The sequence below is a fragment of the Pseudomonas sp. HD6422 genome (assembly GCF_025377065.1).
In the GTDB taxonomy this organism is placed as follows: Bacteria; Pseudomonadota; Gammaproteobacteria; order Pseudomonadales; family Pseudomonadaceae; genus Aquipseudomonas; species Aquipseudomonas putida_U.
In genome coordinates this window covers 110,599-161,402 of the sequence record NZ_JAHWIW010000009.1, presented here as the reverse complement: position 1 = coordinate 161,402, position 50,804 = coordinate 110,599, and the positions used below count along the sequence as shown (strand labels likewise).

49 protein-coding genes and 1 other RNA gene (1 of these 50 running past the window's edge) are annotated in these 50,804 nt (G+C 62.7%); 12 read left to right on the top strand and 38 right to left on the bottom strand.

What is annotated here, in order from left to right; all coding sequences use genetic code 11:
* Positions 1-205: 205 nt before the first annotated feature.
* The 5 genes from groL to KY379_RS08855 all read right to left on the bottom strand — a co-directional run bounded on the left by groL (position 206) and on the right by KY379_RS08855 (position 4,821).
* Entirely contained in the window at positions 206-1,846 is a 1,641-nt protein-coding gene (gene groL, locus KY379_RS08875) for a chaperonin GroEL (protein ID WP_060478110.1), read from the bottom strand.
* Between the two features lie 48 nt (positions 1,847-1,894).
* Positions 1,895-2,188, bottom strand: a complete 294-nt coding sequence (locus tag KY379_RS08870; protein ID WP_009395550.1) for a co-chaperone GroES — start codon at positions 2,186-2,188, stop codon at positions 1,895-1,897.
* Positions 2,189-2,442: 254 nt separating this feature from the next.
* Positions 2,443-2,904: an FxsA family protein gene (locus tag KY379_RS08865; RefSeq protein ID WP_133329897.1), complete on the bottom strand. Its 462-nt coding sequence runs from the start codon at positions 2,902-2,904 to the stop codon at positions 2,443-2,445.
* A 65-nt stretch (positions 2,905-2,969) separates the two neighbouring features.
* Entirely contained in the window at positions 2,970-3,701 is a 732-nt protein-coding gene (locus KY379_RS08860) for a HugZ family protein (RefSeq protein ID WP_261239604.1), read from the bottom strand.
* A 109-nt stretch (positions 3,702-3,810) separates the two neighbouring features.
* Positions 3,811-4,821 carry a DUF481 domain-containing protein gene (locus KY379_RS08855; RefSeq protein ID WP_261239605.1) on the bottom strand — a complete coding sequence of 337 codons (1,011 nt, stop codon included), beginning with the start codon at positions 4,819-4,821 and terminating at the stop codon, positions 3,811-3,813.
* A 152-nt stretch (positions 4,822-4,973) separates the two neighbouring features.
* Here KY379_RS08855 and KY379_RS08850 point away from each other — a divergent pair, with 152 nt between their 5' ends.
* Both KY379_RS08850 and KY379_RS08845 read left to right on the top strand, forming a co-directional pair.
* Positions 4,974-5,327, top strand: coding sequence for an MGMT family protein (locus KY379_RS08850; protein WP_133329891.1), 354 nt, complete (start codon positions 4,974-4,976; stop codon positions 5,325-5,327).
* Between the two features lie 43 nt (positions 5,328-5,370).
* On the top strand, positions 5,371-6,918 hold the full coding sequence (locus KY379_RS08845; RefSeq protein ID WP_133329889.1) for an AmpG family muropeptide MFS transporter: 1,548 nt from the start codon (positions 5,371-5,373) through the stop codon (positions 6,916-6,918).
* Between the two features lie 70 nt (positions 6,919-6,988).
* On the opposite strand, the gene KY379_RS08840 is transcribed toward KY379_RS08845, so the two are convergent.
* From KY379_RS08840 to KY379_RS08830, 3 genes are all read right to left on the bottom strand, one after another.
* Positions 6,989-8,227: an MFS transporter gene (locus KY379_RS08840; protein WP_133329887.1), complete on the bottom strand. Its 1,239-nt coding sequence runs from the start codon at positions 8,225-8,227 to the stop codon at positions 6,989-6,991.
* A gap of 165 nt (positions 8,228-8,392) precedes the next feature.
* Positions 8,393-9,235, bottom strand: a complete 843-nt coding sequence (locus tag KY379_RS08835; protein ID WP_133329885.1) for a mechanosensitive ion channel family protein — start codon at positions 9,233-9,235, stop codon at positions 8,393-8,395.
* Between the two features lie 115 nt (positions 9,236-9,350).
* Positions 9,351-9,836 (bottom strand): YajQ family cyclic di-GMP-binding protein, encoded by a 486-nt coding sequence (locus KY379_RS08830; RefSeq protein ID WP_133329883.1) that lies wholly within the window; start codon positions 9,834-9,836, stop codon positions 9,351-9,353.
* A gap of 102 nt (positions 9,837-9,938) precedes the next feature.
* On the opposite strand from KY379_RS08830, the gene KY379_RS08825 reads away from it, so the two are divergent.
* Genes KY379_RS08825 through KY379_RS08815 form a run of 3 tightly spaced genes read left to right on the top strand, consistent with a single transcriptional unit; the run spans position 9,939 to position 13,495 of the window.
* Positions 9,939-10,856: a putative 2-dehydropantoate 2-reductase gene (locus tag KY379_RS08825; RefSeq protein ID WP_133329881.1), complete on the top strand. Its 918-nt coding sequence runs from the start codon at positions 9,939-9,941 to the stop codon at positions 10,854-10,856.
* Positions 10,857-10,895: 39 nt separating this feature from the next.
* Positions 10,896-12,926 carry an ATP-binding protein gene (locus KY379_RS08820; protein WP_133329879.1) on the top strand — a complete coding sequence of 677 codons (2,031 nt, stop codon included), beginning with the start codon at positions 10,896-10,898 and terminating at the stop codon, positions 12,924-12,926.
* A 2-nt stretch (positions 12,927-12,928) separates the two neighbouring features.
* On the top strand, positions 12,929-13,495 hold the full coding sequence (locus KY379_RS08815) for a cob(I)yrinic acid a,c-diamide adenosyltransferase (RefSeq protein WP_133329877.1): 567 nt from the start codon (positions 12,929-12,931) through the stop codon (positions 13,493-13,495).
* 135 nt (positions 13,496-13,630) lie between these two features.
* Here the strand turns inward: KY379_RS08815 and KY379_RS08810 are convergent, their stop codons facing one another.
* The 4 genes from KY379_RS08810 to secA form a co-directional block, all read right to left on the bottom strand.
* Complete coding sequence (locus KY379_RS08810) at positions 13,631-14,575, bottom strand: Nudix family hydrolase (RefSeq protein WP_133329873.1); 945 nt, start codon at positions 14,573-14,575, stop codon at positions 13,631-13,633.
* Complete coding sequence (locus KY379_RS08805) at positions 14,572-15,204, bottom strand: glutathione S-transferase family protein (protein WP_133329871.1); 633 nt, start codon at positions 15,202-15,204, stop codon at positions 14,572-14,574. Before KY379_RS08805 ends, KY379_RS08810 begins: the two co-directional genes overlap by 4 nt.
* An 89-nt stretch (positions 15,205-15,293) precedes the next feature.
* The gene (argJ, locus tag KY379_RS08800; RefSeq protein WP_133329869.1) at positions 15,294-16,511 is read right to left on the bottom strand and encodes a bifunctional glutamate N-acetyltransferase/amino-acid acetyltransferase ArgJ; all 1,218 of its coding nucleotides are present in this window, start codon (positions 16,509-16,511) and stop codon (positions 15,294-15,296) included.
* Positions 16,512-16,704: 193 nt separating this feature from the next.
* Entirely contained in the window at positions 16,705-19,440 is a 2,736-nt protein-coding gene (gene secA, locus KY379_RS08795; RefSeq protein WP_133329866.1) for a preprotein translocase subunit SecA, read from the bottom strand.
* Between the two features lie 297 nt (positions 19,441-19,737).
* Here secA and KY379_RS08790 point away from each other — a divergent pair, with 297 nt between their 5' ends.
* Positions 19,738-20,193 carry a DUF721 domain-containing protein gene (locus KY379_RS08790; RefSeq protein WP_133330022.1) on the top strand — a complete coding sequence of 152 codons (456 nt, stop codon included), beginning with the start codon at positions 19,738-19,740 and terminating at the stop codon, positions 20,191-20,193.
* A 122-nt stretch (positions 20,194-20,315) separates the two neighbouring features.
* Here the strand turns inward: KY379_RS08790 and lpxC are convergent, their stop codons facing one another.
* The 18 genes from lpxC to rsmI all read right to left on the bottom strand — a co-directional run bounded on the left by lpxC (position 20,316) and on the right by rsmI (position 39,711).
* Positions 20,316-21,227: a UDP-3-O-acyl-N-acetylglucosamine deacetylase gene (lpxC, locus tag KY379_RS08785; protein ID WP_133329864.1), complete on the bottom strand. Its 912-nt coding sequence runs from the start codon at positions 21,225-21,227 to the stop codon at positions 20,316-20,318.
* Positions 21,228-21,339: 112 nt separating this feature from the next.
* The gene (gene ftsZ / locus KY379_RS08780; RefSeq protein WP_133329862.1) at positions 21,340-22,536 is read right to left on the bottom strand and encodes a cell division protein FtsZ; all 1,197 of its coding nucleotides are present in this window, start codon (positions 22,534-22,536) and stop codon (positions 21,340-21,342) included.
* A gap of 55 nt (positions 22,537-22,591) precedes the next feature.
* Positions 22,592-23,848: a cell division protein FtsA gene (gene ftsA, locus KY379_RS08775; protein WP_133329860.1), complete on the bottom strand. Its 1,257-nt coding sequence runs from the start codon at positions 23,846-23,848 to the stop codon at positions 22,592-22,594.
* A 14-nt stretch (positions 23,849-23,862) separates the two neighbouring features.
* On the bottom strand, positions 23,863-24,732 hold the full coding sequence (locus KY379_RS08770; RefSeq protein ID WP_133329858.1) for a cell division protein FtsQ/DivIB: 870 nt from the start codon (positions 24,730-24,732) through the stop codon (positions 23,863-23,865).
* Between the two features lie 5 nt (positions 24,733-24,737).
* Positions 24,738-25,694, bottom strand: a complete 957-nt coding sequence (locus KY379_RS08765; RefSeq protein WP_133329856.1) for a D-alanine--D-alanine ligase — start codon at positions 25,692-25,694, stop codon at positions 24,738-24,740.
* Entirely contained in the window at positions 25,691-27,139 is a 1,449-nt protein-coding gene (gene murC, locus KY379_RS08760; RefSeq protein ID WP_133329854.1) for a UDP-N-acetylmuramate--L-alanine ligase, read from the bottom strand. Before murC ends, KY379_RS08765 begins: the two co-directional genes overlap by 4 nt.
* Positions 27,132-28,211, bottom strand: a complete 1,080-nt coding sequence (gene murG / locus KY379_RS08755) for an undecaprenyldiphospho-muramoylpentapeptide beta-N-acetylglucosaminyltransferase (RefSeq protein WP_196171536.1) — start codon at positions 28,209-28,211, stop codon at positions 27,132-27,134. The genes murC and murG overlap by 8 nt, the downstream gene beginning before the upstream one ends.
* Entirely contained in the window at positions 28,201-29,415 is a 1,215-nt protein-coding gene (gene ftsW / locus KY379_RS08750) for a putative lipid II flippase FtsW (protein ID WP_133329850.1), read from the bottom strand. The genes murG and ftsW overlap by 11 nt, the downstream gene beginning before the upstream one ends.
* Positions 29,412-30,758: a UDP-N-acetylmuramoyl-L-alanine--D-glutamate ligase gene (gene murD / locus KY379_RS08745; protein ID WP_133329848.1), complete on the bottom strand. Its 1,347-nt coding sequence runs from the start codon at positions 30,756-30,758 to the stop codon at positions 29,412-29,414. Before murD ends, ftsW begins: the two co-directional genes overlap by 4 nt.
* A gap of 6 nt (positions 30,759-30,764) precedes the next feature.
* Positions 30,765-31,847: a phospho-N-acetylmuramoyl-pentapeptide-transferase gene (gene mraY / locus KY379_RS08740; RefSeq protein WP_133329847.1), complete on the bottom strand. Its 1,083-nt coding sequence runs from the start codon at positions 31,845-31,847 to the stop codon at positions 30,765-30,767.
* The gene (murF, locus tag KY379_RS08735; RefSeq protein WP_261239608.1) at positions 31,847-33,214 is read right to left on the bottom strand and encodes a UDP-N-acetylmuramoyl-tripeptide--D-alanyl-D-alanine ligase; all 1,368 of its coding nucleotides are present in this window, start codon (positions 33,212-33,214) and stop codon (positions 31,847-31,849) included. The genes mraY and murF overlap by 1 nt, the downstream gene beginning before the upstream one ends.
* A complete protein-coding gene (locus KY379_RS08730) occupies positions 33,207-34,694 on the bottom strand; it encodes a UDP-N-acetylmuramoyl-L-alanyl-D-glutamate--2,6-diaminopimelate ligase (protein ID WP_261239675.1) in 1,488 nt (495 codons plus the stop codon). Before KY379_RS08730 ends, murF begins: the two co-directional genes overlap by 8 nt.
* Positions 34,694-36,442, bottom strand: a complete 1,749-nt coding sequence (locus KY379_RS08725) for a peptidoglycan D,D-transpeptidase FtsI family protein (protein WP_165976084.1) — start codon at positions 36,440-36,442, stop codon at positions 34,694-34,696. The genes KY379_RS08730 and KY379_RS08725 overlap by 1 nt, the downstream gene beginning before the upstream one ends.
* Entirely contained in the window at positions 36,442-36,735 is a 294-nt protein-coding gene (gene ftsL, locus KY379_RS08720) for a cell division protein FtsL (protein WP_133329841.1), read from the bottom strand. Before ftsL ends, KY379_RS08725 begins: the two co-directional genes overlap by 1 nt.
* Positions 36,732-37,679, bottom strand: coding sequence for a 16S rRNA (cytosine(1402)-N(4))-methyltransferase RsmH (gene rsmH, locus KY379_RS08715; protein ID WP_133329839.1), 948 nt, complete (start codon positions 37,677-37,679; stop codon positions 36,732-36,734). The genes ftsL and rsmH overlap by 4 nt, the downstream gene beginning before the upstream one ends.
* Complete coding sequence (mraZ, locus tag KY379_RS08710) at positions 37,676-38,131, bottom strand: division/cell wall cluster transcriptional repressor MraZ (RefSeq protein WP_133329837.1); 456 nt, start codon at positions 38,129-38,131, stop codon at positions 37,676-37,678. Before mraZ ends, rsmH begins: the two co-directional genes overlap by 4 nt.
* Positions 38,132-38,439: 308 nt before the next feature.
* Positions 38,440-38,813: RNase P RNA component class A (rnpB, locus tag KY379_RS08705), an RNA gene on the bottom strand.
* Between the two features lie 55 nt (positions 38,814-38,868).
* Entirely contained in the window at positions 38,869-39,711 is an 843-nt protein-coding gene (gene rsmI / locus KY379_RS08700; protein ID WP_165976083.1) for a 16S rRNA (cytidine(1402)-2'-O)-methyltransferase, read from the bottom strand.
* Between the two features lie 220 nt (positions 39,712-39,931).
* Between rsmI and KY379_RS08695 the strand changes: the two genes are divergently transcribed.
* The 4 genes from KY379_RS08695 to KY379_RS08680 all read left to right on the top strand — a co-directional run bounded on the left by KY379_RS08695 (position 39,932) and on the right by KY379_RS08680 (position 43,374).
* Positions 39,932-41,749: a penicillin-binding protein activator gene (locus KY379_RS08695; RefSeq protein WP_261239609.1), complete on the top strand. Its 1,818-nt coding sequence runs from the start codon at positions 39,932-39,934 to the stop codon at positions 41,747-41,749.
* Positions 41,749-42,120 carry a YraN family protein gene (locus KY379_RS08690; protein ID WP_261239610.1) on the top strand — a complete coding sequence of 124 codons (372 nt, stop codon included), beginning with the start codon at positions 41,749-41,751 and terminating at the stop codon, positions 42,118-42,120. Before KY379_RS08695 ends, KY379_RS08690 begins: the two co-directional genes overlap by 1 nt.
* A gap of 85 nt (positions 42,121-42,205) precedes the next feature.
* Positions 42,206-42,799, top strand: coding sequence for a phosphoheptose isomerase (locus KY379_RS08685; protein ID WP_133329823.1), 594 nt, complete (start codon positions 42,206-42,208; stop codon positions 42,797-42,799).
* A complete protein-coding gene (locus KY379_RS08680) occupies positions 42,796-43,374 on the top strand; it encodes a BON domain-containing protein (protein WP_133329821.1) in 579 nt (192 codons plus the stop codon). The genes KY379_RS08685 and KY379_RS08680 overlap by 4 nt, the downstream gene beginning before the upstream one ends.
* Positions 43,375-43,427: 53 nt before the next feature.
* Here the strand turns inward: KY379_RS08680 and KY379_RS08675 are convergent, their stop codons facing one another.
* From KY379_RS08675 to rplM, 7 genes are all read right to left on the bottom strand, one after another.
* Positions 43,428-43,859 (bottom strand): ClpXP protease specificity-enhancing factor, encoded by a 432-nt coding sequence (locus tag KY379_RS08675; RefSeq protein WP_133329819.1) that lies wholly within the window; start codon positions 43,857-43,859, stop codon positions 43,428-43,430.
* A 10-nt stretch (positions 43,860-43,869) separates the two neighbouring features.
* A complete protein-coding gene (locus KY379_RS08670; RefSeq protein WP_133329817.1) occupies positions 43,870-44,493 on the bottom strand; it encodes a glutathione S-transferase N-terminal domain-containing protein in 624 nt (207 codons plus the stop codon).
* A gap of 119 nt (positions 44,494-44,612) precedes the next feature.
* A complete protein-coding gene (locus tag KY379_RS08665; RefSeq protein WP_261239611.1) occupies positions 44,613-45,392 on the bottom strand; it encodes a cytochrome c1 in 780 nt (259 codons plus the stop codon).
* The gene (locus KY379_RS08660) at positions 45,392-46,603 is read right to left on the bottom strand and encodes a cytochrome b (protein ID WP_133329813.1); all 1,212 of its coding nucleotides are present in this window, start codon (positions 46,601-46,603) and stop codon (positions 45,392-45,394) included. The genes KY379_RS08665 and KY379_RS08660 overlap by 1 nt, the downstream gene beginning before the upstream one ends.
* Positions 46,603-47,196, bottom strand: a complete 594-nt coding sequence (petA, locus tag KY379_RS08655; RefSeq protein WP_133329811.1) for a ubiquinol-cytochrome c reductase iron-sulfur subunit — start codon at positions 47,194-47,196, stop codon at positions 46,603-46,605. Before petA ends, KY379_RS08660 begins: the two co-directional genes overlap by 1 nt.
* A 263-nt stretch (positions 47,197-47,459) precedes the next feature.
* Positions 47,460-47,852 (bottom strand): 30S ribosomal protein S9, encoded by a 393-nt coding sequence (rpsI, locus tag KY379_RS08650; RefSeq protein ID WP_054893989.1) that lies wholly within the window; start codon positions 47,850-47,852, stop codon positions 47,460-47,462.
* A 14-nt stretch (positions 47,853-47,866) separates the two neighbouring features.
* Positions 47,867-48,295: a 50S ribosomal protein L13 gene (gene rplM, locus KY379_RS08645; RefSeq protein WP_003260798.1), complete on the bottom strand. Its 429-nt coding sequence runs from the start codon at positions 48,293-48,295 to the stop codon at positions 47,867-47,869.
* Positions 48,296-48,551: 256 nt separating this feature from the next.
* Here rplM and KY379_RS08640 point away from each other — a divergent pair, with 256 nt between their 5' ends.
* On the top strand, positions 48,552-49,592 hold the full coding sequence (locus KY379_RS08640; protein WP_133329809.1) for an NADP(H)-dependent aldo-keto reductase: 1,041 nt from the start codon (positions 48,552-48,554) through the stop codon (positions 49,590-49,592).
* A gap of 241 nt (positions 49,593-49,833) precedes the next feature.
* Positions 49,834-50,730, top strand: coding sequence for a GlxA family transcriptional regulator (locus KY379_RS08635; RefSeq protein WP_165976082.1), 897 nt, complete (start codon positions 49,834-49,836; stop codon positions 50,728-50,730).
* Between the two features lie 29 nt (positions 50,731-50,759).
* Here the strand turns inward: KY379_RS08635 and zapE are convergent, their stop codons facing one another.
* A protein-coding gene (gene zapE, locus KY379_RS08630; RefSeq protein WP_133329807.1) for a cell division protein ZapE crosses the window boundary here: on the bottom strand, positions 50,760-50,804 show its 3' end. It continues 1,050 nt past the right edge of the window; only the last 45 of its 1,095 coding nucleotides appear in the window; the start codon falls outside the window, past its right edge — the gene reads right to left on this strand; it ends in the stop codon at positions 50,760-50,762.

Below are 50,804 nucleotides of genomic sequence, written 5' to 3'. Positions count from 1 at the left end.
TGCAACTTTTTCCAAGAAAAAAGTTGCCCGCCGTAAAGGCGGAAGGGGCCAGTAGCGCCGCTACACACAATGGATCACCTCACGATCTAAATGCCAAGCCAAGCCAAGCCAAGCCAAGCAAAGCTCCCCCCGACAATCCGTGAAGAACCATAAAAAAGCCCCGCACTAGGCGGGGCTTTTCCTTGGTGCAGGGGGTAAAGCTGGCTTACATCATGCCGCCCATGCCACCCATACCGCCCATGTCAGGCATGCCAGCAGCTGGCTTGTCTTCCGGCAGGTCGGCAACCATGGCTTCGGTGGTGATCATCAGACCGCCGATCGAAGCTGCGGCTTGCAGGGCCGAACGGGTGACCTTGGCTGGGTCGAGGATACCCATCTCGATCATGTCGCCGTATTCGCCGGTTGCAGCGTTGTAGCCGTAGTTACCCGAACCTTGCTTGACCTTGTCAGCAACAACGCTTGGCTCGTCGCCGGCGTTGGCGGTGATCTGGCGCAGCGGGGCTTCTACAGCGCGGCGCAGCAGCGAGATACCGACGTTCTGGTCTTCGTTGTCACCTTTGAGGTCGACAATGGCAGCCAGGGCGCGAACCAGGGCAACACCACCGCCAGGCACCACGCCTTCTTCGACAGCTGCACGGGTAGCGTGCAGGGCATCTTCGACGCGGGCTTTCTTCTCTTTCATTTCAACTTCGGTGCCAGCACCGACCTTGATCACGGCAACACCGCCAGCCAGCTTGGCCAGACGCTCTTGCAGCTTCTCACGGTCGTAGTCCGAAGAGGTTTCTTCGATCTGAGCACGGATCTGCTTGACGCGTGCTTCGATGTCGGCGTCAACGCCAGCACCATCGATGATGGTGGTGTTTTCCTTGGACAGGATGACGCGCTTGGCGTTACCCAGGTGCTCCAGGGTGGTGGTTTCCAGGGTCAGGCCGATTTCCTCGGAGATGACCTGGCCGCCGGTCAGGACGGCGATGTCCTGCAGCATGGCCTTGCGGCGGTCGCCGAAGCCTGGCGCCTTGACCGCTGCAACCTTGACGATGCCGCGCATGTTGTTGACGACCAGGGTCGCCAGTGCTTCGCCTTCGACGTCTTCAGCCACGATCAGCAGCGGACGACCGGCCTTGGCAACGGCTTCCAGTACTGGCAGCAATTCGCGGATGTTGGAGATCTTCTTGTCGACCAGCAGCAGCAGCGGGCTTTCCAGCTCGGCAACCATGGTGTCTGGCTTGTTGACGAAGTAAGGCGACAGGTAGCCACGGTCGAACTGCATGCCTTCTACGACGGACAGTTCGTTTTCCAGGCCCGAGCCTTCTTCAACGGTGATCACGCCTTCTTTACCGACTTTTTCCATGGCTTCGGCGATGATTTCACCGATGGAGTTGTCGGAGTTGGCGGAGATGGTACCGACCTGAGCGATGGCCTTGGAGTCGGCGCATGGCTTGGACAGGTTCTTCAGTTCGGCGACGACGGCAGCGGTGGCCTTGTCGATACCGCGCTTGAGGTCCATCGGGTTCATGCCGGCAGCGACGGCCTTCAGGCCTTCGTTGACGATGGCCTGGGCCAGGACGGTAGCGGTGGTGGTGCCGTCACCGGCAGCGTCGTTGGCCTTGGAAGCGACTTCCTTGACCAGCTGGGCGCCCATGTTTTCGAAGGCGTCTTTCAGCTCGATTTCTTTGGCGACGGAAACGCCGTCCTTGGTGATGGTCGGCGCGCCGAAGCTCTTGGCCAGAACCACGTTGCGGCCTTTCGGGCCGAGGGTCGCTTTTACCGCGTCAGCCAGAACGTTGACACCAACCAGCATTTTCTTACGAGCGGAATCGCCGAATTTTACGTCTTTAGCAGCCATGATCGTTTAATCCTTGAAATTCTTTGGAGTAACGGTAAGTCGGAAAAATCAGCCTTCGACAACGGCGAGAATTTCGTTCTCGCTCATTACCAGCAGGTCTTCGCCGTCGACTTTCACGGTGTTGCTGCCCGAGTAAGGGCCGAAAACCACCTTGTCACCCACTTTCACGGCCAGCGCACGTACTTCACCGTTGTCCAGGATGCGACCGGTGCCGACGGCGACGACTTCGCCGCGGTTTGGTTTTTCAGCGGCCGAACCCGGCAGGACGATACCGCCAGCGGTTTTCGATTCTTCTTCGCTGCGACGGATGACTACGCGGTCATGCAGAGGACGAAGCTTCATTGTCGATCTCTCCCAAATTGTGGTTTTCATCGGCCGGTGTCGACACCGGCGGTTTTGATGCGGTCCGGCGTTGCCGGGAGTGACCCGCCAGGGGCGAGTCACCTGTGTAATGTCTGGTGTCGCCACCAGAAACCTTGCGGTGACCACATACATGAGGTCGCCCGAAACAATTACAAGGCCTTGAATATAAAATTTTTCATCCTGGCCAGGCACGACGAAAAACGGCCCCTCGCGGGGCCGTTGCAAATGTGGGGTTACTTGTCGCGACGCTCGTACTCGCCTTCGATGACATTCGGCCGTTGGCCTGCCTCTCGCGGTCGTGCCTGAAAAGGATCGTCCTGGAACGCCCGCTGGCGCATGGCCTGCTCCTCGGCCCGCTGGCGCATCTTGCGCGCGGCCAGGTGGCGGGTGAACGGCAGCAGGCAGAGCACGCCCAGCACGTCGCTGATGAAGCCTGGCAGGAGTAACAGGCCGCCGCCGACGGCCATCATCATGCCCTGGAACATGTCTTCGGCGGGTAGCTCGCCACGCTGCAGGCTTTCACGCGCACGCAGCGCCGTGGCCAGACCGGCCACGCGCAGCACCAGTACACCTAGTGCGGAGCCGGCGATGATCAGCAGCAGCGCCGGGAAAAAACCGATGGCGGCGCTGACTTTGACGAAGACAAACAACTCCAGCACCGGAAAAATCAGAAACAGCAGTAGAAAAGCACGCATCAAGGGTTCCTCGACGGAAGATAACCTTCCAATAAGACCTCAGATGGATGCGCACGCTCCGAATTTCAAGCCTCGGTAACCGCAGCGGTCGGCCATTGGTCGGCGCGGGCCAGCAAAACCAGGGCCTCGCGGATTTGTGTCGGTGTATTGCAGACGCTCGGGAAAGGCAGCCAGTAGATGCCCTGGCCAATGCGCAGATGCATACCCTCGCTGTCGATGCCGACCATCTCAGCCTGGGCATGGCGCGGCAGACCGGTGAGCTCGACATAGTGGGCGATGGCATTGGCATGGTCAGCGTTCATGTGCGCGATCATGCCCGCCTCGGCCTTGCCAGCGAAGGGATTGGCGAGGGTGACCTGGTCTAGCCAGTGGATCGCGCCGAACCCGCCGATGTAGCGATGGCGTACCGGCTGCAGCACCCAGAAATCGAAGTCGTGAGCCTTGTGGTAGTCGGCGGCGTCGGGAAAGAAGCGGTAGTAGCGTTCGGCTGCGGCCTCGATGGCTTGCGTGTCCTCCAGCTTGTGCGCCTCGGCCATCACGGTCAGACGGCCGACGGCCTGGACATCCTCGGCCTCGCGCTCCCCGACCAGCAGCGAGCACTTGGGGTCCTTGTGCAGGTTGTGGGTGTGCTGGGCGATCCGGCTGATGAGGATCAACGGGTTGCCTTGGGCGTCCAGGCAATAGGGCACCACCGAACCGAACGGAAAACCGGGCATCGACTTGGAGTGGGTCGAGAGCACGCCACGGTATTCCTTGAGCAGCAGTTCCCGGGCGGGGCGGATGGCGTTGGTACTCACGAAGGACGCTCCTGGCAGCGGACTGGATGGCTGACAAGATAAGCATTATCAGGCCGAGCAGCCACTGCCATTTGTGCCCAAGCGCGCTTCAGCGCCGGCAAGCCAGCGCCTACCAGGTCACGCCGAAGCCTGCGGTGTAGCGGGTCTTGTCCAGGTCGCTGTCGCGCGTGCCGCTGATGATGTCTTTTTCCGCCTTGAGGTTGAGCGAGGCCCACTCGGTGACCTTGTAGCGCAAACCGACCTCGGCATCGAGCGAGTAATCGGCCACACCGCCCAGCGGTTTGGCGAGCTCGCCATTGGTGAACAGCTGGATGTTCTTGCCGATCAGGTAGCGGGTGTAGTCCCACTTCACCGCTGCCGAATAGAAATTGTCCTTGGCGCCGTCCTGGTACTCGAAGTCGGTGCGGTTGATCAGCGAACCCAGCGAGAACGCCCCCAGTTCGTCGTCCCAGAACTGATAACCAGGGCCAGTACCGATGGTCCGCTGGCGGGCCAGATCTTCGATCTGGTCACGCTTGTACTCCGCCCGCCCCTGCCAGAACCACTTATCGGTGATGAAGCGGTCGAGGGCGTATTCGGCGCTCCAGTTGTCGGTGGTAGTGACGTCGTCCTGGGTCTCGCGGTTGTATTCGCCTTCGGCGTTGTGCCGCCAACGGCCGTGGCGGGCGGTGGTCTTGAAGCTGATGTCGTAGTCGTCGGTGTCGGTTTCGGCGCGCTTGTAGTCCATCGCCACGTCAACGTTGCCCTTCCAGGAAAAGTCCTCGACCAGCGGCTTGGGCTTCATGATCTGCTGGATACTGGCCAGGTCGACGGTCTTGGGTGCCTCGCCATTGGCCAGGGTGACCTTGCCGGGCTCCGCGGCACTGAGCGACTTGGCTTTCTCGCCGGAATAGGCGTCTTGCTTGACCAGCAGCTCCTGATCGCTTTCCAGGGTCTGAACCTGCTTCCAGTCCAAAGCGATGGTCCCACCATAAGGGGTGTCGAGTACCAGCTTGCCACCATCGAAGACCTTGATGGTGCCGCTGAGCTTGTCACCGTTTTTCATGAAGACGGTATCGGCTAAAGCGGGGGTGGCACACAGGGAGGCGGCAAACGTGCATAGCAGGAATCTAGAATACATAAGCTGACTACGGGTTCGATTTGACGAAAAAAGCCGGGCATTATCCAGATACCGACGACCAGAACAAGGACAGACCCAGACCATGCCGTTGAGTTCAACGCTCATTTGTCGAACCATTCGTCCGGTTTCATCACAGCCCCCAGGAGCCGCGGATGTCCGCTGATCTACTCCCCGTCGCGGACAGCCCCGAGGCCCGACGAACGGCATTGTATTCGGTGCTCGGCCAAGTCCCCGCCGGCAAAGTGGTGAGCTACGGCCAGTTGGCCGAACTGGCAGGGCTCGGCCGCGCCGCGCGTTGGGTCGGTCGCACACTCAGCCAGCTTCCGGCCGATACTCGCCTGCCCTGGCACCGGGTCCTCGGCGCCGGTGGCCGCCTGAGCCTGGCATTGGGCACGCCGGGTGGCGACGAACAACGTGCGCGCCTGCGCGCAGAAGGTGTGAATGTGACCAATAATCGTGTGGATATGAACCGCCATGGCTGGCGCCCGATGGAGCACAGCGGTTAGAGTGCGCGCTTTGTTTTCGAAAACTTGAGGCAGATGTTGGCCCATGCCCCGTAAAACCTGGCGCGCTGCGCTCGCTGCTTATGCCAGCCCGTCAACCCTGGTGCTTTTGCTGCTCGGCTTTGCCGCCGGCCTGCCCTACATGCTGGTGTTTTCGACCCTGTCGGTGTGGCTGCGCGAGGCTGGTGTGGCCCGCGAGACCATTGGCTACGCCAGCCTTATCGGTTTGGCCTATGCCTTCAAGTGGGTCTGGTCGCCGCTGCTCGACCAGTGGCGCCTGCCCCTGCTCGGTCGCCTCGGCCGGCGTCGCTCGTGGCTGCTGCTGTCGCAGGCGCTGGTGGTGCTGGGGCTGGTCGGCATGAGCCTGTGCGATCCGCAGCAACACCTGTCGTGGCTGATCGCCCTGGCGGTACTGGTGGCTTTCGCTTCGGCCACACAGGACATCGCCGTCGATGCCTACCGCCTGGAGATCGCCGACGATCAACGCCAAGCCGCCCTCGCCGCCAGCTATATGGCCGGCTACCGGGTCGCTGCGCTGCTGGCCACGGCCGGCGCCCTGTTCTTCGCCGAATGGTTCGGCTCCACCGGATTCGCCTACCTGCACAAAGCCTGGGCCGGTACCTACATGCTGTTTGGCGTGATGATGCTGCCCGCGCTGTTCACCACCCTGGTCATGCGCGAGCCTGCCGTACCGATGCGCACCCAGCTGTCGGCGGCACGCTACGGTCTGGTCCATCAAATGGCCTCGGTGTTCGTGCTGATCATCCTGCTGGTCTCGGTGCCTGCCAGCTTCACGCAGATGTTCAACACCGGCTGGTCCAGCGTCATCTCCGGCGATGCCACGCCACTCGATCTGCTGCTCGAAGACCGCGCTTTCCTGCGCCTGATCCTCTACGTGTCGCTGACCTGGGCATGTTTGTCGGGCATGGGCCGACGCGGCCTGGCACCGGTGCTGACGCCGATCAACGACTTCATCACCCGTTACCGCTGGCAGGCTCTGCTGCTGCTTGGCCTGATCGCCACCTATCGTATGTCGGACACGGTCATGGGCGTCATGGCCAACGTTTTCTACATCGACACCGGCTTCACCAAGGACGAGATCGCCAGCGTCAGCAAGATCTTCGGTCTGATCATGACCCTGGTCGGCGCTGGCGCCGGCGGCCTGCTGATCGTGCGCTTCGGCATCCTGCCGATCCTGTTCATCGGCGGCGCGGCCTCGGCGGCCACCAACCTGATGTTCGTGATGCTGGCCGACATGGGCCCCAACCTGAAAATGCTGGTGGTGACGATTTCCCTCGACAACTTCAGCTCGGGTCTTGCCACCTCGGCGTTCGTCGCCTACCTGTCGAGCCTGACCAACCTGAAGTTCTCGGCGACCCAGTACGCCCTGCTCAGCTCGATCATGCTGCTGTTGCCGCGCCTGATTGGGGGCTATTCAGGGGTGATGGTGGAGAAGTTCGGTTACCACAACTTCTTCTTGATCACTGCGCTGTTGGGTGTGCCGACACTGATCCTGATTGCGCTGCACTGGCGCCAGGAAGTGGGCAAGGGCAAGCAGCAACCGGTTGAGAACCCGGCGGCCGAGCAGCCCTGAGCGTTTGCCGTGGTCGGTGCCGGCCTCTTCGCGGGTATACCTGCGAAAGGGCCGGTCCAGATACTCCTCTTCAGCCGGCCACGACCCCAGCCCGACCACCGACGACCCACCACAACGGCCACAGTGCCAGCGCTCCGGCCACCCCAGCCGCCAGGGCGAAGTGCAGCAGGCTGTCCCCTGCTCCGATCATCGCCAGCAACGCGCCACCGAGGCCGAGCAGGGCGATGGTGATCATGCCCAGCATCGCCGACACCAGGCCCTTGCTCTGCTCGCTGGCGAACAACGTCATGCGGTACAGCACCGCATTGGCCACCCCCAGACCCAAGGCATAGAGGGACATGCCGGCGACCAGGCTGGTCACCGTCGGCCACCACCAGGTCGTCAGGACCATCAGGCACAATCCCGCCAGGTACGGCCACAGAGCCCCACGCACCAGCGCCGGCAACGGGTAGCGGTCGGCGATGCGGTTGATGATCAGGTTGCCGATGATCAGGCCGCCAAACACCGGCAACTGCCACAAGGCGTACTCCAGGGTGCTCAATCCCTCGTCATGGATCAGCAACACCGGCGACAAGCCGATCCAGCCAATCAACGGCAAGCCCACCAATCCCAGTGCAGCGCTCCCGGCCACGAACCGGCGGTTGGCCAGCAACTGCCCATAGCCTGCCAGCAACGGCAACAAGTGGATCGGTGTGAACGCCAGGCGTGAGCCATCGCGCCGCTCCACCCCAAGGGTTTCCGGCATCAGCCGGTACAGCAGCAGCCAGACCAGTACCGCGCCGGCGGCGAACGCCACGAACAGCCAGCGCCAATCCAGCCATTGCAGCATCAAGGTACCCACCAACGGCCCGAGCAGCGGCGACAACAAGGCGATGTTGGCCAGCAACGCCATCATGCGCACGGCATCGGCTTCGCTGAACGCTTCGTTCAGTGCCGGATAGCTGACCGTCACCACGAAGCCCAGGCCAACGCCTTGCAACAGCCGCAACAGGTTGAACAGCGCGATGTCCTGCACCCAATAGGTGGCCACGCAGGCCAGCGCGAATGCCCCACAACCGGCCAGCAACAAAGGACGTCGACCGTAACGATCGGCCAGCGGACCGATCAGCCACTGCAGGACCACGCCGCCCAGCAGGTACAGGTTCAACGCATGCGGAATGTATTGCGGGCTGGCATCCAGGTGCTCGACCACCACCGGCATGGCCGGCATCACAGCGTCGCTGGCGAGGTACGTCAGCAGCTCGAACAGGGCCAGGGTCAAGCCGAACAGCAGGGCTCGCAAGGGAGTGATGTACAGCAGTGGTTTCATGGCGGCGTTTGGGGTGAAAGCAGGAGGGGTCAGGGTATATGCCAGAAATGGCGGAGGGTTACTGTGAACAAGTGTAAAAAGTCGGAAAAAGTCGGGGCCGCTCTGCACCCCTTCGCGGCGTTTCGGCGCGAAGGGGTGCAGAGCGGCCCCGACCTGGAACAGGCGTTACTGCGCGGCAGTCTCCTGCACCACGCGGATCACCCGCTGCGGGAACGGAATATCGATGCCTTCGGCCTTCAGACGATCACGGGCCTGCTCGTTGAGCATGAACATCACGTCCCAATAATCGGCGGTCTTGGTCCACAGCCGCAGCGACACGGTGATCGAGCTGTCGCCCAAGGTCGACACCACTGCCTGGGGCGCTGGATCGGCCAGCACGCGTGGGTCCTGGGCCAATTCCAGCAACACATTGCGGGCGGTCTGCAGGTCGGCCTCGTAGTCCACGCCGACATCGAAGATCACCTTGCGCGTGGGCTGACGGTTGGTGTTGGTGATGATCCCGTTGGACAGCGTACCGTTGGGCAGGATGACGGTCTTGTTGTCACCGGTGCGCAGCACGGTATGGAAGATCTGGATACTGTCGACGGTACCGCTGACGCCCTGCGCCTCGATCCAGTCGCCGATGCGGAATGGACGGAACAGCAGGATCAGCACCCCGCCGGCGAAGTTCGCCAGACTGCCCTGCAGCGCCAGACCGATGGCCAGGGTGGCACCACCGATGGCCGCCACGAACGAGGTGGTCTCGATGCCGATCATCGAAGCCACGCTGATCGCCAGCATGATCTTCAGCACGACATTGGCCAGGGTGCGGATGAACCCTTGCAGGGCCGGATCTTGCACCTTCAAGCCGACCAGACGGGCCAGACGGTCGCTGACCAAGTTGGTGATCCACCAACCGATGGCCAGAGTCAACAACGCCAGCAACACACGGCTGCCGTACTCCATGATCAAGGGAACCCAGGTCTGTGACTCGCGAACCAGCTGGTCGACCTCAGCGTTCAAATCCATATCCATCTCCTGATGCGTTACGGCAACTGCGGGTGAAAACCGGCCGCGGGTCTAGCAGCGGCCTCGGAACCGGTGGACAGTGCCAGCGCCAGCTCGGTTCCGGAGTAAACCTGGCTCAGTCGCGGAAGTTGTTGAACTGCAGCGGCATGTCGAATTCCTTGGTGCGCAGCAGGGCAATGGCCTCCTGCAGATCGTCACGCTTCTTGCCGGTGACCCGGACCTGCTCACCCTGAATGGCCGCCTGAACCTTGAGCTTGGCGTCCTTGATGGTGGCGACGATCTTCTTGGCCAGATCCTTGTCGATGCCTTCGCGGAACTTGGCTTCCTGCTTCTTCTCTTTGCCGGAGGCGTAGGGGTCCTTGGTTTCCAGGCACTTGACGTCGATCTTGCGCTTGACCAGGGCCAGGCGCAGGATCTCCAGCATCGCCTCGAGCTGGAACTCTTCCTCTGCGGTCAGCACCACGGTCTGTTCCTTGTCCTTGAACTCGAAGCTGCCCTTGCCCTTGAGGTCGTAACGACGATCGAGATCCTTGATGGCGTTGTCGACTGCGTTCTGTACTTCGTGCTTGTCCAGTTCCGATACCACGTCGAACGACGGCATGGCTATCCTCCATAAAATGAGCGCGCGCTCGGACTGAAGATGGAGCGCGTCAGGGTTAGGGGGTTAAAATGCGAACTCATTATAACGGGTTGCGAAACGCAGATGAGCAGCACCTGGCATATTCTCGGCGCCGGTAGCCTCGGCAGCCTCTGGGCCTGCCGCCTGGCAGCTGCGGGCAAGGCCGTGCGAATGATTCTGCGCGACGATCGCCGCCTGCAGGCCTACCAGCGAGCCGGCGGCCTGACCCTGGTCGAGCACGATCAGGCGCGCCAGTACGCCATCCCCGGCGAAACTGCCGACGCGCCCGGACCGATCCACCGTCTGTTGGTAGCGTGCAAGGCCTACGACGCCGCCCCGGCCCTGGCCCGACTGGCCCCTCGACTGGCCGAGGGCGCCGAGCTGGTATTGCTGCAGAACGGTCTGGGCAGCCAGGACGAAGTCGCCGACCAGGTTCCCCACGCCCGCTGCATATTCGCCTCCAGCACCGAAGGCGCGTTCCGCGAGGATGACTGGCAGGTACGCTTCGCCGGGCATGGTTTCAACTGGCTGGGTGACCCTGCCAACCCGACGCTGCCCGAATGGTTCGACGACCTGCAGGACGCCGGCATCCCTGGCCAATGGACCGTGGACATTCTCACTCGCCTGTGGCGCAAACTCGCACTGAACTGCGCGATCAACCCGCTGACCGTGCTGCACGAGTGCCACAATGGCGGGTTGCTGGAACATCTGGGCGAAGTCGAGGCGCTGTGTACAGAGCTGAGCCAACTGCTGCATCGGTGTGGCCAGCCGGAAGCGGCACAGGATCTTGGCGAGGAAGTGCAGCGGGTGATCCTCGCCACCGCCGCCAACTACTCTTCGATGTACCAGGACGTGCGCGCCAACCGCCGCACCGAAGTGCACTATCTGCTCGGCCATGCCTGCCGCGCCGCTGCCCGGCACGGCATGCACCTGGAGCGGCTGGAACGCCTGCACCAGCGCCTGGTCGATAATCTGCGGGCCCGTGGCTTGCCCAGCGACTGACGCTGGCACCTTGAATCGGATACGGACATTGCCTTGCCCATGACCTTGCGCAAACGCCTGGAAAACCTCCCGGTCGGGCAGAAGCTGCTGGCAGCCCTGTTGGTATTGCTGGTAACCATTCTGCTGGTGGCCAACCTGGCCTTTATCAGCGCCGCCTACTGGATCACCCAGGAAAGCATGGCGCCCCAGGCCCTGCAAACCATCGGACGGCTGGTCTCCAATCCTCAGCTGTCGGCTCGTGCCGGCGACACCCCCGAGTCAGCCACGGCGCTGCTCAGGGAACTGGATAGCTATACCCCATTGCGTGCCGCGGCCATCTATGGCGGTGACGGGCGACTGTTGGCCCAGTTGCAGCACGGCGAGCCGCTGGCGCTGCCCAAGCGCTACCGCAGTATCGATGGTTGGCGTCTGATGGAGTTTCGCAGCACCCAACTGGTGCGCCTGCCCCGCGATGCCAACCCTCCGGCCCATCTGCTGCTGGTGGCCAGCAGCGAACTACCCACCGCCTTCTACACCGGCACTCTCACCGCCAGCGCTGCGATATTGGTGTTCAGCATCCTGTTGTGGCTGCTCATCGCCCGGCAGATCAAACGCCTGATCACCCAGCCGATCAACCAGCTCGAAGAACTCAGCCGCCAGGTCACCCGCGAAGAAAGCTATGCCTTGCGCGCCACCCGTGGCAACGACGACGAGATCGGCAGCCTGGCCGAGGCGTTCAACACCATGCTGTCGCGTATCGAAGCCCGCGAGCAGCAGCTCAAGCGTACCCGCGACGAATTCCAGAATGCCTACGACCAGGCTCAGGGCCTGGCCGAGGAAACCCGCCACACCAACCGCAAGCTGGAACTGGAAGTCCAGGTCCGCAGCAAGATCGAGAAAAAACTCACGGGCTTCCAGAACTACCTCAACAGCATCATCGACTCCATGCCCTCGGCGCTCATCGCTCTCGACGAGCAGCTCTACGTCACTCAGTGGAATCACGAGGCCACGGTGCTTTCCGGCACTCCTCTGGACGAAGCGCTGAACCAGCCGATCTTCATCGCCTTCGAACCGCTCAAGCCTTTCCTGCCGCAACTCAAGGAAAGCGTCGAGAAGCATCGGGTAGCCAAGATAGAGCGGGTCACCTGGCCCAAGGACGAGGATCTGCGGCACTACGCCCTGACCTTCTACCCGCTGATGGGCGGGGGCGGCCGTGGTGTGGTGATCCGTATCGACGACATCACCCAGCGCCTGTCGCTGGAAGAGATGATGGTGCAATCCGAAAAGATGCTCTCGGTGGGTGGCCTGGCCGCTGGCATGGCCCACGAGATCAACAACCCGCTGGGGGCGATTCTGCATAACGTGCAGAACATTCGTCGGCGCCTGTCACCGGAGCTGCCGCGCAACCAGGAGCAGGCTGCCGAGCTGGGCATTGACCTGCCCAGTGTCAACCGTTACCTCGAGAGCCGCGAAGTGCCGCAGTTGCTCGACGGCATCCAGCAGGCGGGGGCCCGGGCGGCCAAGATCGTCACCCATATGCTCAGTTTCAGCCGACGCAGCAACCGCCAGCTGGCCCCCTGCGATCTGCCCGCGCTGATCGACCAGGCGGTGGAAATCGCCAGCAACGACTTCGACCTGACCATTGGCTTCGATTTCAAGGGCCAGGCCATCGTTCGCCAGTTCGACCCCGAACTGGGTCCGGTACCGTGCACCGCGAACGAACTGGAACAGGTGCTGCTGAATCTGCTCAAGAATGCCGCCCAGGCCATTCATCAGCGCCCCCAGCCTAGCGAGCCCGGGCGTATCATCCTGCGGACGCGGCTCAATCCGCCCTGGGCGGAAATCCAGGTCGAGGACAACGGCATCGGCATGCCCGAAACGGTGCGCAAGCGGACCTTCGAGCCATTCTTCACCACCAAGGAAATCGGCCAGGGCACCGGGCTCGGCTTGTCGGTTTCGTACTTCATCATCACCAACAACCACAAGGGGCAGATGGAAGTGCAGTCCACGCCCGGCCAGGGCACTTGCTTCACGCTGCGCCTGCCCCTTGGCCAGCCGGCACCTGCAGTGACCGGCCAGACGGAGGCATGACCATGGGCTATCGCCTGTCGAAAATCTACACCCGCACCGGCGACCGTGGCGAAACGGGCCTGGGCGATGGCCGGCGGGTGCCCAAGGACCACCCGCGCATCGAGGCGATCGGCGAGGTCGACAGCCTCAACAGCCAGCTCGGGCTGCTGCTGGCCGGGCTGGCCGAACACGGGCTGGATGAGGTCAGTGAGGTATTGGCGCCGTGCCAGCATCGCTTGTTCGACCTTGGGGGCGAGTTGGCGATGCCCAGTTACCAGGCGTTGAACCAGGCCGAGGTGGAACGCCTGGAGATGGCGATCGATGTCTGGAATGAGGAGATGGGGCCGCTGAAGAACTTCATCCTCCCCAGTGGTTCGGCTCTGGTGGCCCAGGCCCATGTGTGCCGCAGCCTGGCGCGCAGCGCCGAGCGACGCTGCCAGCAACTGAATGCGCTGGAGCCGCTGGAGGGGCTTGGGTTGGCGTATATCAACCGGCTTTCGGATCTGCTGTTCGTCGCGGCGCGGATCATCGGGCGGCGGCAGGGGGTGGCTGAGGTCTTATGGCAGCCTGCGGATAAGCCTCAGGGCTGATATCGCTGGGGCTGCTTTGCAGCCCATTCGCGGGGCAAGCCCGCTCCCACAGGGGCTCTGCAAGCTAAAAGATCAAGGCGATATCTGTGGGAGCGGGCTTGTCCCGCGAATGGGCCGCAAAGCGGCCCCAGATACTCAGGTCTCAGGCCAGAATGCGCGAATTCCGGCAACCCCCTGGGCTCCGGCATTCCAGGCCTTCTCCCGCTCACCCGGCCCAACCCCTCCCAGCAGGTAAACCGGCTGGTTGAAGCCCGAAATCAAGCGCTGCGCCTCATCCCACCCCAATGGCACTGCCTCGGGATGAGTCTGGGTCGCCTGCACCGGCGAGAGGGTGACGAAATCGACGCCCATCTGCTGCGCAAGCGCCAGTTCCTCTGCGTTGTGGCAGGAGGCCGCCAGCCAGCGCGCGGTCGGAAATGGTCTACCGTTGGCGGCGTATTTGCGCAACTGCGCGGCGGTCAGGTGCCAGCCGGCCGCCGGGAAGTCCCCCAACCACTCCAGCGGCCCCTTGAGCATCAGTTGCGCCTTGCCCGCGCACAGCCCCACCGCATCCACCGCGACATCCCGATACTTGGGATCGTACATGTCCGGCGCCCGCAACTGGATCAGGCGGATACCACTGGCCACCGCCTTCTGGATGCCCTTGAGCAGTGCGGGCGTTTCCAGGCCATCGGGTGTTATCAGATAGCTATCCGGCAAGCGAGCAGCGGCGACGATGGGCTTGTTAGCTTCGGGAAAATCGTACTGGGCCAGGTCACGAGGCGCCACCCAGGCCAACGGCTGGCCTTCGGCGCCGTGCGGCTCGCCGCTGAATGCCTCGACCTCACGCACCTCCAGCAGTACGTGTTTGTCCGGGTAATCATGGCTGACCGCGATCAGCGGCCGCGACCGACTCACCTCGATCCCCAACTCCTCGCGCAGCTCACGGGCCAGGGCCGCCTCGACACTTTCTCCCGGCTCCACCTTGCCCCCGGGAAACTCCCAGAGTCCCCCTTGGTGTTGAGTATCGGCACGCCGAGCAATCAGGATGCGCCCGTCGGTGCCACGGATCACCGCGGCCGCTACATGAATCCGCTTCACCCTTCACGCTCCGCCAAGCCGGCTTTTTGCCAGACCTGGAAGGCCGGCCACTGGTAGATGGTCTCGATGTAGGCCGCGGCCTCGGCCGGTACTTCGACACGATAGGTACGCAGGCGCACGGCTACGGGGGCGAAGAATGCGTCGGCCAGGGTTGGTTTGCCGAACAGGAACGGCCCACTGTCCTTGGCCACCAGACGGCATTCGGACCACAGCGCGACGATCCGGTCGATATCGATCTGCACGTCCAGGGGTACCGATTCCAGCCCCTCGTCGCGTGACAGGTCGAACGGCATGGCACCGCGCAGGGCGAAGAAGCCGCTGTGCATCTGCGCGCACGCCGAGCGAGCCTGGGCTCGGGCGGCGACGTCCGCCGGCCACAGCTGGGCGTCGGGGTGCTGCTCGTTGAGGTATTCGGCAATGGCCAGAGAGTCGGCGATCACGCCATGCTCGGTCTTGAGCAGCGGCACCTTGCCGCTGGCGGAGAATGCGAGAAGGCGCTGGCGAGTGTCGGGCTGGTTGAGTTTGATCAGCGTTTCTTCATAAGGCACGCCGGCCAGCTCGAGGGCCAGCGCACCGCGCAACGACCAGGAGGAATACAGCTTGTCGCCGATGATCAGGTGATAGGTCATGGTTCGGCTCCATTTCCGAGGGTATTCGGGCTGCTTCGCAGCCATCGTCGGCGAGCCGGCGATGGCCGGGAAGCGGCTCTAGGATGGCATCAGGTACGGTATTCGGCGTTGATCTTCACGTACTCGTGGGACAGGTCGGTGGTCCAGATGGTTTCGCTGCACTGGCCACGGCCCAGCTCGATACGGATGGTGATTTCCTCCTGAGCCATCACCTTCGAACCCTGCTCTTCGGTGTAGCTCGGGCTGCGGCCACCCTGGCTGGCGATGCAGACGCTATCGAGGTAAACATCGATCAGGCTGACGTCCAGCGCCGGCACACCGGCACGGCCAACGGCAGCGAGAATGCGGCCCCAGTTCGGATCGGAGGCGAACAGCGCGGTCTTGATCAGCGGCGAGTGAGCCACGGCGTAACCAACGTCCAGGCACTCCTGATGGTTAGCACCGCCGTTGACCTGCACGGTGACGAACTTGGTGGCGCCTTCGCCATCCCGGACGATGGCCTGGGCCACCTCCATGCACACCTCGAACACCGCTTTCTTCAGGGCTTCGAACAGTGCGCCGCTGGCTTCGGTGACTTCCGGCAGGTTGGCCTTGCCGGTGGCGATCAGCATGCAGCAGTCGTTGGTCGAGGTATCGCCATCGATGGTGATGCGATTGAACGACTTGTTGGCACCGTCGAGCATCAGATCCTTGAGCACCTGGGGCGCGACCTTGGCGTCGGTGGCGATGTAGCCGAGCATGGTGGCCATGTTCGGACGAATCATGCCGGCGCCCTTGCTGATGCCAGTCACGGTGACGGTCACACCATCGTGCTGGAACTGGCGGCTGGCACCCTTGGGCAGGGTGTCGGTGGTCATGATGCCGGTGGCGGCCTCTGCCCAGTTGTTTTCCGACAGGTTGTCCAGCGCAGCCTGCAGCGCACCTTCGATCTTCTCGACCGGCAGCGGCTCGCCGATCACGCCGGTGGAGAACGGAAGCACCGACTCCGCCGGCACGCCGGCGAGCTCGGCCAACTTGGCGCAGGTGCGTTCGGCGGCAGCCAGGCCAGGTGCGCCAGTGCCGGCGTTGGCGTTCCCGGTGTTGGTCAGCAGATAACGCACGGTGCCTTGCACACGTTGCTTGGAGAGGATCACCGGTGCTGCACAGAAAGCATTGAGGGTGAACACACCCGCGACGCTGGAGCCCTCGGCACAACGCATGACCACCACATCCTTGCGCCCTGGACGCTTGATGCCGGCAGAAGCGATACCAAGTTCAAAACCCGGCACCGGGTGCAGGGTGGGCAAAGGACCAAGACCAACAGCCATTAGAGCGCTCCTAGAAATACGGTGAACAGTCGAAGGAAGAGCGGGGCCGCTTCGCGCCCCATTCGCGGCACAAGGCCGCTCCCACAGGGACCGCGCCTCATGCAAGGGGCGATTTCCCAGTGGGAGCGGCCTTGTGCCGCGAATGGGCCGCCCAGCGGCCCCGATGTTGTCAGATTACAGCGGATGGATCAGATCACTCAATCTGACCATGGCAGTGCTTGAATTTCTTGCCCGAACCACACCAGCACGGCTCGTTGCGGCCCAGCTTGAGGTCGTTGCGCACCGGTGCGGTGGCCACCGCTACCTCAGCACCCTCTTCGGCTTGTGTCTCGCTCTCCAGGCCAGGGGCTTCGGCATGCTGGAACTGCATGCGGCTGGCCAGCTCCTCGGCCTCGCGGCGCAGACGGGCCTCCTCCTCGACCGGATCTTCGCGACGGACCTGAACGTGCGACAGCACGCGAATGGTGTCGCGCTTGATCGACTCGAGCAGTTCCTGGAACAGGGCGAACGACTCGCGCTTGTACTCCTGCTTCGGGTTCTTCTGCGCGTAGCCACGCAGGTGGATACCGTGGCGCAGGTGATCCATGGTCGACAGGTGGTCCTTCCACAGGTCGTCCAGGACACGCAGCAGAATCTGCTTCTCGAAGGTACGCAGGGCTTCGATGCCGGCCTGGTCTTCCTTCTCGGTGTAGGCGCTGGTGATTTCGTTCAGCAGCTTCTCGCGCAGGGTCTCCTCGTAGAGGTGATCGTCCTCGTCGAGCCATTGCTGGATCGGCAGCTTGATGGCGAAGTCGCTGGCCAGCGATGCCTCGAGGCCGGCCACATCCCACTGCTCGGGCAGCGACTGCGGCGGAATGTGCTGGCTGATGGTGGCATCGAGCACTTCCTTACGGAATTCGACGATGGTGTCGCCGATGTTCTCGGCCGCCAACAGGCTGTTGCGCATGTGGTAGATCACCTTGCGCTGCTCGTTGGCTACGTCGTCATATTCGAGCAGTTGCTTACGAATATCGAAGTTGCGGCCTTCGACCTTGCGCTGGGCCTTTTCGATGGCATTGGTGACCATGCGGTGTTCGATGGCTTCGCCGGACTGCATGCCCAGGGCCTTCATGAAGTTCTTCACCCGGTCGGAGGCGAAGATACGCATCAGGCTGTCTTCCAGGGACAGGTAGAAACGGCTGGAGCCAGGGTCGCCCTGACGGCCGGAACGGCCACGCAGCTGGTTGTCGATACGGCGCGATTCATGGCGCTCGGAGGCGATCACGTGCAGACCACCGGACTCGATGACCTGCTGGTGACGCTTCTGCCAGTCGGCCTTGATCTGGGCGATCTGCTCGGCGCTGGGGTTCTCCAGAGCAGCCACTTCGGCTTCCCAGTTGCCACCCAGGAGAATGTCGGTACCACGGCCGGCCATGTTGGTAGCGATGGTCAGTGCGCCAGGGGCACCGGCCTGGGCGATGATCTCGGCTTCCTTCTCGTGGTACTTGGCGTTCAGTACCTTGTGGTCGATCCCTTCCTTCTTCAGCAGGTTCGACATGTGCTCGGAGGTTTCGATGGTCGCGGTACCCACCAGCACCGGACGGCCAACCACCATGCTTTCCTTGATGTCGGCGATGATCGCGGCGTACTTCTCGTCGGCGGTCAGGTACACCAGGTCGTTGAAGTCCTTACGCGCCAGCGGCTTGTTCGGCGGGATGACCATCACGTTGAGGCCGTAGATCGACTGGAACTCGAACGCCTCGGTGTCAGCGGTACCGGTCATGCCGGACAGCTTGGTGTAGAGACGGAAGTAGTTCTGGAAGGTGGTCGAAGCCAGGGTCTGGCTCTCGGCCTGGATGTTCAGGTTCTCTTTCGCCTCGATGGCCTGGTGCAGGCCTTCGGACAGACGGCGGCCTGGCATGGTACGACCGGTGTGCTCGTCGATGAGCAGGACCTGGCCGTCCTGGACGATGTACTCGACGTTGCGATGGAACAGCTTGTGCGCACGCAGGCCAGCGTAGACGTGGGTCAGCAGGCCGAGGTTGTGCGCCGAATAGAGGCTCTCGCCTTCGGCCAGCAGGCCGGCCTGGGTAAGCATTTCTTCGATGAACTGGTGACCGGCTTCGTTGAGCTCGACCTGGCGGCTCTTCTCGTCGATGGTGAAGTGGCCTTCCTGGGTGACCTGGCCTTCGACTTCCTCGATGTGCTGGGTCAGACGCGGGATCAGGCGGTTGATCTCGATGTACAGCTTGGAGCTGTCCTCGGCCTGGCCGGAGATGATCAACGGGGTACGGGCTTCGTCGATGAGGATCGAGTCGACTTCGTCGATCACGGCGAAGTTCAGCTCACGCTGGAACTTCTCTTCCTGGCTGAACGCCATGTTGTCGCGCAGGTAGTCGAAACCGAATTCGTTGTTGGTGCCGTAGGTGATGTCGGACGCATAGGCAGCGCGCTTCTCTTCCGGCGGCTGGAATGCCGAGACGATACCTACGGTCAGGCCGAGGAATTCGTACAGCGGGCGCATCCAGTTGGCGTCGCGGCGGGCCAGGTAGTCGTTGACGGTTACCACGTGCACGCCCTTGCCGGACAATGCGTTGAGGTAGACGGCCAGGGTACCGACCAAGGTCTTGCCTTCACCGGTACGCATTTCTGCGATCATGCCCTCGTGCAGGGTCATGCCGCCGATCAGCTGTACGTCGAAGTGGCGCATGCCCATCACACGCTTGCCGGCCTCACGGGCCACGGCGAAGGCTTCAGGCAGCAATTGGTCCAGTGTCTCGCCTTTGGCCAAACGCTCCTTGAACTCTGCGGTCTTGCCCCGCAGTTGCTCGTCGGAGAGGGCCACCATCTTCTCTTCGAAGGCATTGACGATAGCTACCGTCTTGAGCATGCGTTTGACTTCACGCTCGTTCTTGCTTCCAAAAAGTTTTTTTAACAAAGGCGCAAACATATCGGCAGGATCTTCCACACTTAGGGATGGAGGGCGGCCCCATGAGTCGCCCGTGCAGCCCTGAGGCCGCATGCGAACGAGCATTCTACCCGGAAACGATGGTGAGGAAAGTGGTGGATTTCCACGATGCTGGCACAGCGCTTTGGCAGGGGCTTTTCTAAGATAGGGGCATTTTGCGGGAGTTCAACCCGCTGTTTCATGAAAGGTAGCAAGAGTGACTCGTAACCTGCCCACCGAGAGCCAGTGCAGACTACAGAGGTGTTAGACTGCCAATCTTGTAATCTCATGCATACCTCCATGGCCTTCAAACCGTCCCCCGCCCAGCCGCCATCCGCCTTGTTGCGACAGGTTCGCCCGCTGCGCCTGCTGCTCAACCAGGCCGAGCGCTTGGAGCACTTGCAGCGGCTGCTGGAAAGCCAGCTGCAGCCGGCCGCACGTGCCCATTGCCACGTGGCCTCATGGCGCGATGGCACCTTGCTTTTGGTGGTTACCGACGGCCACTGGGCCACCCGCTTGCGCTACCAGCAGAAGCGACTGATGCGTCAACTGCAAGCGCTGGAGGCTTTCGGCAATCTGCAACGGATTCAGTACAAGGTGCAGCCGCCGCTGGTGCCGGCCAAGCGGGGGAGCAACATGACCGAGCTGTCCCAAAACGCCGCTGAAAGCCTGCGCGACACCGCCGAAGGCATCGCCGACCCCAAGCTGCGCGCCGCTCTTGAGCGCCTGGCTGCACATGGCAAGGGTAAGGGTTAGGGGGCTGGCTATGGTTTTGTGGTGGGGCGGCGCTCGATATCCGCTCCACCACAAAACCCAAGCCAATACCCATAAAAAAGGCCACCCGAAGGTGGCCTCAATGAACTAGAGAGTGTTCGAACTTACACGGCCGCAACAGGGCGCATGTACGAGATCGGTGCCGTACTGGCATCTTCGAAAGTGACCACTTCCCAAGCGTCTTTCTCGGCGATCAGCTTGCGCAGCAGCTGGTTGTTCAGCGCGTGTCCGGACTTGTAGCCCTTGAACTCGCCGATCAGGCTATTGCCCAGCAGATAGAGGTCGCCGATGGCGTCGAGGATCTTGTGCTTGACGAATTCGTCTTCGTAGCGAAGACCGTCTTCGTTGAGCACGCCGTCTTCGTCGACGACGATGGCGTTCTCGACACTACCGCCCAGCGCGAGGTTGTGCTTGCGCAGGTACTCGATGTCACGCATGAAACCAAAGGTCCGGGCGCGGCTGACTTCCTTCACGAACGAGGTGCTGGAAAAGTCGACGCTGGCACTCTGGGTCCGGTCGCGTAGCACCGGGTGATCGAAGTCGATCTCGAAGCTCACCTTGAACCCGTCGAACGGCAGGAAGGTAGCGCGCTTGTCGCCCTCCTCCACTGTCACTTCGCGCAGGATACGGATGAACTTCTTGGCTGCGTCCTGCTCTTCCAGGCCGGCAGACTGAATCAGGAATACGAAGGGACCGGCGCTGCCATCCATGATCGGCACTTCCGAGGCGGAGAGCTCGACGTAGGCGTTATCGATGCCCAGGCCCGCCATGGCGGAGAGCAGGTGCTCGACCGTATCGACTTTGACGTCACCGTTGACCAGGGTCGTCGACATGGTTGTCTCGCCGACGTTGGCCGCGCGCGCCGGGATTTCGACCACAGGGTCGAGGTCGGCGCGACGGAAGACGATGCCGGTGTCAACAGGTGCAGGCTTGAGGGTCAGGTAGACCTTCTCCCCGGAGTGCAGACCGACACCTGTGGCACGGATGGTATTCTTCAGGGTGCGTTGTCTAATCATGGCATTGGCCGCTTCAGCGCAAATTGCGAACAGGTATCAACAAAGGCTGGGGATGATAACAGACCCGGCCTTTGCTGAACACCAATCACCCCTATACCCCTGATAAATTCCATCAATCGGCCTGACGACGCAGGAAAGCCGGGATATCCAGATAGTCCAAGTCATCCTGAGGATTGAGTTTAGCTGCTGCTGCGGCACCTGCATGGGCCTGGTTGCGCATCACGGTCGGACGCTCCAGGTCACGGTAGTTCACCGAAGGCTGCTCCTGACGCGCCGGTGCCGGGTTGGATGCCTCGTAGGCCTGCTGGGCGGTCTGCAGGGTGTTGTCGACCACTTTCACCGGCTTCTCGATACGTGCGCCCAGGCCGGTCGCGACCACGGTCACATGCAGTTCGTCGCGCATGTCCGGATCGATCACGGTGCCGACCTTGACCATCGCGTGGTCGGAGGCGAAGGCTTCGATGATGCTACCGACATCGGAGTATTCACCCAGCGACAGGTCTGGACCTGCGGTGATGTTCACCAGGATGCCGCGGGCGCCCTGCAGGTTGACGTCTTCGAGCAGCGGGTTGCGGATGGCCGCCTCGGTGGCTTCGCGCGCGCGGTTCGGACCGCTGGCGCAACCGGTGCCCATCATCGCCATGCCCATTTCACCCATGACGGTGCGTACGTCGGCGAAGTCGACGTTGATCATGCCTGGGCGCTTGATGATATCGGAGATACCACGCACGGCGCCGGCCAGCACGTCGTCGGCCTTGGCGAAGGCGGACAGCAGGCTGGCATCCTTGCCCAGGATGGTCAGCAGCTTCTCGTTGGGGATGGTGATCAGCGAGTCGACGCTCTCTGCCAGCATACGGATGCCCTCGTCGGCGATCTGCATGCGCTTGCGGCCTTCGAACGGGAACGGACGGGTCACCACCGCGACGGTGAGAATGCCCATTTCCTTGGCGACTTCGGCGATGATCGGTGCAGCACCGGTACCGGTACCGCCACCCATGCCAGTGGTGATGAACACCATGTTGGTGCCCTGCAGCACCTCGGCAATGCGCTCACGGTCCTCCAGCGCGGCCTGGCGGCCGACTTCCGGATTGGCGCCTGCGCCCAGGCCCTTGGTCACGCCGGTACCCAGCTGCAGAATGGTGCGCGCGCCAATGTTCTTCAGCGCCTGGGCATCGGTGTTGGCGCAGATGAACTCCACACCTTCGATGTTGCTTTTGACCATGTGGTTGACGGCATTGCCGCCACCACCGCCGACGCCGATCACCTTGATGACCGGGCTTTGCGGGACGTTGTCTACGAGCTCGAACATTTTCCCTCTCCTTTCAGTTCTCTAGTTGTCGCGCCTACCACTACTGCTTTGAAACTTAGAAGTTGCCCTGGACCCACCGCTTGAATCGCTCAAGCACTGGGGCCTTCGGTTCCTCGCCATAGCTGTTGTTGCTGCTGTTGCCGGTCAGGGGCAGGTCCTCGGACTGCTTTTGCAGCCCGTAGGTGAGCAGGCCCACGCCGGTGGAATAAATCGGGTTGCGCACTACGTCGCTCAGGCCCCGAACGCTGTGCGGCACGCCAAGGCGCACCGGCATGTGGAAGATTTCCTCGGCCAGTTCCACGGCCCCTTCCATCTTCGCGGTGCCGCCGGTGAGGACGATGCCGGCCGGCACCAGGTCCTCATAGCCGCTACGGCGCAGCTCGGCCTGGATCAGGGTGAACAGCTCGTCGTAACGTGGCTCCACCACCTCGGCCAAGGCCTGGCGCGACAGTTCGCGCGGTGGACGGTCGCCCACGCTCGGCACCTTGATGGTCTCGCCGGCACCGGCCAGCTTGGCCAGGGCGCAGGCATAGCGGATCTTGATTTCCTCGGCGTACTGGGTCGGCGTACGCAAGGCCATGGCAATATCGTTGGTGACCTGGTCGCCGGCGATCGGGATCACCGCGGTGTGACGGATCGCGCCCTCGGTGAAGATCGCGATGTCGGTGGTGCCACCGCCGATATCCACCAGGCAAACGCCCAGTTCCTTTTCGTCGTCGGTCAGCACCGAGTACGCCGAAGCGAGCTGCTCGAGGATGATGTCGTCGATTTCCAGGCCGCAGCGACGCACGCATTTCTCGATGTTCTGCGCCGCGTTGACCGCGCAGGTGACCACGTGAACCTTGGCTTCCAGGCGCACGCCCGACATGCCCAGCGGTTCGCGCACACCCTCCTGATTGTCGATCACGTAGTCCTGCGGCAGGGTGTGCAGCACGCGCTGATCGGCGGGAATGGCCACCGCCTGGGCGGCGTCGAGCACGCGCTCGAGGTCGGCGAGACTGACTTCACGGTCGCGGATGGCGACGATGCCGTGGGAGTTGAGGCTGCGGATATGGTTGCCGGCCACGCCGACGAACGCCGAGTGGATACGGCAGCCGGCCATCAGCTGGGCTTCTTCGACGGCACGCTGGATCGACTGCACGGTCGATTCGATGTTCACCACCACGCCCTTCTTCAGGCCGCGGGATGGATGGGTGCCGATCCCGACGATCTCCAGGGTACCGTCTTCGCCGACTTCACCCACCAGCGCCACCACCTTGGAGGTGCCAATGTCCAGCCCGACGATCATTTTTCCGCTATGCGCGTTTGCCATGGTCCTGCCTCTCTCTAATTCTTCGCAACGGCGGGTTGGGCCGTCGTCGGTGCAATCGGTTCCCGCCAACCAACGGCAAGTCCGTTGGCGTATCGCAGATCAATGCGGGCGATGTTGGTGATCTGCTCTTTGAGCGTCTTGTCGTAAATGGCAATGAAACGGCGCAATTTCTCCACCAGATGGTCGCGCCCCAGCAGCAACTCGATGCCCGGCCCGGCGCTGCCAGCACCGGTGGTCAGGAACCAGCTGCCTCGCTCGCGCAGCTCCAGGCGAGCGATGGAAAAGCCCAAGGGGCGCAGCATCTGGCTCAATACCTGATACTGCTGCATGACTTGCTGCTGAGCACGCTGCGGGCCGAACAGTTGCGGCAGATGCTCGTAGTTGGCCAGCTCGCGCGGGGTGAACGCCTGGCCCTGGTTGTTGAGCAAGGCTTCGTCGCCCCAGCGCGCCACCGGCAGCTGCTCTTCCAGACGCACCACCACTTCGTCCGGCCATACCCGGCGCACTTCGGCGTGGGCGATCCAGGGCATCTGTTCCAGCTCGGTACGCATGGCAGTGAGGTCGACGCTGAAGAAGCTGGCTGCGACGTACGGCGCGATTCGCTGCTGCACCGCCTGCTGGCTGATGTAGCTGAGGTCGCCCTGGACGGCGATCTTGGTGATCGGGCGGTCGGCGTATGGCATCAGGCGGATGGCGCCTTCGTAGGCACCGAAGCCTGCGGCGACCAGCAACACCGGCCATAGCAAACGCTTGAGGCCACCCAGGCTTGGCTTGGGCAGGCGCGACGACATCGGCTCATCGGCCACCAATCGGCTGGCGCCACGAGGCACCGGCTTGCTGCGGCCGGTGGCAGGTTGCTGATGACGTAACATCGCGCCTTGCATGGCTGTTAACCTCGCGTCTCGACGCTGTCGGCCAGGATCGCCAGCACCAGTTGCTGGAAGTCCAAGCCGGCCGCGCGGGCCGCCATGGGCACCAGGCTATGATCGGTCATGCCAGGTGCGGTATTGACTTCGAGCAGCCAGAACCGGCCCTGCTCGTCCTGCATCACGTCCAACCGGCCCCAGCCCTCGATGCCGATGGCATCGCAGGCGCGCGCGGTCAGGTCGATGAGCTCTTGCTCCTTGGCACTGTCCAGTCCGCAGGGAATGCGGTACTGAGTGTCATTGGCGATGTACTTGGCGTCGTAGTCGTAGAACACGTGTGGGGTGCCCAGGGCGATCGGCGGCAACACTTGGCCACGCAGTACCGCGATGGTGAACTCCGGGCCGTGAATCCATTGCTCGACCAGGACTTGCGAGTCGTAACGGGCGGCATCCCGCCAGGCAGCGACCAGCTCTTCCACGCTGTTCACCTTGGCCATGCCGATGCTGGAACCTTCATGGGCAGGTTTGACGATCAACGGGAAGCCCAGTTCCGTGCCGGCTGCAACGCAATCGTGCTCGCTGGCCAGCACTGCATGACGCGGGGTCGGAATGCCCAGGCTCTGCCACACCTGCTTGGTGCGCAACTTGTCCATGGCCAGGGCCGAGGCGAGGATGCCGCTGCCGGTGTAGGGAATCCCCAGGCATTCGAGCAGGCCTTGCATGCTGCCATCTTCACCGCCACGGCCGTGAAGGATGATGAAGGCACGGTCGATGCGCTCGTTCTGCAGGCGCACCAGCAGGTCGTCGCCGACGTCGATGGCGACCACGTCGACACCGGCGTCGGTGAGTGCCGCGATCACGGCGGCCCCGGACTTCAGCGAGACTTCACGCTCGGCACTCTTGCCACCGTAGAGCACGGCGACGCGGCCGAACGCCTTGGCATCCAGGGTCGTGTGCAGCTTGTCGTAGGCGCTGGTCATTTCGACTTCTCCTGCTTGGCGCCAGCGAACAGCGGGCTTTTCATCAGTTGCGGGGCCAGGCCGCCGACATCACCGGCACCCTGGCACAGCAGGATGTCGCCGGCACGCAGCAGCGGCTTGACCAGTGGCGCCAGCTCGGCGCCACGTTCGATGTAGATCGGGTCCAGCTTGCCGCGCTGGCGGATGCTGTGGCACAGCTGACGGCTGTCGGCGCCGGGGATCGGCTCCTCGCCGGCCGGGTAGACCTCCATCAGCAGCAGCACGTTGGCATCGCCCAGCACCTGGACGAAATCGTCGTACAGGTCGCGGGTGCGGCTGTAGCGGTGCGGCTGGTAGACGATCACCAGGCGCCGGCTCGGCCAGCCGCCACGCACGGCCTTGATCACCGCGGCGACCTCGGTCGGGTGGTGGCCGTAGTCGTCGACCAGCATCACGCTGCCACCTTCGACCGGCAGTTCGCCGTAGACCTGGAAGCGTCGGCCCACGCCCTGGAAGCCGGACAGGCCCTGGACGATGGCCTCGTCGCTGATGCCTTCGTCAGTGGCGATGGCGATGGTGGCCAAGGCATTGAGCACGTTGTGGTTGCCCGGCATGTTCACCGACACCTCGAGCGGCTCGCAGTCGCGGCGCAGCACGGTGAAATGGGTCTGCATGCCCTGCTGGCGCACGTTGATGGCGCGCACATCGGCCTCTTCGCTGAAACCGTAGGTGACGGTCGGACGCTTGACCTGGGGCAGGATCTCGCGCACCACCGGGTCGTCCAGACACATCACCGCCAGGCCGTAGAACGGCAGGTTGTGCAGGAACTCGACGAAGGTCTTCTTCAGCTTGTTGAAGTCACCTTCGTAGGTGGCCATGTGGTCGGCGTCGATGTTGGTGACCACGGCGACCATGGGCTGCAAGTGCAGGAAGCTGGCGTCGCTCTCGTCGGCTTCGGCGATCAGGTAGCGGCTGGTGCCGAGCTGGGCGTTGGTGCCGGCAGCGGTCAGGCGGCCACCGATGACGAAGGTCGGGTCCAGGCCACCGGCGGCGAATACCGAGGCCAGCAGGCTGGTGGTGGTGGTCTTGCCGTGGGTACCAGCCACGGCCACGCCGTGGCGATAGCGCATCAGCTCGGCGAGCATCTCGGCACGCGGCACGACCGGGATCCGACGTTCAAGTGCGGTGGCCACTTCCGGGTTGGCCGGGTTGATCGCGCTGGAAACCACCAGCACATCGGCATTGGCGGCATTCTCGGCGCGATGGCCGACGAAGATCTCGGCACCGAACGACTCCAGGCGCTCGGTGACCGGCGACACCTTGAGGTCGGAGCCGGACACTTCATAACCCAGGTTCAGCAGTACTTCGGCAATACCGCACATGCCCACGCCGCCGATACCGACGAAGTGGATACGACGGATACGGCCCATCTTCGGTTGAGGCATGGCTTTCTGGCTTTCAACCATGGGCCACCTCCAGGCAGATGTCGACCACGGTGCTGGTTGCTGCAGGTTTGGCCAGGCGCCGTGCGGTGCCGGCCATGGTGTGGAGTTTCTCGGGTTGCATCAGCACCTCGTTCAGGCGTTCAGCGAGCTGCGCTGCGCCAGTCGTAGCTTGTGGCATCAGGAAGGCGGCGCCCTCCCGAGCCAGGTATTGGGCATTGTGGGTCTGGTGATCGTCGATCGCGTGGGGCAAGGGCACCAGCATCGAGGGCAGGCCTGCCGCCGCCAGTTCGCTGACGGTCAGCGCACCGGCCCGGCAGACCACCATGTCGGCCCAGGCATAGGCCTGCGCCATGTCCGTGATGAATGGCTCGACCTGAGCCTCGACCCCCGCCTCGCGATAACGCTCGGCAGTGACCGCCGCGTGCTGCTTGCCGGCCTGATGGAAGACCATCGGTCGCAAGCTTTCCGGCACTTCGGACAGGGCCTTAGGCAACAATTTATTCAATGGTTCCGCGCCAAGGCTGCCACCGAGTACCAGCAGTCGCGCAGGCCGTTGACCAAGGGACTCTCGGGGCGCCTCGAGGAACAGTTCCGCGCGCACCGGATTGCCGGTGGTACGCAGCTTGTCGGTGCCCTGGAAGGTGCCGGGGAAGGCTTCGCAGACACGCGCCGACAATGGCACCAGCAAACGGTTGGCAGTACCCGCGCGGGCGTTCTGCTCATGGATGACCAGCGGCACACCACACAGGCGCGCGGCGACACCGCCGGGGCCGGTGACATAACCGCCGAAGCCCAGTACGCAGACCGGCTTGAGCTCACGGATGATGCGCCGCGCCTGCAGCACCGCTTTGACCAGGGTGAAAGGTGCCTTGAGCAACGACAGCTTGCCCTTGCCACGCAGGCCGCTGACCTGGATCAGGTGCAATGGCAAGCCTGCCTGAGGCACCAGCTCGTTCTCGATACCCCGCGGGGTGCCCAACCAATGCACGGCGTAACCCCGGGACTGGAACTCGCGGGCGCAAGCCAGGGCCGGGAACACGTGTCCACCGGTGCCACCGGCCATGATCAGTACGTTTTTGCCATCAGCGGCCATGACTGGTCTCCTCGGCAAAATCGCTCTCGTCGAACTCGTGCTCCTCGCTGCCCAGGTGCGTACGGCTCTCCCATTCGATGCGCAACAACAAGCCCACGCAGGCGCAGCAGATCACCAGCGAACTGCCGCCATAGCTGAGGAACGGCAAAGTCAGGCCCTTGGTCGGCAGCAGGCCGACGTTCACCCCGATGTTGATCAGGAACTGGCCGATCCACAGGAAGGCCAGGCCGAAGGCCATGTAGGCGGCGAAGAATTGCTTGGCCTTCTCGGCCCACAGCCCGATGTACAGTGCGCGCACGGTGACGAAAACGAACAGCGCGATGGTCACCAGCGAGCCGACCACGCCCAGCTCCTCGGCCAGCACCGAGAACACGAAGTCGGTGTGCGCCTCGGGCAGATAGAACTGCTTCTGCACGCTGTTGCCCAGGCCCACCCCGAGCCACTCGCCACGACCGAAGGCGATCAGCGCCTGGGTCAACTGGTAGCCGGAGCCGAACTGGTCGGACCAGGGGTCGGTGAAGGTGATCAGACGCGCCATCCGGTACGGCTGCGCCTGGACCAGAATGAACACCGCCACCACCGCCAGCACCACCATCAGGCTGAAGCGGAACAGCCCCACCCCGCCGAGGAACAGCATGGCCGCGGCTGCGCCCATCATCACCACGGTGGCGCCGAAGTCCGGCTCCATCAGCAGCAGGCCGGCCATCGGCAGCAGCACGATGAACGGCTTGAAGAAGCCCATCCAGCTCTCGCGCACCTCGGTCTGCCGGCGCACCAGATAGCCGGCGAGATAGATCACCACGAACACCTTGGCGATTTCCGAAGGCTGGACGTTGAAGAAACTGAAACCGATCCAGCGCATCGAGCCGTTGACCTCGCGCCCGATCCCCGGCACCAGCACCAGCACCAGCAGGCCGAAGGCGCCGATCAGCATCATGAAGCCCATGCGTTGCCAAGTGGCGATCGGCACCATCATGGTCGCGCCACAGGCGACCACGCCCAGGGCGACGTACACCAGGTGGCGGAACATGTGGTACAGCGGATTGCCCGATTGCAGGGCGGCCACTTCCGAAGACGCCGAGGTGATCATCACCAGGCCCAGGCCGAGCAGCGCCAAGCATCCGGCCAGGAAGGCGAAGTCCAGGTCGACGCCACGGCCGCTGATCAGCGGCGACGGGTAAGGCTTGAGAATGCCGAAGATCATGCCAACCCCTCCGCCGCCTGGGCGAACAGGCGCCCACGCTCTTCGAAGTTCTTGAACATGTCGAGACTGGCACAGGCTGGCGACAGCAGCACGGCATCGCCCTGTTGGGCCAGTTCGGCGCATTTGTGCACGGCCTCATCGAGGGTCTTGACCCGCACCAGTGGCACATCGTCACCCAAGGCATCAGCCAAGCGCTCGGCATCGCGACCGAGCAGCACCACGGCGCGGCAGAAACGCCTGACCGGTTCACGCAGGGCAGCGAAGTCGGCGCCCTTGCCATCGCCACCGGCGATCAGCACCAGCTTGCCTTCGATATCCGCACCCAGGCCTTCGATGGCGGCCAGCGCCGCACCGACGTTGGTGGCCTTGGAGTCGTCGTACCAGTTGACCCCGTCGCGCTCACGCACCCACTGACAGCGGTGAGCAAGGCCGGCAAATTCGCGCAGGGCCTGCAGCATCGGCTCAAACGGCAGCCCGACGGCATGCCCCAGGGCCAGTGCGGCCAGGGCATTGCTGTGGTTGTGCGCGCCACGGACCTTGAGCTCGCGAACCGGCATCAGGTTGCTGAACTCGTAGGCCAGGTATTTCTCGCCATCGACCTCACGCAGGCCGAACGCCTTGAAGTCGGGCTGGTTGAGACCGAAGGTCCAGCAAGGGCGACCCTCGACCGGCAGTGGCCGGCTCAGTGCGTCCTGGCGGTTGACCACCACCTGGCGCGCGCCGCGGAAGATCCGGTGCTTGGCCAGGTGATAGGCCGGCAGGCCACTGTAGCGGTCCATGTGGTCCTCGCTGATGTTCAGCACGGTGGCCACTTCGGCGTTGAGCTGATCGGTGGTTTCCAGCTGGAAGCTCGACAGCTCCAGGACATACAGTTCGACGTCGTCATCGAGCAGGTCCAGGGCCGGCGTGCCGAGATTGCCGCCAACGGCGACGCGCTTGCCGGCCTTGGCGGCCATCTCGCCGACCAGGGTGGTCACGGTGCTTTTCGCGTTGGAGCCGCTGATCGCGACGATCGGCGCCTTGGCATGCCGGGCGAACAACTCGATATCGCCCGACAGCACCACGCCGCGGGCAGCCGCCTGTTGCAGCGCCGGGGTGGCCAGGGCCAGGCCGGGGCTCACGTAGAGCTCGTTGGCGCGGCACAGGAAGTCGACATCCAGTTCGCCACAGCGTACTTCCACCTGCGGGTAATCACGGCGCAGGGTTTCCAGTTCCGGCGGTTGCTCGCGGGTATCGGCGACCGCAAAGGCAATGCCCCGGTTCGCCAGGAAGCGAACCAGGGACATGCCGCTCTTGCCGAGGCCGACAACGATGCGGAATTGGTCGGAAGCGATCAGTGACACGCTCGTCTACCTCAGTTTCAGGGTTGCAAGGCCGACCAGCACCAGAATCACGGTGATGATCCAGAATCGGACGATCACCCGCGGCTCAGGCCAGCCCTTGAGTTCAAAGTGGTGATGGATCGGCGCCATGCGGAAAACGCGCTTGCCGGTGAGCTTGAACGAGGCCACCTGGATCACCACCGACAGGGTTTCCATGACGAATACCCCGCCCATGATGAACAGCACGATTTCCTGGCGCACGATCACGGCGATGGTGCCCAGCGCGGCGCCGAGGGCCAGGGCGCCGACGTCGCCCATGAACACCTGGGCCGGATAGGTGTTGAACCACAGGAAGCCCAGGCCGGCGCCGATCAGCGCGCCGCAGAACACGATCAGCTCACCCGAGCCCGGTACGTACGGGATCAACAGGTACTCGGCGAATTTCACGTTGCCCGACAGGTAGCAGAAGATGCCCAGGGCACCACCCACCATCACCGTCGGCATGATCGCCAGGCCGTCGAGGCCATCGGTCAGGTTGACCGCGTTGCTCGAGCCGACGATGACGAAATAGGTCAGCACCACGAAGCCGATACCCAGCGGAATGGTGACGTCCTTGAGAAACGGTACGATCAACGTGGTTTCGACGCTGGTTGGCGCGGTCATGTACAGGAACACGGCAGCGCCCAGACCGAACACCGACTGCCAGAAGTACTTCCAGCGGCTCGGCAAGCCACGCGAGTTCTTTTCGATCACCTTGCGGTAGTCGTCGACCCAGCCGATGGCCCCGAACAACAGGGTGACGATCAGCACGACCCATACGTAGCGGTTGGTCAGGTCGGCCCACAGCAAGGTGCTGATGGCGATGGCGGACAGGATCAGCGCGCCACCCATGGTCGGGGTGCCGGACTTGGACAGGTGCGATTGCGGGCCGTCGTTACGAACGGCCTGACCGATCTGGCGGATCTGCAGGGTGCGAATCATCCACGGCCCCAGCCACAGCGCCAGGGACAACGCCGTCAGTACACCCAGGATGCCGCGCAGGGACAGGTACTGAAAGACCGCGAAGCCTTTATGGAACTGTTGCAGATACTCGGCCAACAGCAGCAGCATTAATGTTTCTCCCCGCTGGCACCGCACAGTGCGGCCACGACGTTTTCCATCGCAGCGCTGCGCGAGCCCTTGATCAAGATTGTGGTTTCGCTGGCAGTCTCGGCCAGAACGGCGTCGATCAGTTCAGCTTGAGTAGCGAAATGGCGCCCATTGGCGCCGAACGCCTGGACCGCGTGAATCATGTTGGTACCGACCGCATACAGAGCATCGACCTTGCCACGGGCATAGTCGCCCACCTGCCGATGACCCTCTTCGGCCCATTGTCCGAGCTCGCCGATATCGCCGAGCACCAGAACGGTGCGCCCGGAAAAGCCGGCGAGTATATCAATGGCCGCGCACATCGAGGTGGGATTTGCGTTGTAGCTGTCGTCGATCACCCGTACGCCGTTCGGCGCGATCTGCGCCACGCTCCGGCCCTTGACCGGCTGCACGGCGCTCAGGCCTGCGGCGATGCCGTTGAGAGTCAGACCAATGGCATGCGCGGCGGCGGCAGCGGCCAGGGCATTGCTGACGTTGTGGGTGCCGAGCAGGTTCAACTGCACGGCGACACTGCCATCGGGCCCATGCAGGGTGAACGAGGGGCAGCCACGGGCATCACGGCCGATATCGCTGGCATGGAAATCGGCTTGTGGGTTGTCCAGGGCGAAGCTCAGCACACGATGGCCGCCGGCACGCTTGCGCCAGATATCGAAGGCTTTGTCGGCCAGGTTGAGGATGGCCGTACCACCGTCGCTCAGGCCTTCGAGGATTTCACCCTTGGCCTCCACGATTTTCTCGGGGCCGCCGAACTCACCGACGTGGGCAGTTCCGGCATTGTTGATGATGACCACCTGCGGCTGGGTCAGGCCCACCGTATAGCGAATCTCGCCAATGCGCGAGGCGCCCAACTCGATCACCGCTGCACTGTGCTCCGGAGCGATTTCCAGCAGGGTCAGCGGCGCACCGAGGTCGTTGTTCAGGTTGCCCCGGGTGGCGTGTACCGGACCGCGGGTACGCAGGATACAGGCGAGCATTTCCTTGACCGTGGTCTTTCCGCTGGAGCCGGTGATGGCCACCACCGGCTTGTCGAACCGCGCACGGTTCAGCGCACCGAGCTGGCCCAGGGCCAGGCGGCTGTCGGCGACCACCAACTGTGGCAGGGAGACGCCGCTGATTTCACGCTCGACCAGTGCCGCCACGGCACCCTTGGCCTGCACATCGGCCAGGTAGTCGTGGCCGTCGAAACGCGGGCCGGCCAGGGCAACGAACAGTTGTCCGGCGCCAACGCTGCGGCTGTCGATACTGACGCCGGTGAAGCGGGCGTCGCTGCCCACCAGACGCGCCTTCAACACGCCGGTCAATTGACTGAGAATCATGGGTTCAAGCATGGGGAGCCTCCCAGGCTGCAAGTGCCTTTTCGGCTTCGATCAGATCGGAGAAGGCATGGCGCTGGCCATGGATCTCCTGGTAGTCCTCATGCCCTTTGCCGGCCAGGACGATGACGTCGTCCGCCGCTGCAGTGGCGATCAGGTGGGCAATGGCTTCGCCACGACCTGCGACGAATTCGACGTTCTCCGGCTTGGCGAAGCCTGGGCGGATGTCGTCGAAGATGCCCAGCGGGTCTTCGGTGCGCGGATTGTCGTCGGTGACCAGCACGCAGTCGGCCAGGCGCTCGGACACCTCGGCCATCAGGGGACGCTTGCCACGGTCACGGTCGCCGCCACAGCCGAACAGGCACAACAAACGGCCGTGGGCGTGCGGGCGCAGCGCTTCGAGCACTTTTTCGAGGGCATCGGGGGTGTGCGCGTAGTCGACCACCACCAGAGGTTTGTCACCGCCACCCAGGCGCTGCATGCGGCCCACAGGGCCCTGCAATTGCGGGGTGACCTTGAGGATCTCGTCCAGCGGATATTCCAGCGCCAACAGCGTGGCGACTGCAGCGAGCATGTTGCTCAGATTGAAGCGGCCCAACAGCTGGCTGCGCAGGGTCCGCTCGCCTTGGGCGGTGACCAGTGTCGCGCGTACGCCATCGTCGCTAAACTGCGCTTGGCGGCAGTACAGCGAGGCCTCAGGGTCGTCCAGGCTGTAGCTGAGCAGGCGCGTCTCGACGTGTTCGACACTTGGACGGCGGGCGAAATCGGCGGCCAGTCGGCGGCCGAAATCGTCGTCCAGGTTCACCACCTGACAGCGCAGGTTCGGCCACGCGAACAACTTCGCCTTGGCCGCCTCATAGGCCTGCATGCTGCCATGGTAATCGAGGTGGTCACGTGACAGGTTGGTCATCACCGCGATGTCGAACGCCAGCGCCGCGACACGACCCTGCTCCAGGGCATGGGAAGAGACCTCCATCGCCACAGCCTTGGCACCGGCCTTTTTCAGGTCGTTCAGGGTCGACTGCACGGTGATCGGATCCGGCGTGGTCAGGCGTCCGCTTTGCAGCTCGCCATAGAAACCCGTGCCCAGGGTGCCGATCATCCCGCAAGGCTTGCCCAGGGCGTCGAGCGCCTGCGCCACCAACTGGGTCACGCTGGTCTTGCCATTGGTGCCGGTGACTCCGACCAGGTCGAGTTGGCGGCTGGGCTCGCCATAGAAACGACCGGCGATATCCGACAGTTGCGCGACCAGACCTTTGACCGGAATCAGCGGCACATCGGTCAGTGGCAGCACAGTGGCACCGTGCTCTTCATAGGCCACCGCGGCAGCCCCCCGCGCCAACGCGTCGGCAATATGCTCGCGGCCGTCGACCTTGGCCCCCGGCACGGCCAGGAACAGATCCCCCGGACGCACCTGGCGGCTGTCGAGGGTGAGCTCACGGATCAACGGGTCGCGGCTGGCGTGGGCGAACAGCTTGCTCAATGGCATCGTCATCATCCACGCCCTCCCTTGGCGGGTACCGTACTGGCTGGCGCCGCGTTGACCTGCTGCTGCTCGCTCGGCGGCGGCAGGTTGTCGGGAGCCACGTTCATCAGGCGCAGGGTGCCCGACATGACCTTGCTGAATACCGGTGCCGATACCAGACCGCCGAAGTAACCGCCTTTTCTCGGCTCGTCGATCACCACGACGATCGCGTAGCGCGGATCGCTCATCGGGCCGAAGCCGGCAAACAGCGAGCGGTAGGCATTCTCGGTGTAACCCTTGGACCCCACGGTGGCTTTACGCGCCGTACCCGACTTGCCGGCCACGTGGTAGAACGGCACCTGGGCGCGATACACACCACGCGGCGCCTCGATCACTTGCTGCAGCATGCCCTGGATGGTCTTGGCGGTATCCTTGGGAATCGCCTGCACCGCCTCCGGCGTCTTGTCGACCTTGAGGATCGACAGCGGCACCATCTTGCCGTCGTTGGCCAGCGCTGCGTAGGCATGCACCAGTTGCAGGGCGGTGACCGACACGCCATAGCCATAGGACAAAGTGGCCGTCTCGGCTTTGCGCCACTCACGGTGGTTGGGCAGGTTGCCCACGCGCTCGCCAGGGAAGCCCAGGCCGGTGTATTGACCCAGCCCCAGCTGCGACATGACCCGATAGATCGCCTCGCCGCCGATATCGAAGGCCACCTTGCTCATGCCGACGTTACTGGAGTTGATCAGAATGCCGGTCAGGTCGAGGATCGGCCCCTCGCTGCGGGAGACGTCCCTGATGGTATAGCGACCGATCTGCAGGCTGCCCGGATAGACTTCGACCTTGTCGGTGGGCTTCCAGCGGCCGCTTTCCAAGGCAGCACTCATGGAAATCGGCTTAACCGTCGAGCCGGGCTCGAACACGTCGATGATGGCGCGGTTGCGCATCGCCGAGGGGAACATGCTACGGCGGTTGTTCGGGTTGTAGGTCGGCTGATTGACCATGGCCAGCACTTCGCCAGTCTTGACGTCCATGATCACCAGGCTGCCGGCCTTGGCATCCTGCTCGGCGATGGCGTTGCGCAGTTCGCGGGTAGCCAGGTATTGCAGGCGCAGGTCTATCGACAACGCCAAGGTCTTCCCGGCCTTGGCGTTCTTGGTTACCTGGATGTCCTTGATCAGCCGACCGCGCCGGTCCTTGATGACCTGGCGCTTGCCAGGCACCCCGGCGAGCCATTCGTCATAGGCCAGCTCCACCCCTTCGCGACCGTGGTCGTCCAGGTCGGTGAAGCCGACCATGTGCGCCGTGACATCGCCGGCAGGATAGAAGCGGCGAAACTCTTCAAGACCATAGACACCGGGCACTTTCAGATCGAGCACATGCTGGCCCTGCTCCGGGGTCAGGCCACGGACCAGGTAGATGAATTCCTTGTTCGCCTGTTGGGTCAGGCGATCGGCCAATTGCTGGGGATTCTGCCCAAGTGCGGCGGCCAGTTGCGGCCAGCGCTCCTTCGATGCCTGCATCTCCTTGGGGTTGGCCCACAGGGTGGTGACTGGGGTACTCACCGCCAACGGCTCGCCATTGCGGTCGGTGATCAAGCCACGGTGTGCAGGAATGGCAATGTGCCGCAAACTGCGCGCATCGCCCTGGCCCTTCAGGAAGTCGCGATCGACCACCTGCAGGTCGATGATGCGCCAGCAGATAGCACCGACCATCAGCGCCAGCAGGCCGAGGACTACGCGGAAGCGCCAGGGGTAGAGTGCGCCCTCGAGTTTCATCATGGCGCCACCATCCGCACTTCGTCAGCAGCGGGTACCCGCATCTTCAACTGTTCGGTGGCCAGGGTCTCGATCCGACTGGAGGCGGTCCAGGTACTTTGCTCGAGAATCAGCCGCCCCCACTCGGCCTGGGCCTTGTCGCGCTCGTTCAGCTCGCCGTACAGCGTATTGAGCAACTGGCGATTCCAATGCGCGCTATAGGACACCGCGATGGCCGAAATCAGGACAGCGACGAACAGCAGGAGCATCAGGAAGCTCCCGCCCGGCAAAGGCTTGGCGAACAGCCGGCTCACCGAAGCTTCTCCGCCACCCGCATGACGGCGCTGCGCGCCCGCGGATTGGCCTTGAGCTCGGCGTCGGAGGCGAACTGCGCCTTGCCGATGAGGCGGATCTTCGGCTCGAAGGCCTTGTGCTGGACCGGCAGGTTGCGCGGCAGATTATCGGCCTCGCCCTTGACCAGCTTGCGCATGAACAGCTTGACGATGCGATCTTCAAGCGAGTGGAAGCTGATGACCACCAGACGGCCACCCACTTCCAGTGCTTCGAGCGCGGCGTCCAGACCCGCCTCGAGGTCGCCCAGTTCGTTGTTGACGTGGATGCGCAAGCCTTGGAACGCCCGGGTGGCAGGGTTCTTGCCCTTTTCCCAGGCCGGATTGGCGACCTTGAGCACTTCGGCCAGATCGGCGGTACGGGTGAAAGGCTGGGTTTCCCGGCGTTCGACGACGGCCCGGGCCATGCGCCCGGCAAAGCGTTCTTCGCCGTACTCCTTGAACACCCGGGCGATCTCCTCCACCGGCGCCGTGGCGATGAACTCGGCGGCGCTGATGCCCTGATTCGGGTTCATGCGCATGTCCAGCGGGCCGTCATTGAGGAAGCTGAAGCCACGTTCGGGGTCATCGAGCTGTGGCGAGGACACACCCAGGTCGAGCAGCACACCGCTGACCTTGCCACTAAGGCCGCGCGCGGCGACTTCGTCACCCAGCTCGGCAAAGCTGCGCTGCACAATGACAAAGCGGCCGTCTTCGGCCGCCAGCGCTTGCCCGGTGGCAATCGCTTGAGGATCTTTGTCGAACCCCAGCAGCCGCCCTTGCGGCCCGAGTTTACTGAGGATCAGCCGGCTGTGCCCGCCACGTCCGAAGGTGCCGTCCAGATAGCAACCGTCGGCGCGCAGGGCCAATGCCTCGACAGCTTCGTCGAGCAGGACGGTGATGTGGTTGAAGCCGCTATCTATGGTCACAGGATCAGGTCACGCAAATCGTCGGGCATCGCGCCCGGTTGTTGGATAGCTGCGAGGTCGGCTGCCGAAACCGCGTTCCAGGCTTCCTCATCCCACAGCTGGAATTTGTTCAGTTGCCCCACCAGCATCGCCTTCTTGTCGAGCTTGGCGTACTCGCGCAGACGGGGCGGTACCAGGAAACGGCCACTGCCGTCGAGCTCCAGGTCCACCGCATTGCCGATCAGCAAACGCTGCAGGCGACGGTTTTCCTCACGCAACGACGGCAACGCTCGCAACTTGGCTTCTATCTGTTCCCATTCATCGAGGGGATAAACACATAAGCAGGGGTCAACTGCGTCGATGGTCACGATCAGCTGGCCATTGCAACGCGAATCGAGCTCGTCGCGGTACCGGCTCGGCATGGCGAGACGGCCCTTTGCATCGAGGCTGACGGCGTTGGCTCCGCGGAACACGGCTGCGATTCCTCACAATGGTAGCGTTTTTGTGCCAGAAAACCCACTTCATCCCACTTTCTGCCACTTGCGCACACTATAGGAATCCGTCCGCTGCACCGTCAAGGTACGTTCATAAGGAAAACCCTTACAGGACCGAGATTTAGCGCAATAAAGGAAGGGAGAAGGATTGCCAAGACAAGAAAAAAGCGTGAAAAATCAAACCCACTCAAACGGATCGAGTTCAAAGTTAAAGTGATTTATCAAGAGTAAGATCTTTTCGGTATTACCAGGAGGCTTCTGCTATCGATTCAAGCAGGAGGGGGAAGGTGGAGAGTCGATCTGTAAGCCGGGTTTTGTCGAGGACAGTCATTCCTCTACGACGGCCATCACTGGACGCCTCTAGCAACCTACCCGGTTCCGACGCGGGCCACGCCTGATGGAACCCTATTTGGTCTTGCTCCGAGTGGGGTTTACCTAGCCACGAACTGTTGCCAGACGTGCGGTGCGCTCTTACCGCACCTTTTCACCCTTACCGGCACCGAAGTGCTTAGGCGGTTATTTTCTGTGGCACTTTCCGTAGGCTCGCGCCTCCCAGGCGTTACCTGGCACTCTGCCCTATGGAGCCCGGACTTTCCTCCCCCTGCTGCTACACAACAAAAGTTGCGGAACAAAAGCAGGCAGCGACTGTCCGATCGACTCTCCGCCGACAAGGTTACCGGCAGGCACGCCCAAGAACAAGCGATACCGTTACACCTTCATTGGCTTTTCTGTTTTTCGAGGGCCGCCTGGTACAGCAGGTTCTTGCGCACACCGGTGATTTCCGCGGCCAGTGCAGCTGCGCGCTTGAGTGGCAACTCGGCCAGCAACAGATCCAGCACACGCATGGCCTCGCCACTGATGGCCTGCTCAGCCTCAGGCGGCGTCCAGCCACCGACCAGCACCACGCACTCTCCCCGCTGCTGATTACTGTCGCCCGCGACGAAGGCGCGCAACTCGGCCAGCGGCAGCCCTTTGAGCGTCTCGAAGGTCTTCGTCAGTTCACGGGCCAGTAGCGCCGGACGCTCGCCGCCGAATACCGCCTCCATGTCCTCGAGGCACTCGAGGATGCGATGGGGCGCCTCGTAGAAAATGAGCGTACGCGCCTCTTCCTTGACTTGTTCCAGGCGAGCACGACGCCCGACCGCCTTGGCTGGCAGAAACCCTTCGAAGATGAAACGATCCGACGGCAGGCCGGCCGCCGACAGGGCGGCGATCAGCGCGCACGCTCCCGGCACCGGAACCACGTTGACCCCGGCCGCCCGAGCCTGACGCACCAGGTGGTAACCGGGATCGGAAATCAGCGGCGTACCGGCATCGGAGACCAGTGCCACATCCTCTCCGGCCAGCAGCTTGGTGATGAAACGCCCGCCTTCGTCGCGCTCGTTGTGCTCATGACAGGCCGCCAGTGGCGTGTCGATACCGAAGTGCTGCAGCAGACGGATGGAGTGCCGGGTGTCCTCGGCGGCGATCAACGCCACGCCTCCCAGCACCTTCAGCGCGCGGGCGCTCATGTCGTCGAGATTGCCGATCGGGGTCGCGACCACGTACAGCGTCCCCATCACGGATTTCGAAGCCCCTGCCACATCAGTCACTGCACGCACCTGCCTTTCGGATCAAAGGCGTCATTGTAGCCCGAGCGCTTGTCACAGCGCGCAAAGAACTTGGCGAGCATCCCGTTTTCAGCCACCTATAGTGAAGGTTCGACGCCGCCAAGATCGCGCCCGGGCCCCGGCTTGGGTACAATTGCCGGCCAACTTGATCGAGTAACAGGACTTTTACATGATCGCTTGCCTGCGGCTGTTCACAGCCCTCTGCTTCGCTGCCCTGCTCGCAGCCTGCGCCAGCTCGCCCTCATCCAGCCTGGGCGAACTGCCACGCACCCCGGATGCCAGCATCGAACAGCTGCTCGACAAGGCGGCCAACAGCAAGTCGCCCGAGGATGCTGCGCTGCTGCGCCTGAGCGCCGCGGACCTTGCCTACAAGCAGAAGGACTACCCGCGCTCGGCAGGTATTCTCCAGCAGGTACCGCTGGACAGCCTCAAGCCGGCCCAACAGGTGTTCGCCAGCACCCTGGCGGCCGAACTGGCCATGAGCCGCAACCAGCCCAAGGCAGCACTGAGCGCGCTGTCGCACCCAAGCCTGGCACGTCTCGCCGAACTCCCCGAGGCACAGCAGGCACGCACCTACAACGTTCATGCCGCCGCCCTCGAAGCCGACGGCCAGACCCTGGCCGCCGCCCAGCAGCGCGTGCTGCTCGCACCGCTGCTCAGCGGCCAGGCGGCCGACGCCAACGCCGACTCTATCTGGGCCCTGGTGGCCTCGCTGCCAGCCGAGCAACTGCAACAACCCACCAATGACGCCACCCTGGCCGGCTGGACCAGCCTGGCACTGGCGGTGAAAACCGCCGGCACCCTGGAGCAGCAACAGGCCGCCATCGATACCTGGCGCACCCAACACCCCGACCACCCTGCCGCCAAGCAATTGCCCTCGGCACTGGTCAAGCTCAAGGAACTGGCCAGCCAGCCGCTGACCAAGATCGCCCTGCTGCTGCCCCAGGAAGGCCCTCTGGCCAATGTTGCCCGTGCCTTGCGTGACGGCTTCATGGCCGCGCACTTCCAAGCCCAGCAGAGCGGCCAGCCGGCCCCCACCGTGCAGGTCTTCGACAGCTCGCGCATCGGTTCCCTGGATGACTTCTACCGTCAGGCGCAGGCTGCTGGCGTGCAACTGGTCGTCGGCCCCCTGGAAAAGTCGCTGGTGAAGAAGATCGCCGCCTACCCGCAACTGCCGATCACCACCCTCGCCCTGAACTATGCCGACGCCGGCCAGAAGGCCCCGCCGCAACTGTTCCAGTTCGGCCTGGCCGCCGAAGACGAAGCCCGCGAAGTAGCTCGCCGCGCCCACGCCGACGGCATGGTCCGCGCCGTGGCCATGGTGCCGAGCGGCGAATGGGGCGATCGGGTACTCGCCGCATTCCGCCAGGACTGGGAAGCCAACGGCGGCACCCTGCTCGCCGCCGAACGTATTGCACAGCCGGTAGCGCTGGCCCAGCAGATCGCTGACCTGTTCCAGCTGCGCCAGAGCGAAGCCCGCGCCAAGAGCCTGCAAAGCACGGTGGGCGGCAATCTTTCCGCACAGCCATCGCGCCGCCAGGACATCGACTTCCTGTTCCTCGCCGCCACCCCGCAGCAGGCCCAGCAGATCAAACCGACCCTGAATTTCCAGTACGCCGGCGACGTACCGGTCTATGCCACCTCGAACCTGTACAGCGCCAGCGGTGACGTCAACCAGTACAACGACATGAACGGTATCCGCTTCTGCGAAACGCCGTGGCTGCTCGACACCAGCAACAGCCTGCGCCAGCAGGTGGTGCAACAGTGGCCGCAAGCCGCCGGTAGCCTGGGTCGCCTGTACGCCATGGGCGTCGATGCCTACAGCCTGGCCCCCCGTCTGGATCAGCTCAAGGCGCTGCCCGACAACCGCATCCAGGGCCTGTCCGGCAGCCTGAGCATCAACCCTGCACAGCGCATCGAGCGTCAGCTGCCATGGGCCGAATTCTCCGGCGGCCAAGTCAAGCGCCTGCCGGACACTCCACGCTGATGACGCAGGCATCGCCTGCGAGCGCCGGTAACAGCGCAGAAAACCAGGCCCTTGGCTTCCTCCAGGAGCAGGGCTTGCGCCTACTGACACGCAACTGGCGATGCAAAGGCGGTGAGCTTGATCTGGTCATGCTCGACGCCGATACAGTAGTATTCGTCGAAGTCCGCTATCGGCTACACGCGAGCTTCGGCGGCGCCCTCGGGAGTATCGACGGGCGCAAGCAGAAAAGGCTGGTGCATGCCGCCAGCCTGTTTCTACAAAGGGAGCCCCGTTGGGCAGAACACCCCTGCCGCTTCGACGTTGTCGCCCTGCAGGGCAGCCACCACGCAGGCCAACCGCTGCAATGGTTGAAGAACGCCTTCGAATGCTGAACCCAATCCGTTTTTTTGCTCTATGTTTCGCGGGCTGGTCCCTGTTGCGCGTCGCGCCGGCCACCGCCCCACTTAAGGTCACCAGATGGACATGCAATCCCGAATTCGCCGGCTCTTCCAAGCCAGCATCGACACCAAGCAACAGGCAATGGACATCCTGGCACCGCACATCGAGCAAGCCAGCCTGGTCATGGTCAACGCCCTGCTCAACGAGGGTAAGATGCTCGCCTGCGGCAATGGCGGCTCGGCCGGCGACGCCCAGCATTTTTCCTCCGAGCTGCTCAACCGCTTCGAGCGCGAGCGCCCGAGCCTGCCAGCCATCGCGCTGACCACCGACAGCTCGACGCTGACCTCGATCGCCAATGACTACAGCTACAACGAAGTCTTCTCCAAGCAGATCCGCGCACTGGGCCAACCCGGTGACGTGCTGCTGGCGATTTCCACCAGCGGCAACTCGGCCAACGTGATTCAAGCGATCCAGGCGGCACATGATCGCGAAATGATTGTCGTAGCTTTGACTGGACGTGACGGAGGCGGCATGGCCTCGCTGTTGCTGCCGGAGGACGTGGAGATCCGCGTTCCTTCGTCGGTGACCGCACGCATCCAGGAAGTCCACCTGCTGGCGATCCACTGCCTATGCGACCTGATCGACAGCCAACTGTTCGGGAGTGAAGAATGATCCCCAAGCGCCTCGGCCTGATGGCCCTGACCCTTTGCCTGAGCGTTACCGGCTGCAGCTCGGTACTGACCTCAACCCGCAACTCACCGATCGAGGATGATCGCGGCACACGCACCATTGGTAGCAAGATCGACGACTCGCTGATCGAAACCAAGGCCGCGGTGAACATCGCCAAGGCCAGCCCCGACCTGGACAAGGGTTCGCACATCGTCGTCAGCAGCTACAACGGTATCGTTCTTCTGGCCGGGCAGACGCCACGCGCCGATCTGAAGAACCTGGCCGAGCAGACCGCCAGCCAGGTACAACGGGTCAAGAAGGTCCACAACGAACTGCAGGTGATGCAGCCCTCCTCGATCCTGGCGCGCAACAACGACGCCTGGCTGACCACCAAGATCAAGACCCAGATGCTGACCGACAGCGCCGTGCCCAGCTCGCGCATCAAGGTCATCACCGAAAACGGTATCGTCTACCTGTTGGGCCTGGTGACCCAGCAGGAGGCCAACTCTGCCACCGCCGTGGTACAAGGCGTGTCGGGCGTACAGAAGATCGTCAAGCTGTTCGAGTACATCGACTGACGCGTCGGTGCAGGCCCTAAAGAAAAGGCGATCCGAACGGATCGCCTTTTTTGTTACTTGACCACTTTCAGACTCGGTCGGCCACTGGGACGCGGAGGCTGCCCGCCACCATTGGGCGGACCATCGTCATCCGGCTCGACACCCTCGTCTTCGGGCTCATCATCATCCATGACCGGCGGCTCGAGCTCGAACACCATGCCCTGGCCGTTCTCCCGGGCATAGATGCCAAGGATGGCGCCAGCTGGCACGTAAAGCGAATGGGCGACACCGCCGAAACGGCCTTCGAAGCTGACCGCGTCGTTGTCCATGTGCAGGCTACGCACGGCACTGGGTGAGATATTCAGGACGATCTGGCCGTCACTGGCGAAACCCTGTGGCACCTGGACCGCCGGGTATTCGGCATTGACCAGCATATGGGGGGTGCAATCGTTGTCGACGATCCACTCGTACAGTGCTCGAACCAGATAGGGGCGACTGGAGTTCATCAACGGCTCCTTAAAACTTGCGCATTTCACGCTCTGCGGAGGACAGGCTCGCCTGGAAAGGCTCGCGGGCGAACTGCCGCTCCATGTATTCCAGCAGCGGCTTGGCTTGCCGCGGCAACTCGATACCCAATACCGGCAAACGCCATAATATGGGCAATAGACAACAGTCGACCAGGCTTTGCTCCTCACTCATGAAGCAGGAGAACTCGGCAAAAACCGGAGAAACGCCGGTCAGACTCTCGCGCAACGCTTTGCGTGCGTCGGCCCGAGCGGCATCGCTGCTGCGCGGGTCGAGCACGATATCCGCCAGCGCGCACCAGTCGCGCTGGATGCGGTGGATCAGCAAGCGGCTGTTGCCACGTGCCACCGGATACACCGGCATCAACGGAGGGTGCGGGTAACGTTCTTCGAGATACTCCATTACCACGGTCGACTCATACAACGCCAGGTCGCGGTCGACCAGGGTCGGCACGCCACCATAGGGGTTCGCCTCAAGCAGCTTGGGCGGCAAACGAGCGGGGTCGACATCGATGATCTGCACGCCGATGCCTTTCTCGGCGAGCACCAGGCGCACGCGGTGAGAATAGTGATCGGCGGGATCGGAATAGCAGGCTAACCTGTTGGTCGCGCCCATGTACGGCTCCTCGCATGGGGATGCTTGTAAAACTGCAAATGCAAACGCGCCCTGGGAGCTGCCGCGCTGTAATGCGGCAGCGCCCAGGGCGCGTTCAACTAACCAGAACTACTGCGTGATCAGTGCACGTCCTTCCAGTATTCGCGCTTGAGCAAATAGGCGAATACGAAGAAGAAAGCCAGGAACAGCAACACGTAGGTACCGATGCGCTGACTTTCCAGTTTGACCGGGTTGGCCGAATAGGCCAGGAAGGTCACCAGGTTCTTGACCTTCTCGTCGAACTGCTCGGTGGTCAGGGTACCGGAATTCGGCGTGATGGTCAGCTGGTCACAGGCTTCATGGGTGAGCGGCGTGCCAGTTAGCGGGTCGAATTGCTTCTTGCCATCGACCACGCTCTGCACCTGCTTGCAACCGATCACCTGGTTGCCCTGCAGGCCAGTCAGCACGTTAGGCATGCCGACGTTGGGGAAGACCTTGTTGTTCACCCCGTAAGGCCGCGACTTGTCCTCGTAGAAGCTGCGCAGGTAGCTGTAAAGCCAATCGTTGCCGCGCACCCGCGCCACCAGGGTCAGGTCCGGCGGGGCTGCACCGAACCAGGTCTTGGCATCGCTCGGCTGCATACCGATCTTCATGTGATCGCCGATCTTGGCGCCGGTGAACACCATCTTTTCCAGCATCAGTTCGTGCGGGATGCCCAAGTCATCGGCGACCCGCTCGTACCGTTGGAACTTGGCGCTGTGGCAGCCCATGCAATAGTTGACGAAGGTGTGCGCACCATCCTGCAAGGCCGCCTTGTCGGTGAGGTCGACATCGACCTTGTCCAGCTCCAGGCCATGTTCGGCAGCGAGGGCGAAGGCCGGCATCACTGCCAGCAGTAATACTGCAATCAACTTTTTCATCAGCCAGTCACCCTTTCCGGAACCGGTTTGGTCTTCTCGAGCCTTGTGTAGAACGGCATCAGCAGGAAGTAGGCGAAGTACAGCACCGTACAGACCTGCGACAACAAGGTACGCCCCGGGGTTGGCGCCAGCACGCCCAGGATGCCGAGGATGACGAAGGCCACGCAGAACACCAGCAGGAAGATCTTGCTCAGCCAGCCCTTGTAGCGCATGGAACGCACAGGGCTGCGGTCGAGCCAGGGCAATACGAACAGCACGGCGATGGCTGCACCCATGGCGATGACCCCCATCAGCTTGTCAGGCACGGCGCGCAAGATCGCGTAGAACGGTGTGAAGTACCAGACCGGCGCGATGTGTTCTGGCGTCTTGAATGCGTTGGCCTGCTCGAAGTTAGGCTTCTCGAGGAAGTAGCCGCCCATTTCCGGGAAGAAGAACACGACAGCACAGAACACGAAGAGGAACACCACCACGCCGACGATATCCTTGACGGTGTAGTACGGATGGAACGGGATACCGTCGAGGGGAATGCCGTTTTCATCCTTTTTCTTCTTGATGTCTACACCATCAGGGTTGTTCGACCCCACTTCGTGCAGGGCCAGAATGTGCAGTACCACCAGGCCGAGGATCACGATCGGCAGTGCCACGACATGCAAGGCGAAGAAGCGGTTCAAGGTGATGCCTGAAATCAGGTAGTCACCACGAATCCATTGCGTGAGGTCAGCACCGATCACCGGGATGGCACCGAACAGCGAGATGATCACCTGGGCGCCCCAGTACGACATCTGGCCCCACGGCAGCAGGTAGCCCATGAAGGCTTCCGCCATCAGCGCCAGGTAGATCAACATGCCGAACAGCCAGACCAGCTCGCGCGGCTTCTGGTAGGAACCATAGAGCAGACCGCGGAACATGTGCAGGTAAACGACGATGAAGAACGCCGAAGCGCCGGTTGAGTGCAGATAGCGCAGGATCCAGCCGTACTCGACGTCGCGCATGATGTATTCGACCGAGGCGAAGGCCTCCTCGGCCGACGGCGTGAAGCTCATGGTCAGCCAGACGCCAGTGACGATCTGGTTCACCAGCACCAGCAGTGCCAGGGAACCAAAGAAATACAGGAAGTTGAAATTTTTCGGCGCGTAGTACTTGCTCAGGTGGTCTTCCCACATCTTGGTGGCGGGGAAGCGAGCATCGATCCAGTCCATGAACTTGCTCATCATGCGTTCTCCTGATCAACGCCGATGACGATGATGTCGTCAGACTCGTACGAATGCGGCGGCACCGGCATGTTCAGCGGAGCCGGCTGGGACTTGTAGACGCGCCCCGCGAGGTCGTAGTGGGAACCATGGCAAGGACAGAAGTAACCACCGACCCACTTCGGCCCCAGGTCGGCAGGCGCCACCTCGGGACGGAACGTAGGCGAGCAACCCAGATGAGTACACAGGCCGACGATGAGCAGGATTTCCGGCTTGATCGAGCGCACCTCGGGGTCGACGTACTTTGGTTGTACCGAAGCCTTGGATTCGGGGTCGGCGAGCTCACCGGCGATTTTCTTCAGGTTGCCGAGGATTTCCTGGGTTCGCCGCACGATGAACACCGGTTGGCCGCGCCATTCGGCCACCATCTGCTGGCCGGGTTCGACCTTGGCGACGTTGACCTTCACCGGTGCACCGGCAGCCTTTGCCTTGGCACTGGGAAACCATGACCCCACGAACGGTACCGCAGCCCCCACTGCCCCCGCCGCCCCGACCACGGATGTCGCGGCTACGAGGAAGCGGCGCCGGCCTGCGTTGACGCCGTCATTGCTCATTCAGTCCTCTCCCATCAGCTTGCTTGACCTGTTGAACCAGGCCTCTACTTAGGTTGTGTCAGTGGCATCAAAAACGGTCGCCATGGTAAGAAACAAATCCACACAGTGACAAGGTGATTACCCCGACCTGGGGCGACAACCCGCGCTTTGCTTGATCTGCGTCTATGCGACAAGTGGTCACCGACATGCTGACAGGTTAGTTCAAGCCCAAAAAAAAAGCCCGGTTCCAAGGAACCGGGCTTTTCTCGACTGCCGAAGCGGTATTAACGCTTGGAGTACTGAGGACGCTTACGCGCTTTACGCAGACCCACTTTCTTACGCTCGACTTCACGAGCATCGCGGGTGACGTAGCCAGCACGACGCAGAGCGCCACGCAGGGTTTCGTCGTATTCCATCAGAGCGCGGGTGATACCGTGACGGATCGCACCGGCTTGACCGCTGACACCACCACCGGCGACGGTGACGTAGATGTCGAACTTCTCAACGGTCTCGGTCAGCTCCAGCGGCTGGCGAACAACCATGCGAGCGGTTTCGCGGCCGAAGAAGGTGTCCAGAGGACGGTTGTTGATGGAGATGTTACCAGTACCCGGACGCAGGAAAACGCGAGCGGTTGCGGTCTTGCGACGGCCAGTGCCGTAATTTTGAGTCGCCGACATAATGAACTATCCCGTTAGATCTTCAGTTCTTGAGGCTGCTGAGCAGTGTGTGGGTGAGCAGCACCCGCGTACACTTTCAGCTTACGGTACATGTCGCGACCCAGCGGGTTCTTAGGCAGCATGCCTTTGACCGCGGTTTCGATAACACGCTCAGGGGCCTTGGCGATCAACTTCTCGAAGTTGATTTCCTTGATACCGCCCGGGAAACCGGAGTGGGAGTAGTACATCTTGTCGGAAGACTTGGCACCAGTCACACGAACCTGCTCGGCGTTGATGACGACGATGTAGTCGCCGGTGTCAACGTGAGGGGTGTATTCTGGTTTGTGCTTGCCACGCAGACGGCTAGCGATTTCGGTAGCCAGACGACCCAGGGTCTGGCCAGCGGCGTCGACTACGAACCACTCGCGCTTTACTGTTTCCGGTTTAGCAGTAAAAGTTTTCATTCTCTAAAGCCTCAGAGGCCGCCCAGCGAAAAATAGACGGCGAATCTTACTGGATAGTGCACGGCTTGCCAAGGGCAAGCGCGCAGCCGAACACTGACGCTATTGGGGGCTCGGGTCGGGCACGCCAATGTTCGACGGGGTTCTTCCTGCATGGCGGTGCATCACTTCCGCCATACGGAGAGCTGCCGAATTATCCAGATTGCACGAAAAATTTCAACCTGCTTTTATGGGCTTCTTTGCCAGGAGAGTCTTCCCGATGGAATACCGCAAGCTCGGTCGTACCGACCTCGACGTCAGCGCCCTGTGCCTGGGCACCATGACCTGGGGCGAGCAGAACACCCAGGATGAGGCCTTCGAGCAGATTTCCCGGGCCAAGGCCCACGGCATCAACTTCATCGATACCGCCGAGATGTACCCGGTGCCACCGCGTCCGGAGACCTATGCTGCCACCGAGCGCATCATCGGCAACTGGTTCCGCACGCAAGGCGACCGCGACGACTGGGTGCTGGCGAGCAAGGTCGCCGGTCCGGGCAATGGCATCAGCCACATTCGCGACGGCCAGCTCAAGCACAACCGCCAGCACATCGTCGCCGCGTTGGATGCCAGCCTGGAGCGCCTGCACACCGACCGCATCGACCTGTACCAATTGCATTGGCCAGAACGCAGCACCAACTTCTTCGGCAAACTGGGCTACCAGCACCTTCCCCAGGACCTTTTCACCCCTCTGGAGGAAACCCTAGAGGTGCTGGATGAACAGGTCAGGGCTGGCAAGATCCGCCATATTGGCCTGTCCAACGAAACCCCCTGGGGCACCATGAAGTTCTTGCAACTGGCCGAAAGCCGCGGCTGGCCGCGCGCGGTGTCGATCCAGAACCCGTACAACCTGCTCAACCGCAGCTTCGAGGTGGGCCTGGCAGAAGTGGCGATCCGTGAGCAATGCGGGTTGCTGGCGTACTCCCCGCTGGCCTTCGGCATGCTCTCGGGCAAGTACGAAAACGGCGCTCGCCCGGCAAACGGCCGCCTGACCCTGTTCAGCCGCTTCGCCCGCTACTCCAACCCACAGACGGTCGCGGCCTGCAGCCGCTATGTGCAATTGGCCAAGGACCACGGACTGGACCCGGCGCAGATGGCCCTGGCCTTCGTCACCCGTCAGCCGTTCGTCACCAGCAACATCATCGGCGCCACCAGCCTGGAACAACTGGACAGCAACCTGGCGAGCCTGGACCTGAGCCTCAGCGACGAGTTGCTGGCGGCGATCGAGGCGATTCACCAGGACCAGCCGAACCCGGCGCCTTGAGCTGAGTTCAGTGTCGCCTACTTCGCGGCGGTTCGGCGCCGCGAAGAATGCGACGCGGTCCATCGGGGTAGACACACCGGCCAAAAAATAAGACGATCCAGCCGGTGATTGACCACTCTACCCTATAAGAACAACGACAATGATGTTTACCCAACCCTCGGCGTCATTGCGCCGCGTCAGCATCCTGGCCATCGACAAGGTATTCGCTTCTACCCTGATGCAGGCCAAGGATTTCTTCCACCTGGCCAGCCTGCGCTACAGCAAGCAAATGGGCCTGGGCCTGCAACCGATGTTCGAGATCGCCCTGGTGAGCCCGGATGGGCAACCGGTGGACAGTTTCAGCAATGTGCAACTACCGGTCGACGGCACCCTGGACGATGCCGATGTGATCATTCTTCCCGCCTTCTGGGACGACTTCGACAACCTGTTGCAACGCTATCCGCAAGTGCTGCCCTGGTTGCGTGAGCAGCATGCCCGCGGGGCGGTGCTGTGCGCCGAGGCCAGCGGAGTGTTCTGGCTGGCCGAGGCAGGGCTGCTCGACGGCAAGGAGGCGACCACCTACTGGCGCTTCTTTGGCAGTTTCGCCGAACGCTTCCCACAAGTCCGGCTCAACCAGGACAAGCACCTGACCGATGCCGACAACCTCTATTGCGCCGGCGGCACCACCTCGGCCTGCGACCTTTACATCTATCTGATCGAACGCTTCTGCGGCGCCAACGTGGCCCGTGCCGTGTCGCGTGACATCCTCTACGAAGTGCAGCGCAACTACACCCCGGGACGCATGGGCTTCGGCGGCCAGAAGCTGCACCAGGATCTGATCATCCTGCAGATTCAGCACTGGCTGGAGGAGCACTTCGCCGACAAGTTCCGCTTCGAGGACGTGGCGCGCAACCATGGCATGAGCATCCGCAACTTCATGCGCCGTTTCCAGGGCGCCACCGGCGACAAGCCGCTGCATTACCTGCAGCGGCTGCGGATCGAAACGGCCAAGGGCCTGCTGTCGAGCACTCGCAAGAGCATCAAGACCATCAGCTACGAAGTGGGCTACGACGATGCCAGCTTCTTTGCACGGTTGTTCCGCCAGCACACCGAGTTGTCACCCAACCAGTACCGGCAGCAGTTCATGCAGGAGGCATGACAGCAGCTTGAGGCTTGCGTTGCTGCCCTTCAGGGCTTGTGTGCCCGCGACAGGAACTCGTGGGACTGCATCTC

Excerpts from the sequence above, each read along its gene's own strand:
- KY379_RS08770 (WP_133329858.1), bottom strand. The coding sequence starts at position 24,732 with ATGCAAGGCGCGATGTTACGTCATCAGCAACCTGCCACCGGCCGCAGC.
- KY379_RS08835 (WP_133329885.1), bottom strand. The coding sequence starts at position 9,235 with ATGGATTTGAACGCTGAGGTCGACCAGCTGGTTCGCGAGTCACAGACC.
- KY379_RS08695 (WP_261239609.1), top strand. The coding sequence starts at position 39,932 with ATGATCGCTTGCCTGCGGCTGTTCACAGCCCTCTGCTTCGCTGCCCTG.
- KY379_RS08725 (WP_165976084.1), bottom strand. The coding sequence starts at position 36,442 with ATGAAACTCGAGGGCGCACTCTACCCCTGGCGCTTCCGCGTAGTCCTC.
- KY379_RS08730 (WP_261239675.1), bottom strand. The coding sequence starts at position 34,694 with ATGACGATGCCATTGAGCAAGCTGTTCGCCCACGCCAGCCGCGACCCG.
- KY379_RS08815 (WP_133329877.1), top strand. The coding sequence starts at position 12,929 with ATGGGCTATCGCCTGTCGAAAATCTACACCCGCACCGGCGACCGTGGC.
- murC (WP_133329854.1), bottom strand. The coding sequence starts at position 27,139 with ATGGTTGAAAGCCAGAAAGCCATGCCTCAACCGAAGATGGGCCGTATC.
- KY379_RS08805 (WP_133329871.1), bottom strand. The coding sequence starts at position 15,204 with ATGACCTATCACCTGATCATCGGCGACAAGCTGTATTCCTCCTGGTCG.
- rplM (WP_003260798.1), bottom strand. The coding sequence starts at position 48,295 with ATGAAAACTTTTACTGCTAAACCGGAAACAGTAAAGCGCGAGTGGTTC.
- ftsA (WP_133329860.1), bottom strand. The coding sequence starts at position 23,848 with ATGGCAAACGCGCATAGCGGAAAAATGATCGTCGGGCTGGACATTGGC.
- KY379_RS08790 (WP_133330022.1), top strand. The coding sequence starts at position 19,738 with ATGGCCTTCAAACCGTCCCCCGCCCAGCCGCCATCCGCCTTGTTGCGA.
- KY379_RS08660 (WP_133329813.1), bottom strand. The coding sequence starts at position 46,603 with ATGAGCAAGTTCATGGACTGGATCGATGCTCGCTTCCCCGCCACCAAG.
- KY379_RS08825 (WP_133329881.1), top strand. The coding sequence starts at position 9,939 with ATGAGCAGCACCTGGCATATTCTCGGCGCCGGTAGCCTCGGCAGCCTC.
- KY379_RS08665 (WP_261239611.1), bottom strand. The coding sequence starts at position 45,392 with ATGAAAAAGTTGATTGCAGTATTACTGCTGGCAGTGATGCCGGCCTTC.
- lpxC (WP_133329864.1), bottom strand. The coding sequence starts at position 21,227 with ATGATTAGACAACGCACCCTGAAGAATACCATCCGTGCCACAGGTGTC.
- secA (WP_133329866.1), bottom strand. The coding sequence starts at position 19,440 with ATGTTTGCGCCTTTGTTAAAAAAACTTTTTGGAAGCAAGAACGAGCGT.
- KY379_RS08845 (WP_133329889.1), top strand. The coding sequence starts at position 5,371 with ATGCCCCGTAAAACCTGGCGCGCTGCGCTCGCTGCTTATGCCAGCCCG.
- KY379_RS08690 (WP_261239610.1), top strand. The coding sequence starts at position 41,749 with ATGACGCAGGCATCGCCTGCGAGCGCCGGTAACAGCGCAGAAAACCAG.
- KY379_RS08830 (WP_133329883.1), bottom strand. The coding sequence starts at position 9,836 with ATGCCGTCGTTCGACGTGGTATCGGAACTGGACAAGCACGAAGTACAG.
- KY379_RS08685 (WP_133329823.1), top strand. The coding sequence starts at position 42,206 with ATGGACATGCAATCCCGAATTCGCCGGCTCTTCCAAGCCAGCATCGAC.
- KY379_RS08640 (WP_133329809.1), top strand. The coding sequence starts at position 48,552 with ATGGAATACCGCAAGCTCGGTCGTACCGACCTCGACGTCAGCGCCCTG.
- rpsI (WP_054893989.1), bottom strand. The coding sequence starts at position 47,852 with ATGTCGGCGACTCAAAATTACGGCACTGGCCGTCGCAAGACCGCAACC.
- KY379_RS08840 (WP_133329887.1), bottom strand. The coding sequence starts at position 8,227 with ATGAAACCACTGCTGTACATCACTCCCTTGCGAGCCCTGCTGTTCGGC.
- rsmI (WP_165976083.1), bottom strand. The coding sequence starts at position 39,711 with ATGGGGACGCTGTACGTGGTCGCGACCCCGATCGGCAATCTCGACGAC.
- mraY (WP_133329847.1), bottom strand. The coding sequence starts at position 31,847 with ATGCTGCTGCTGTTGGCCGAGTATCTGCAACAGTTCCATAAAGGCTTC.
- KY379_RS08850 (WP_133329891.1), top strand. The coding sequence starts at position 4,974 with ATGTCCGCTGATCTACTCCCCGTCGCGGACAGCCCCGAGGCCCGACGA.
- murG (WP_196171536.1), bottom strand. The coding sequence starts at position 28,211 with ATGGCCGCTGATGGCAAAAACGTACTGATCATGGCCGGTGGCACCGGT.
- argJ (WP_133329869.1), bottom strand. The coding sequence starts at position 16,511 with ATGGCTGTTGGTCTTGGTCCTTTGCCCACCCTGCACCCGGTGCCGGGT.
- KY379_RS08870 (WP_009395550.1), bottom strand. The coding sequence starts at position 2,188 with ATGAAGCTTCGTCCTCTGCATGACCGCGTAGTCATCCGTCGCAGCGAA.
- KY379_RS08865 (WP_133329897.1), bottom strand. The coding sequence starts at position 2,904 with ATGCGTGCTTTTCTACTGCTGTTTCTGATTTTTCCGGTGCTGGAGTTG.
- petA (WP_133329811.1), bottom strand. The coding sequence starts at position 47,196 with ATGAGCAATGACGGCGTCAACGCAGGCCGGCGCCGCTTCCTCGTAGCC.
- KY379_RS08820 (WP_133329879.1), top strand. The coding sequence starts at position 10,896 with ATGACCTTGCGCAAACGCCTGGAAAACCTCCCGGTCGGGCAGAAGCTG.
- KY379_RS08765 (WP_133329856.1), bottom strand. The coding sequence starts at position 25,694 with ATGACCAGCGCCTACGACAAGCTGCACACGACCCTGGATGCCAAGGCG.
- KY379_RS08680 (WP_133329821.1), top strand. The coding sequence starts at position 42,796 with ATGATCCCCAAGCGCCTCGGCCTGATGGCCCTGACCCTTTGCCTGAGC.
- KY379_RS08675 (WP_133329819.1), bottom strand. The coding sequence starts at position 43,859 with ATGAACTCCAGTCGCCCCTATCTGGTTCGAGCACTGTACGAGTGGATC.
- ftsW (WP_133329850.1), bottom strand. The coding sequence starts at position 29,415 with ATGATCTTCGGCATTCTCAAGCCTTACCCGTCGCCGCTGATCAGCGGC.
- murF (WP_261239608.1), bottom strand. The coding sequence starts at position 33,214 with ATGCTTGAACCCATGATTCTCAGTCAATTGACCGGCGTGTTGAAGGCG.
- KY379_RS08670 (WP_133329817.1), bottom strand. The coding sequence starts at position 44,493 with ATGGGCGCGACCAACAGGTTAGCCTGCTATTCCGATCCCGCCGATCAC.
- KY379_RS08855 (WP_261239605.1), bottom strand. The coding sequence starts at position 4,821 with ATGTATTCTAGATTCCTGCTATGCACGTTTGCCGCCTCCCTGTGTGCC.
- groL (WP_060478110.1), bottom strand. The coding sequence starts at position 1,846 with ATGGCTGCTAAAGACGTAAAATTCGGCGATTCCGCTCGTAAGAAAATG.
- ftsZ (WP_133329862.1), bottom strand. The coding sequence starts at position 22,536 with ATGTTCGAGCTCGTAGACAACGTCCCGCAAAGCCCGGTCATCAAGGTG.